The sequence below is a fragment of the Pedobacter africanus genome, from assembly GCF_040548825.1.
GTDB classification, from domain to species: domain Bacteria; phylum Bacteroidota; class Bacteroidia; order Sphingobacteriales; family Sphingobacteriaceae; genus Pedobacter; species Pedobacter africanus_A.
This window is the reverse complement of the sequence record NZ_JBEPSL010000001.1, coordinates 346,029-403,699: the sequence shown is the minus strand read 5'-3', so window position 1 is coordinate 403,699 and position 57,671 is coordinate 346,029. Positions and strand designations below refer to the sequence as shown.

42 protein-coding genes and 1 pseudogene (2 of these 43 cut by a window edge) are annotated in these 57,671 nt (G+C 44.4%); 17 read left to right on the top strand and 26 right to left on the bottom strand.

Features of this window, described 5'->3' with window-relative positions; genetic code table 11:
• The 4 genes from ABIE26_RS01565 to ABIE26_RS01550 form a co-directional block, all read right to left on the bottom strand.
• On the bottom strand, positions 1 to 491 hold the 5' portion of the coding sequence (locus ABIE26_RS01565) for a SusC/RagA family TonB-linked outer membrane protein (RefSeq protein WP_310140831.1). 2,461 nt of this gene lie to the left of the window's left edge; the window shows 491 of its 2,952 coding nt (coding positions 1-491); it begins with the start codon at positions 489 to 491; its stop codon lies off the left edge, out of view.
• 89 nt (positions 492 to 580) lie between these two features.
• A complete protein-coding gene (locus ABIE26_RS01560; protein ID WP_310140833.1) occupies positions 581 to 2,161 on the bottom strand; it encodes an alpha-amylase family glycosyl hydrolase in 1,581 nt (526 codons plus the stop codon).
• Positions 2,162 to 2,270: 109 nt separating this feature from the next.
• Positions 2,271 to 3,095: a phytanoyl-CoA dioxygenase family protein gene (locus tag ABIE26_RS01555; RefSeq protein ID WP_310140836.1), complete on the bottom strand. Its 825-nt coding sequence runs from the start codon at positions 3,093 to 3,095 to the stop codon at positions 2,271 to 2,273.
• 124 nt (positions 3,096 to 3,219) lie between these two features.
• On the bottom strand, positions 3,220 to 4,080 hold the full coding sequence (locus ABIE26_RS01550) for an AraC family transcriptional regulator (protein ID WP_310140839.1): 861 nt from the start codon (positions 4,078 to 4,080) through the stop codon (positions 3,220 to 3,222).
• A gap of 129 nt (positions 4,081 to 4,209) precedes the next feature.
• Here ABIE26_RS01550 and ABIE26_RS01545 point away from each other — a divergent pair, with 129 nt between their 5' ends.
• Genes ABIE26_RS01545 through ABIE26_RS01530 form a run of 4 tightly spaced genes read left to right on the top strand, consistent with a single transcriptional unit; the run spans position 4,210 to position 8,714 of the window.
• Complete coding sequence (locus tag ABIE26_RS01545) at positions 4,210 to 5,358, top strand: alpha/beta hydrolase-fold protein (RefSeq protein WP_310140844.1); 1,149 nt, start codon at positions 4,210 to 4,212, stop codon at positions 5,356 to 5,358.
• 7 nt (positions 5,359 to 5,365) lie between these two features.
• Positions 5,366 to 6,484, top strand: coding sequence for an alcohol dehydrogenase catalytic domain-containing protein (locus tag ABIE26_RS01540; protein WP_310140847.1), 1,119 nt, complete (start codon positions 5,366 to 5,368; stop codon positions 6,482 to 6,484).
• 13 nt (positions 6,485 to 6,497) lie between these two features.
• Positions 6,498 to 7,298, top strand: coding sequence for an alpha/beta hydrolase (locus tag ABIE26_RS01535; protein ID WP_310140849.1), 801 nt, complete (start codon positions 6,498 to 6,500; stop codon positions 7,296 to 7,298).
• A gap of 57 nt (positions 7,299 to 7,355) precedes the next feature.
• Positions 7,356 to 8,714, top strand: coding sequence for an MFS transporter (locus tag ABIE26_RS01530; protein ID WP_310140850.1), 1,359 nt, complete (start codon positions 7,356 to 7,358; stop codon positions 8,712 to 8,714).
• Here ABIE26_RS01530 and ABIE26_RS01525 read toward each other — a convergent pair.
• The gene (locus ABIE26_RS01525; protein ID WP_310140854.1) at positions 8,711 to 9,166 is read right to left on the bottom strand and encodes a hypothetical protein; all 456 of its coding nucleotides are present in this window, start codon (positions 9,164 to 9,166) and stop codon (positions 8,711 to 8,713) included. The two genes, ABIE26_RS01530 and ABIE26_RS01525, sit on opposite strands and share 4 nt — an antisense overlap.
• Before the next feature lie 128 nt (positions 9,167 to 9,294).
• Here ABIE26_RS01525 and ABIE26_RS01520 point away from each other — a divergent pair, with 128 nt between their 5' ends.
• Both ABIE26_RS01520 and ABIE26_RS01515 read left to right on the top strand, forming a co-directional pair.
• The gene (locus ABIE26_RS01520) at positions 9,295 to 9,558 is read left to right on the top strand and encodes a hypothetical protein (RefSeq protein WP_310140855.1); all 264 of its coding nucleotides are present in this window, start codon (positions 9,295 to 9,297) and stop codon (positions 9,556 to 9,558) included.
• A 2-nt stretch (positions 9,559 to 9,560) separates the two neighbouring features.
• Positions 9,561 to 10,277: an SRPBCC family protein gene (locus ABIE26_RS01515; RefSeq protein ID WP_310140857.1), complete on the top strand. Its 717-nt coding sequence runs from the start codon at positions 9,561 to 9,563 to the stop codon at positions 10,275 to 10,277.
• Here ABIE26_RS01515 and ABIE26_RS01510 read toward each other — a convergent pair.
• Positions 10,274 to 10,759, bottom strand: a complete 486-nt coding sequence (locus ABIE26_RS01510) for a DUF5362 family protein (RefSeq protein WP_310140860.1) — start codon at positions 10,757 to 10,759, stop codon at positions 10,274 to 10,276. The two genes, ABIE26_RS01515 and ABIE26_RS01510, sit on opposite strands and share 4 nt — an antisense overlap.
• A gap of 99 nt (positions 10,760 to 10,858) precedes the next feature.
• On the opposite strand from ABIE26_RS01510, the gene ychF reads away from it, so the two are divergent.
• Positions 10,859 to 11,953, top strand: coding sequence for a redox-regulated ATPase YchF (gene ychF / locus ABIE26_RS01505; protein ID WP_310140862.1), 1,095 nt, complete (start codon positions 10,859 to 10,861; stop codon positions 11,951 to 11,953).
• Positions 11,954 to 11,995: 42 nt separating this feature from the next.
• Here ychF and ABIE26_RS01500 read toward each other — a convergent pair whose 3' ends face one another.
• The 7 genes from ABIE26_RS01500 to ABIE26_RS01470 form a co-directional block, all read right to left on the bottom strand.
• On the bottom strand, positions 11,996 to 12,607 hold the full coding sequence (locus ABIE26_RS01500) for a hypothetical protein (protein WP_310140864.1): 612 nt from the start codon (positions 12,605 to 12,607) through the stop codon (positions 11,996 to 11,998).
• A gap of 85 nt (positions 12,608 to 12,692) precedes the next feature.
• Positions 12,693 to 14,135 carry a RagB/SusD family nutrient uptake outer membrane protein gene (locus ABIE26_RS01495; RefSeq protein WP_310140866.1) on the bottom strand — a complete coding sequence of 481 codons (1,443 nt, stop codon included), beginning with the start codon at positions 14,133 to 14,135 and terminating at the stop codon, positions 12,693 to 12,695.
• Between the two features lie 24 nt (positions 14,136 to 14,159).
• Entirely contained in the window at positions 14,160 to 17,729 is a 3,570-nt protein-coding gene (locus tag ABIE26_RS01490; protein ID WP_310140868.1) for a TonB-dependent receptor, read from the bottom strand.
• A gap of 156 nt (positions 17,730 to 17,885) precedes the next feature.
• Positions 17,886 to 19,025, bottom strand: coding sequence for a FecR family protein (locus tag ABIE26_RS01485; RefSeq protein ID WP_310140870.1), 1,140 nt, complete (start codon positions 19,023 to 19,025; stop codon positions 17,886 to 17,888).
• Between the two features lie 76 nt (positions 19,026 to 19,101).
• Positions 19,102 to 19,677, bottom strand: coding sequence for an RNA polymerase sigma factor (locus tag ABIE26_RS01480; RefSeq protein WP_310140873.1), 576 nt, complete (start codon positions 19,675 to 19,677; stop codon positions 19,102 to 19,104).
• A 9-nt stretch (positions 19,678 to 19,686) separates the two neighbouring features.
• Positions 19,687 to 21,021: a S8 family peptidase gene (locus ABIE26_RS01475; RefSeq protein ID WP_310140876.1), complete on the bottom strand. Its 1,335-nt coding sequence runs from the start codon at positions 21,019 to 21,021 to the stop codon at positions 19,687 to 19,689.
• Between the two features lie 83 nt (positions 21,022 to 21,104).
• Positions 21,105 to 21,281: a hypothetical protein gene (locus ABIE26_RS01470; RefSeq protein WP_310140879.1), complete on the bottom strand. Its 177-nt coding sequence runs from the start codon at positions 21,279 to 21,281 to the stop codon at positions 21,105 to 21,107.
• 473 nt (positions 21,282 to 21,754) lie between these two features.
• Between ABIE26_RS01470 and ABIE26_RS01465 the strand changes: the two genes are divergently transcribed.
• From ABIE26_RS01465 to ABIE26_RS01445, 5 genes are all read left to right on the top strand, one after another.
• Positions 21,755 to 22,189, top strand: coding sequence for a hypothetical protein (locus ABIE26_RS01465; protein ID WP_310140882.1), 435 nt, complete (start codon positions 21,755 to 21,757; stop codon positions 22,187 to 22,189).
• 16 nt (positions 22,190 to 22,205) lie between these two features.
• On the top strand, positions 22,206 to 22,715 hold the full coding sequence (locus tag ABIE26_RS01460) for a hypothetical protein (protein ID WP_310140885.1): 510 nt from the start codon (positions 22,206 to 22,208) through the stop codon (positions 22,713 to 22,715).
• 113 nt (positions 22,716 to 22,828) lie between these two features.
• Positions 22,829 to 23,269: a hypothetical protein gene (locus ABIE26_RS01455; protein WP_310140888.1), complete on the top strand. Its 441-nt coding sequence runs from the start codon at positions 22,829 to 22,831 to the stop codon at positions 23,267 to 23,269.
• A gap of 21 nt (positions 23,270 to 23,290) precedes the next feature.
• On the top strand, positions 23,291 to 23,743 hold the full coding sequence (locus ABIE26_RS01450) for a hypothetical protein (RefSeq protein ID WP_310140890.1): 453 nt from the start codon (positions 23,291 to 23,293) through the stop codon (positions 23,741 to 23,743).
• Positions 23,744 to 23,754: 11 nt separating this feature from the next.
• Entirely contained in the window at positions 23,755 to 25,668 is a 1,914-nt protein-coding gene (locus ABIE26_RS01445) for an O-antigen ligase family protein (RefSeq protein WP_310140891.1), read from the top strand.
• Positions 25,669 to 25,711: 43 nt separating this feature from the next.
• Here the strand turns inward: ABIE26_RS01445 and mtgA are convergent, their stop codons facing one another.
• Positions 25,712 to 26,431, bottom strand: coding sequence for a monofunctional biosynthetic peptidoglycan transglycosylase (gene mtgA / locus ABIE26_RS01440; RefSeq protein WP_310140894.1), 720 nt, complete (start codon positions 26,429 to 26,431; stop codon positions 25,712 to 25,714).
• Positions 26,432 to 27,004: 573 nt separating this feature from the next.
• Between mtgA and ABIE26_RS01435 the strand changes: the two are divergent.
• Both ABIE26_RS01435 and ABIE26_RS01430 read left to right on the top strand, forming a co-directional pair.
• Positions 27,005 to 27,220: pseudogene (locus tag ABIE26_RS01435) on the top strand (cell division protein FtsZ); the annotation flags it as partial.
• A gap of 54 nt (positions 27,221 to 27,274) precedes the next feature.
• On the top strand, positions 27,275 to 27,949 hold the full coding sequence (locus ABIE26_RS01430) for a hypothetical protein (protein WP_354375526.1): 675 nt from the start codon (positions 27,275 to 27,277) through the stop codon (positions 27,947 to 27,949).
• Between the two features lie 173 nt (positions 27,950 to 28,122).
• Here ABIE26_RS01430 and mgtE read toward each other — a convergent pair whose 3' ends face one another.
• Complete coding sequence (gene mgtE / locus ABIE26_RS01425; protein ID WP_310140900.1) at positions 28,123 to 29,499, bottom strand: magnesium transporter; 1,377 nt, start codon at positions 29,497 to 29,499, stop codon at positions 28,123 to 28,125.
• A gap of 248 nt (positions 29,500 to 29,747) precedes the next feature.
• On the opposite strand from mgtE, the gene ABIE26_RS01420 reads away from it, so the two are divergent.
• On the top strand, positions 29,748 to 33,860 hold the full coding sequence (locus ABIE26_RS01420; RefSeq protein ID WP_310140903.1) for a hybrid sensor histidine kinase/response regulator transcription factor: 4,113 nt from the start codon (positions 29,748 to 29,750) through the stop codon (positions 33,858 to 33,860).
• A 137-nt stretch (positions 33,861 to 33,997) separates the two neighbouring features.
• Here the strand turns inward: ABIE26_RS01420 and uxuA are convergent, their stop codons facing one another.
• On the bottom strand, positions 33,998 to 35,200 hold the full coding sequence (uxuA, locus tag ABIE26_RS01415; RefSeq protein ID WP_310140905.1) for a mannonate dehydratase: 1,203 nt from the start codon (positions 35,198 to 35,200) through the stop codon (positions 33,998 to 34,000).
• A gap of 180 nt (positions 35,201 to 35,380) precedes the next feature.
• On the opposite strand from uxuA, the gene ABIE26_RS01410 reads away from it, so the two are divergent.
• Positions 35,381 to 36,736, top strand: a complete 1,356-nt coding sequence (locus ABIE26_RS01410; protein WP_310140907.1) for a hypothetical protein — start codon at positions 35,381 to 35,383, stop codon at positions 36,734 to 36,736.
• Positions 36,737 to 36,744: 8 nt separating this feature from the next.
• Positions 36,745 to 38,919 carry a glycosyl hydrolase 115 family protein gene (locus ABIE26_RS01405; protein ID WP_310140909.1) on the top strand — a complete coding sequence of 725 codons (2,175 nt, stop codon included), beginning with the start codon at positions 36,745 to 36,747 and terminating at the stop codon, positions 38,917 to 38,919.
• Between the two features lie 52 nt (positions 38,920 to 38,971).
• Here ABIE26_RS01405 and ABIE26_RS01400 read toward each other — a convergent pair whose 3' ends face one another.
• The 10 genes from ABIE26_RS01400 to ABIE26_RS01355 form a co-directional block, all read right to left on the bottom strand.
• Positions 38,972 to 40,459 (bottom strand): hypothetical protein, encoded by a 1,488-nt coding sequence (locus ABIE26_RS01400; RefSeq protein ID WP_310140912.1) that lies wholly within the window; start codon positions 40,457 to 40,459, stop codon positions 38,972 to 38,974.
• A 13-nt stretch (positions 40,460 to 40,472) separates the two neighbouring features.
• A complete protein-coding gene (locus ABIE26_RS01395; protein ID WP_310140915.1) occupies positions 40,473 to 41,969 on the bottom strand; it encodes a hypothetical protein in 1,497 nt (498 codons plus the stop codon).
• A gap of 28 nt (positions 41,970 to 41,997) precedes the next feature.
• Entirely contained in the window at positions 41,998 to 43,713 is a 1,716-nt protein-coding gene (locus ABIE26_RS01390; protein WP_310140918.1) for a RagB/SusD family nutrient uptake outer membrane protein, read from the bottom strand.
• 11 nt (positions 43,714 to 43,724) lie between these two features.
• Positions 43,725 to 46,814 carry a SusC/RagA family TonB-linked outer membrane protein gene (locus tag ABIE26_RS01385; protein WP_310140921.1) on the bottom strand — a complete coding sequence of 1,030 codons (3,090 nt, stop codon included), beginning with the start codon at positions 46,812 to 46,814 and terminating at the stop codon, positions 43,725 to 43,727.
• Between the two features lie 40 nt (positions 46,815 to 46,854).
• Complete coding sequence (locus ABIE26_RS01380; protein WP_310140923.1) at positions 46,855 to 48,552, bottom strand: RagB/SusD family nutrient uptake outer membrane protein; 1,698 nt, start codon at positions 48,550 to 48,552, stop codon at positions 46,855 to 46,857.
• A gap of 11 nt (positions 48,553 to 48,563) precedes the next feature.
• Positions 48,564 to 51,308: a SusC/RagA family TonB-linked outer membrane protein gene (locus ABIE26_RS01375; protein ID WP_436410402.1), complete on the bottom strand. Its 2,745-nt coding sequence runs from the start codon at positions 51,306 to 51,308 to the stop codon at positions 48,564 to 48,566.
• Between the two features lie 178 nt (positions 51,309 to 51,486).
• Positions 51,487 to 53,058: a GH39 family glycosyl hydrolase gene (locus tag ABIE26_RS01370; protein WP_310140929.1), complete on the bottom strand. Its 1,572-nt coding sequence runs from the start codon at positions 53,056 to 53,058 to the stop codon at positions 51,487 to 51,489.
• Positions 53,055 to 54,260: a glycoside hydrolase family 88 protein gene (locus tag ABIE26_RS01365; RefSeq protein ID WP_310140932.1), complete on the bottom strand. Its 1,206-nt coding sequence runs from the start codon at positions 54,258 to 54,260 to the stop codon at positions 53,055 to 53,057. Before ABIE26_RS01365 ends, ABIE26_RS01370 begins: the two co-directional genes overlap by 4 nt.
• An 18-nt stretch (positions 54,261 to 54,278) precedes the next feature.
• Entirely contained in the window at positions 54,279 to 55,517 is a 1,239-nt protein-coding gene (locus ABIE26_RS01360; protein WP_310140933.1) for a DUF2264 domain-containing protein, read from the bottom strand.
• Between the two features lie 8 nt (positions 55,518 to 55,525).
• Positions 55,526 to 57,671: the 3' portion of a glycoside hydrolase family 2 TIM barrel-domain containing protein gene (locus ABIE26_RS01355; protein WP_310140935.1), read on the bottom strand. Its footprint extends 782 nt past the window's final position; only the last 2,146 of its 2,928 coding nucleotides appear in the window; its start codon lies off the right edge, out of view; the stop codon is at positions 55,526 to 55,528.

Here is a 57,671-nt window from a genome sequence, read left to right as displayed (position 1 = left end):
GGCTGTCCGCCACCCGGAATAATGGTAACCCCTGCAACCTTACCCTGAATGAGCTGATCGGCTGAGGTGATGGCACCTTTCTGGAAGTCTTTTGCTGTAACCGTAGTTACTGCCCCGGTCAGGGCTTTTTTGGTGGTGCTTCCGTAACCAATCACCACCACTTCGGTAAGCCCTTTTGCATCGGGCATCAGGTTAAAATTCAGGGTGGTGTTGCCTGAAACTGTAACGTTCTTTTCAAGTGTTACATAGCCTACAAAACTGGCAGTTAAGCTTAGATTGCCCCCTTGCAGGCCACTGATCTGATAATTGCCTTTTGCATCGGTAGCGGTGCTCCTTGTTGTCCCCTTCACCACTACTGAAGCCCCGGGAAGCCCCTGGCCGGTTTCATCGAGTACACGGCCGGAAACCGATCCGCTCTGCGCCTTTACCAGCATTGCAGTAAAAATGAGCAGCACCGCAAGCCCTTGTTTTAAAGGTGTTAATACGTTCATACACTAAGGTTTAATTTATATTTGGTTCTATTTTTTCGTAAGCAGATCTTCAGCACCCCTGGTGCTGACAGATCCCCTCACAGGTATGATTAATTTTCAATCCGCCAGACCTGCAGTCCATAGGCAGGGATGCCGGCTGTCAGCTTACCGGAATTCAGCTTTGCTGTGCCTGCGCCAGAGCGCTGGTTCAGCTTACCAGCACCGGCATTTTCTACATTAAACTGCTGTTCCCTGTCCGACAGGTTCACAGCCACAATCACTTTTTCTTTACCCTGGCCCCTGCTGAAGGTGTATACATCCTTATTGTCATTTTGCAGGGTCGCATACACTCCGTTGATGAAGGCCGGGTTTTCTTTCCTCAGACCAGTAAGATGCCTGTAGAAATTCCATAAAGAGCCCGGATCACTTTTCTGTTCCTCATAAGAAATACCATCATTGCTTTTTACCGTGCTGGTATCCCACCATGGCCCGCTGTTTTTGTACCAAAAAGTCATGCCTTTGCCTTCGGCACGCTTGTACCATTCAAAAGCTTCTCTGGATGGGATTTCATTGGCATCGGTAATGCCCCCATATTTGCCAAACCAGGTATCGCCCAGCATGCCAATCTCCTGTCCGTAGTAAATCGAAGGTACTCCCCCGATCAGCAGGTTCAACGCTGCACCCACGCGTTCTTTACCGGGGTTTTGCTTAACAACAGTAGCAAACCTGGCAATATCGTGGTTCTCTACAAACACAATCTGCTGTTTATTTGCTGGAGTCCGGGAAAAGGTAGTATCTGCATAAGCAGCAATCTTTTCTTTGTTAAAGGAAGGAATGGCTTGCTGGATACGGAAGGCAAAAACACGGTCTACCGCTGCCTTCTCCAGGTAATCTATCCCATAAGAGCCCCAGTTGGCCTGCTCGGCCATAATCGTAATTTTAGGGTTTACCTGCTTCAGTTTATGGATCAGCGGTACCCAGAAGGTGGTAAAAAGATTGCTCAGCCGCTTTTTATTATCAAGGTCGTCCATCATATGGTCCAGACGATAGCCGTCTACCCCATCGTCAAACTTACCATCACCATTCGGGTCGAGCCAGAATTTAAACAGCTTAAAGTTGTAATCGTGAACCGCCTTGCTGTTCAGGTTTACGGTAGTAATTTTCCGCACAGTGCCATCGTAGCCCTTCAACTCGGTTATGTTGTAAACAATAGAAGAAGGTTTGCTTTGGGCTTTATCATCGTACAGGATATAATCAGAAAATTTTGAAGCCGGGTTATTTAAAGATTCTTTATACCATTGATGGTCTTCCGTAACATACTGGGTTTCCATATCCATATAGATCTTCATACCTCTTTTATGGATTTCCTTTACCAGGTCTGTATAATCTTTCATACTGCCATAGCGCGGATCGATTTTATCGAAATTGCTCGAGTAATAGTTGTGGTAATAGACAGATTCATACAGCGGGGTCATTAGAATAGAGGTAATGCCCAGTTCCTGCAGGTAGCCCAGTTTTTCCTTCAGGCCTTTCAGATCACCGTGCTGGTCTCCGTTGGCATCGTAAAAACTTCGCTGAAATACATGGTACATCACTTCATCGGCCGGTGCCTTTTGCTTTTGCGCACGGCAGCCTGTACCAAAAAGGAAAATCATCATTAAACCGGCAATGCCTCTTGTAAGTCCGTTCATAAATATATCTGGTTTTTTCTGCAATATTACTGGCGAGCGGAGAGCATTAAGAGTTTAAGAGCGTTAAGAGCGTTAAGAGTGCTAATAGCGCTGAAAGCGCCCCTGCTGCTTACAGCAGCAAGGGGTTTAATTCTGAATCGGCCGCACTGCCCGGAGCTTTCCCCATCAGCCAGGCCTGCCTATCGTTCTCCTGCCATTTGTGCTGAGGCTCAGTAACCTTTGCGCCATCTGCAAAGTAAATGATAGTCATTACCTCACGCATTTTATCTGAGCTGTTGCCCGGTGCATTGTGTATCGTATAGCCCCTGTGCCAGGTGGCATCCCCGGCTTTCATTGCTGAAGGCCTCGATATTTCATAACCTTTTTCCTTCACATGGTCTTCAAAAGCATTTTCTGATTCATCAGAAATGATATAGTCGAACACATTATTGTTTACATGTGAGCCTGATGCAAAAGTGAGCATTCCCATTTCAGGGTTTGGAATATCTACCAACGGCATCCACATGGTGATGGTGTTATTGGTATCCAAAGGCCAGTAGTTCTGGTCCTGGTGCCATGGTGTAGGGCCACCACCTGGTTCTTTAAATAGCGCCTGATCGTGGTAAAGCCTTACATTCTTTACCCCCAGCAGGTCGGCCGCAATTTTGGCAAACCTTTTGGCCAGCACAAACTTCTTAACAGCATCATCGCCCCTCCATAGGTTCATGATCTGCAGAAAAGCTTTGCCATAAGTATCCCGATCTTCCAGCTTTCTCTTTTCTTCATTGTATTTTGCCGCTGCATTGCTGATGACTTTCTGGTAAACAGCAGCTTCCTCCGGACTGATCACATGTTCAATCAGCGTATGGCCTTTTTCCTGAAACTCGTTTATTTTATCCTGCGCTGTCGGCTTTACATCATTAAGGTCTGGCAAATGTGTGCTTTCTGTCTTCATACTTTATAAAATTGGTTGATTCAAAGTAAAGCCAATCCACAACGTAAAAAAATGAGGAAATTACTTATAAAGTGGTGTATTTTATCCAAATGTGTTAAAAATCAAAAAAAGACAGATAAATATATCAATACGCCACCATAAATTTCTTTCTGTAACCCAGCGGACTGATCCCCATTTTCGACTTAAATACCTTATAAAAGTGCGATACATCGGTAAAGCCGCTGCTGAATGCAATATCCGACACGGGCTTATCTGTCTCGATCAGCTGCTGGGTAGCATAATTAAGCCGGTATTGGATCACCATCTCCATAAAGGTCTTTCGGGTCATCTTTTTGAAATACTTGCAAAAAGCATTGGTTGTCATATTCGTTAGCGCCGCCGCCTCGTTTAATGAAACCTGTTTCCTGAAATTTTCTACCAGGTAAGCCAATACCGGGTTGATCCGCTTCTGCTCTACCAGACTGAGCCGTACCACCTCCGGCTCTTTATCGAGCAACACCACTTTTTGCGACTGGCTAAGCTGGTACAGTATCTTTAAAAAACTGATCAAAGCATTAAAACTGTCTTGCTGCTGCATCTCCAGAATGGCGGCATATACTTTCGTAAAGCTTTCGGTATCAAACCAGATCCCGTTGACAGCCTTCTGGAACATCGATCTGATCGCTGCGTTTTCGGGCTTGTCAAAAAAATGTTCACCTAAAAAATCAGCCGTAAACTGTATCACAATGGCCCTGGCATCACTTTGCTTTTCCGGCACCAGTTTCCAGCAATGGGGCAGGTTGGCACCTACCAACACCATATCCCCAGCTTTAAAATCGGCCATATGGTTTCCAATGTACCTCTTCCCTTTGCCGTTTAGAATTAATGTCAGTTCGTATTCTACATGAAAGTGATAAGGGGCCTTAAAAGCCTCATCTCCAAATGCCCTGAGCAGGAAGGACTGCTCGCTGGCTGGCTGTACAATTTCTGGCGTAGCTCTTATCATTGTCTTTTTTTAACACCAAGGTACTATTTTGATTCACAAAGAGACAATATATCCCACTTTTGTGACAACTTCTGCATTGTAGGTACAACTTATTAACCCGTATTTTGAAATAACCAGAATACCTGATCAATGAGCAAACCTATAGTCTTTACCATGCATTTGTTGCTGGGCCTGTTTTTATTTGACAAGCCATCTGTAGCCCAGCAGGTTAAATTGAGCATAAAGGTAATTACCCCCTTTAAAACAGCAGCTGGCGATAGCCTCGTCATCATTGGCGACCAGTCCATATGGGGCAACTGGATGTACCCGCGGAGTAAAAAGATGGACAGATTGAACGACAGCACCTGGGTACAGGAGCTTAGCCTTCCCAAAAACACCAAAGTAAATTTTAAAGTAACCCGGGGTTCCTATTACCGTGAGGCCTTATACAACAACAACGGACAAATTCCGGCTGCAACCTCCCTTACGGTATCCAATGATACCCTGGTTACCTTACGACCGAGCAGCTGGAACGACATTTACCAGCGCAGCATTACCGGAACAGTAAGGTATTACCATAATTTCAGCACTCCACTTTTAAAGTACACGCGTAATGTAGTGGTATGGCTGCCCCCATCCTATTTTAAACAGCCGAACAAAAAGTACCCTGTGCTGTATGCACACGACGGTCAAAATATTTTTGACCATACCAATGGCGCCGGCGGGGAATGGCGCATGGACGAAACGGCCGATAGCCTGATGAGAAAAGGTAAAATCGAAGAGTTTATTATCGTTGGCATTGCCAATACCAAAGACAGATGGGTAGAATATTCCGGAACACCTGAGGGCATGAATTACATCAGATTCATCGCTACAGAACTTAAACCTTTTATCGATAAGCAGTTCAGGACATTGAAAGACAAGGCCAATACCGCTGCCATAGGTTCCTCTATGGGCGGGCTGATCTCTTTTTATATGGTATGGCAGTACCCGGAAGTATTCTCTAAAGCGGCCTGCCTGTCCAGTGGCTTCTATTTTGACGATGGCCATATGCCCGAGAAAGCTGAAAAAGGGACTGCCCGGTTAAACGGAAGCAGGATTTACCTGGATTGCGGCGGTCTGGACCTGGACAAAGACTTTTTACCTGCAAACGAACGGATGAACCGCATACTCTCAAAGAACAGCGCCATCCGGCTAAAATACCAGTATTTCCCTAATGATAAACACAATGAACAGGCCTGGTCTGAAAGGCTTTCCATTCCTTTAATCTTTTTATTTGGCAAAGCCCCCTTAAATTAAACATCAAATGTCCATCAAATGTAAAGCAGCCATCACCAACGGAAAAGGTGAATTTGAAATTTCTGAAATACAGGTGAGCGATCCTGCACCCGGTGAAATCAGGGTGAAAATAGTGGCAGCAGGTTTATGCCACACCGATTACGATTCCCTGAACTGGGGAAAACAGATGATCATCGGTCATGAAGGTGCCGGTATAATAGATAAAACAGGTGCCGGCGTAACAGGCCTTAAACCGGGCGATAAAGTGATATTGAACTGGGCTATGCCCTGTGGGCATTGTTTTCAATGCAATGAAGGTAACCAGCACATCTGCGAAAACAATTCGCCGGTAACCGGCAAGGCCTGGGACAGCAATGGCGGTCATGCCCATCCCGACGGGAGCAGGCTGAACGGAAAACCCGTAGAACGGTCATTTAACCTGGGCACTATTGCAGAATATACAATTATTAAAGCAGAAGCTGCTGTTTTGAACAGTTCGGAAAGCATGTCATTTCCTGCAGCAAGTATCATCAGTTGTGGCATCATGACCGGCTATGGCTCCGTGGTAAATGCCGCCAAGATAAAACCTGGCAGCAGCGTAGTGGTGCTGGGCACCGGTGGTGTAGGACTAAGCGTAATTCAGGCAGCCAGGCTCTCGGGCGCCGCAAAGATCATTGCGGTAGACATTAACCCGGACCGCTTGAAAATGGCACTTTCTTTTGGGGCTACCGACAGCATCCTGGCCGATAAAACAGACAAGGGCTTATTGCTCGCGGCACAAAAAGTAAAAACAATGTGCCAGGGAAGAGGCGCAGACTATGCCTTCGAATGCACGGCCATTCCGGAACTTGGTGCAGCCCCGCTCGCCATGGTCAGAAATGCCGGTACCGCCATACAGGTAAGTGGCATTGAGCAGGAAATTGCGTTCGACATGAACCTGTTTGAATGGGATAAGGTTTACATCAATCCTTTGTACGGTAAATGCAGACCGCAAATTGATCTGCCGGCCATAGTTTCGTTGTACGACAGGGGATTGCTCCGGCTGGAAGAAATGATTACCCGGACCTATAGCATTCATGAGCTAAAACAGGCTTTTGAAGATATGCTTGCCGGAAAAAATGCCAAAGGGGTTATTTTATTTGATTAATTTGAACAATTACATGTCAGCATTCAGAACCATAGAAATATCAAACCCAAAATATGAAAAGGACAACCTTCGCTTCATTACAGTGGGTACAGAAAACTTAGCCGGACGCGGGGACATCTGCGTGTTTGTCCCTCCGGGCAGCGCAGACCTGCGCAACCTGCCAGTAGTAATTTTACTACATGGCGTATATGGAAGTGCCTGGAGCTGGGCTTATCGCTCCGGGGTTCACTTGCAGGCCATGGAAATGATCCGTAAAGGAATGCTCCCAAATATGATCATTGCTATGCCCTCGGATGGTTTATGGGGAGATGGCTCTGCCTACCTGCCACATCATGGTCATGATTTTGAAAACTGGATTGTTACAGATGTGCCGCAGGCCCTGCAGGAAGTACTTCCACAGGTTTCCCCGCAATCTGTTTTTTTTATTTCCGGCTTGTCCATGGGCGGCTTTGGTGCCTTAAGGATCGGTGTTAAACACCATTCCCTTTTTAAAGCAGTTTCGGCGCACTCGGCCATTACAGACCTGGAGCAAATGCCTTTCTTTACCACAAGACCACAGTCTGCCTACAAACAGGCAAACCCTGTGGATGAAAGTGTGCTGGCAACCCTGCTTAAAAACAAAACAAATGTACCGCCTTTGCGTTTCGACTGCGGGAATAATGACCTGCTGGTCCGATATAACCGTACACTGCATGAACAGCTGAAAAGCCAGAGCATTGCGCACCAATATGAAGAATTTGAAGGCGGGCACGAATGGCCCTATTGGGAAAAGCACATCAGCCGCTCTTTACTTTTTTTTGCCAGTCATTTATAACACTGAAACACGCCGTACTTCATTTAACCTGACCAGATAGTATCCTAACCAAATCGTATGAACACAGCACCACAAATCCGGGTAAAACCACAGCTTTCCCTTTCACAGATCTTCAACATGAGCTTTGGCTTTTTGGGTATACAATTTGGTTTTGCCTTGCAAACAGGTAATGCCTCGCGCATCTTGCAGACTTTTGGTGCCGATGTAGAGCATCTATCCCTGTTCTGGCTGGCTGCCCCTATTAGTGGCATGCTGATCCAGCCCATTATCGGGCATTACAGTGACCATACCTGGACAAGGCTGGGCCGGAGACGGCCCTATTTCCTGGGCGGGGCCATTATCGCAGCAATTTCGCTGGCATTAATGCCCAATGCAGCTTTGTTCACCCTCTTTTTCCCGCCGTTATTGATTGGTGCCGGAATGCTGATGCTCATGGATGCTTCATTCAACGTGGCGATGGAACCTTTCAGGGCATTGGTGGCCGACAACCTGCCGGAGCAGCAACGTAGCACCGGATTTTCTGTCCAGACTTTCCTGATTGGCGCCGGTGCTATCCTGGGCTCGTTTTTACCTTATGTACTGGCCGAATATTTTGGCGTATCAAAAATCGCAGCGCCTGGAAAAGTGCCAGACAATGTCATCTATTCCTTCTATGCGGGCGCGCTGGTACTGATAAGTACTTTGTTGTGGACGGTTTGTACCACCAAAGAATATTCACCCGAGGAACACCGGGAATTTAACCCCCATGAGCAGCAGCTGGAAAAGCACAGGGGTCTGGTCCATATCCTGAAAGATTTTGTAGGCATGCCCAAAGTAATGCTCAGGCTGGGTGTGGTCCAGTTTTTTTCCTGGTTTGCCTTGTTTTCGATGTGGGTATTTACCACTCCGGCCATCGCACAGCACATCTATAAGCTTTCCCCTGCTGATACCTCTTCTGCTGCCTATGCAGATGCAGGCAACTGGACGGGTATCCTTTTTGGCATTTACAACGTAGTTTCTGCATTATATGCCATCTTGCTGCCTACTTTGTTCAAACTTATAGGCAAAAAGAATGCACACGTGTTTTCCTTGTCCGTTGCCGGGATAGGATTACTTTCTGTTTATTACATTCAGGATGTACAATTGCTGATCTATCCGATGATAGCAGTAGGATTAGCCTGGGGAAGCATACTGACTACCCCCTATGCCATTTTGTCCAATGCCATTCCGGCCCACAAAATGGGGATTTATATGGGCTTATTCAATTTCTTCATTACCCTGCCACAGCTGGTTAATGGTTTTATCGGCGGGTACATGGTAAAACACCTGTTTAACGGGCAGGCCGTTTACGCTTTAATTACAGCAGGAGGCTTTATGTTGCTTGCAGCCATGTCTACCTTCCTGGTGAAAGGTCATAACAGGCAAAAAACCGTTTAAGCGAACTGGCGGCAGCACAAATGCGCCTGGAAGTCGAGTAACTGTTTTTTTCTCTTTACCAGATCGGTTTCCCGTGCTTTGCTGACATCATAGCCTATGGCTTCAAATTGCTTTAGGGTATGCTCCAGTTCGTAAAAATCACGGTATTTCATCTTTAACTCATCCAAAACATGCCGCTGGGCAGCAATAAAATGAAAGTATTTAAAAATATGCTGATCGCGCTCTGTCAGCTGGGCATTTAAACTTTCAAACTCTTCTTTAAAATCGGGATTTCCTTCTATCTCAGCCATTCTTTTTGTAGCTGCAATTGCCTGATCATTAAATAACTGATCAATATGGTAAATAGGAATTACGACAGGATTTTGGTAAATGTTTTCCAGGTTATCAGTAAATGGGTCCCGGTAATTGAAATAACCCATGTACACTTCCGGATAGTTTTTATCATACGTCATAAAGCGGATAGATTTTTTTGTTAAGCCTTAAAAATTAAAACATTAATTACTGCAATCTGTTAATATCAAAGCCTTCTGACAAGCACAGGCTGAAATATTTAAACGCAATTTGTAGAAAATATACCACAATGACAAAAATAGATTTAAACAATCCACATTTCGAAATAAAAATTCAGCTAAACAACTCATTACAAGGCATTAAAATTCATTCTCAAGAGACTACCGATGGTGATGAATACTTCATATGCGCGCTAAACGATGAGCAGATTACCCAGGTAAGAAGGGAAAAAGATGGCAACTGGGAACAAATATGGGGAAAACTTGACCCAACAACTATCAATACCATTGGGGCCGCAATAAGTGCAAAAATTGAAAAACAGCAAAAGAAATAACCATGGAGACTCAACAAACTAACCTCAAACTGCATTCCGGAAAATTCTCTATCGAAAAACAGCATTATGAAAATATAGGTTTAAATGAACGTATGGTATCGATGCTTTTAGGCGGTGTATTGATGAGCCGTGGAATAACAAAACCTTTGAGGGGAACTTTCCTTTATGGTGCATACCTCGCCTATCGTGCTTTCACTGGCAGATGCTTCATTTATGAGCAACTTGGAATCGACGCCAGCAAACCTCACGCCATCAACATCAGGGGCGAGTTTGTGATCGAAAGACCTGCAAACCAGGTTTATGCTTACTGGCGAAACCTGAACAATTTACCCGGCAGCATTAAACACCTGTTGAATGTGGAGATGGTAGATGAAAGCCTGTCCCGCTGGAAATCAAATGTAATGGGCAGCTTGTTTGCCATCGATTGGGAAGCAGAGATCGTTAAAGATGAACCCGGACGCCTGATTGGCTGGAGATCTGCCCCGGGCACACTCATACACCATGTTGGCCGGGTAGAATTTGCAGCCTCGGCCGAGGGGCAAAGTACCCTGTTAAAGATCGTGCTTTCTTATCACCCACCTGCAGGCGGCCTGGGCCTCGGGCTGGCCAGACTGCTGAACCCTTATTTTGAAACCTTGCTGAAAAAAGAGATCAAAAGCTTTAAGCATGTCATAGAAAGACGAAGCCCGGCCATCAATGGTACAGCAGCAAATTACTAAGCTGTACCCACCTTTGCGAGAATGGCCAGCAATACGCTGATCACATTTAAAGCAAGGATAACTATGGTTACAATACCCCAGAATTTGAATACGGATTTCATCTTCTTCATGGCCACCGTAAAATTTTCCTGATCAGCATACAACACCGCTGTATTTGCTGCATTGGAATATTTAAACAATAAAAAGCTCGGGTAAAACAGCATCAGCGAGATGCACAAGAAATACACCGTTAAAAAAGTAGTGCCCAGCTGTACCAGCGGGCTGCTGGGTGCTGCCGTAGCGAGCCCTTCAATTAATCCATTTGCACTGAAAGCCATCAAGGCCAGGAATGCTGAAAAAACCAGGCCCACGATAGACAAAAACCTGGTCCATTTTGCGGTTTCATAGATATAGCTCCTGATTTCTTCTGTTACTACCAGTTGTTCCTCTTCCTGTACTGCTTCTTCCTCGGGCTGTCGCTCTCGCTCTTCAAAATTCTCCATAGTCGTTAATAATTACCCAATAGGGTTTAAGTACCCTAAACATAAAAAATATTTTTAAAAAATTGATACCTTTGCGCCAAATCAAGAAAAAAATCATTCATGGCATTACAATGTGGTATAGTTGGTTTACCAAATGTTGGAAAATCTACATTATTTAACTGTTTATCTAACGCAAAAGCTCAGGCTGCTAATTTCCCTTTCTGCACTATTGAACCCAATATAGGTGTAATTACCGTACCGGACGAAAGGCTGACCAAACTGGCCGAACTGGTGAAACCAAACCGTATTGTGCCTAACACCATAGAAATTGTTGACATCGCAGGTCTGGTAAAAGGTGCTTCAAAAGGTGAAGGGTTGGGCAACCAGTTTTTAGGGAACATCAGGGCTACCAATGCCATTATCCACGTTTTGCGTTGTTTTGATGATGGAAATGTGATCCACGTAGACGGCTCTGTTGATCCGATCCGCGATAAAGAGATCATTGATACTGAATTACAGCTTAAAGATCTGGACACCGTTACCAAACGCATTCAGAAAGTAGAAAAAATGGCCAAAACCGATAAGGATGCCAAAAGAACTTTCGATATATTAAGTGTAATCAAAACACATCTGGAAAGTGGAAAATCTGCGCGTTCAGCAGCAGTAACTGCCGAAGATTTCGAATACATACAGGAACTTGGCCTGTTGACACAAAAGCCTGTAATGTATGTATGCAACGTAGACGAAGGCTCAGTGATCAATGGAAATGCTTATGTAGACCGCGTTAAGGAAGCAGTAAAAGACGACAATGCCGAAGTACTGGTGATCTCTGCTAAAATAGAATCTGAAATTGCTGAACTTGAGAGCTACGAGGAGCGTCAGGAATTCCTGGCCGACCTGGGCTTGACGGAGTCTGGCGTAAACAAACTGATTGTTGCGGCATACCGTCTGCTTGACCTTTACACTTACTTTACTGCAGGTGTACAGGAGGTAAGGGCCTGGACCATCACCAAAGGTTTTACCGCCCCACAGGCTGCCGGTGTAATCCACACCGATTTTGAAAAAGGCTTTATCCGCGCAGAGGTGATTAAATATAACGACTATATCAGCCTTGGATCAGAGAATGCCTGTAAAGATGCAGGTAAGCTGGGTGTAGAAGGAAAAACCTATGTAGTGGAAGATGGGGACATCATGCACTTCAGGTTTAACGTATAAACAAAAAAGGCCCCGATAATTCGGGGCCTTTTTTGTTTGCGCTTATTTTAAAGCGCCGGTGTTTAAAGATTTCATAAAACCTTCCAGTTCCGACAGGCTATAGCCTTCGCCTTCCAGGCTGATCGAATACCGGTCTTTGTAGAGATATTTAATTGATGAACGAACGGATTGATCTGTTTTTGTTTCTTCAGTTACAGAACGGATTCCGTTTACCTCGGTAGTCTTAGTTTTGGTACCATTTGACTCCGACTCGCTATCCATACTCAGCGTCATGGCCATTAAAGAAACCAACGCACTTCCGGTTTCACCTGCTCCATCCATGACACCAACTTTCACGAATTTGGTATCGTCGCCATAAGTTGCGTCAATAGAACTCAACCCGGTGGTACCCAATGCTCCTGCACTAAAGCTTTTTCTGGTTAAGCCGCCCAGGGTTTCAGGAACAACCGCTTTTAGCTCATCATTGGTTAAAGGGGTCATTTTCTTTAAAGCATTGGTTTGTTCTTCCATCTTTTCTGCAGCATTAGACATCTTGTTCAGATTACTAACACCTTCTACCACACTGCCAACACCTGTACTTTTTTCTTCTTTGTTTGAATTACCGCAGGAAACCATAAATAATGCCATCCCTGCTACCAGTGTTTTTCTAAGCATGAGTTTATATTTAAATTGTTACCGAAAGTAATAAATTCCAGAATAATTATGCATTAAGTTTACTATTTTTCAAGATGTTATCGCCTTATTTATTGTATCCCGGATTTTGAGGCCCTATTGCCGGATTGGTCAGGAACTCATTGGTAGGGATAGGTAAAATATACTGGGCCTGGTTGGTAATGCTTGGCTTCAATGTCTTCACTGTTGAAAAAGGCAGGCGCAGCAATGCCATCCACTCCTGCCCGTCCTCTCCTACCAAACTTCTCGTAATTTCGTAAAACAGTTCCAGCTGCAGGGCTTCATGTGTACTGATGTTACTGATGGTTGTAAAATCAGTAACCCCGGCCTGCCCCATGATCTTTTTAAGTATATCTTTAGCTTCTGTAATGCTGCCGTTTGAGCGTGATATGGCTTCGGCTTTAAGCAGGTAAACTTCAGATAAACGGAATGCATAAGCGGTCTCGGAAACAATGGTAGGTTTTGCATTTACCGCAATGTACTTGCTGAAAAAACAGGATCCCGGTTTATCGTTGTTTGGCACCTCTGCGCCGGTAACCCAGCTACCACGGGGATCATTGGCGGTAAATAGTGCCCTTAGTTCCTTCGTAGCCGCATGTCCTACGGTAATCTGCGCGGTATAATAAGAATAATAGATGCTCAGGTTATAAGGATCGTTCTCCTGATTTGGCTGGGGTTTTATCCCCATTATAACTTCTTTACTGCTCAGGCCTTTGCTTCGGAAAATATCCCTTGGATTGGCTTCCAGCTGATAAGGACCATTCTGGATCAGTTCATTGGCAATACCAATAACACCAGTATAATCGGCCTGCTGCCCCCTGCTCATCAGCACCCTCATTTTCAGGGCCATGGCAGCCCATTTGCCTGCATAATAATTTGGATTATCTGCAGGTGCATTGGCAATTGCAAAATCCAGGTCGGCCAGGATAAAATCATAGCTGTCTTTTACACTACTCTTTGCCTTGGAGATGTTACTGAGGTTAGAAAGCACGTCGCGGATTAAAATACCATGCGGGCTGTCAGGCTTAAACCATTCTGCATAATAGCTCAGCAATTTAAAATGGGAATATGCCCTTAAAAAACGGGCCTCGCCCAGGATCCCGTTTTTACGGTTACCTGTAAATTTGTTATCGGGCAGCATCTCGACCCTGTTGATGATGCCGTTTGCAGCATTTATGGTCAGATAAGACTCTTCCCAGATCGCATTTGTGGTATAGGCTTCCGTATACCGGTTTTCTTCTTCAGGATTTTCTGATGCACCGGTAAGGTAACCTGCGTAGTAGGCCGGCTGCCATTGGTGGGTGTCCCAGCAGGTGGTATTGGTGCCACGAAATGGAATATTGTAAAGCAGATAATATGCACCTTTTAAGGCTACTTCAGCAGTTTTTTGATCCAGTATGGTATTGGCATCTACTTTGGCATTTTCGGGCAAAGCACTTAATGTTTTTTTGCAGCCGTACTGCAGCATCAATAAGCTGCAGCAAAGGATGAATATAATGTTCTTTTTCATGATCATATCTTTCAATAATTTAACTTAAAACCCTAAACGTATACCCGCGCTGTACTGACGTACCGCAGGATAGGCTGCTACATCTGAATATCCTCCAATAATGCTGTAAGGATCATCGCCCACCTCAGGATCGGCGCCGGGATACTTGGTAATGGCAAACAGGTTGATGCCCGAGAGGTACACCGAGCACTGGCTGATCTTCAGTTTATTTAGCAGTGATTTAGGCAATTGATAATTTAAGGTAACGGACTTGAGCTTGATGTAAGAAGCATCATACACATCATTACTTGCCGGGGTCATGTTTTCGGCTGAAACCAGGTAAACCAGGCGCGGACGATCGGATGTTGGGTTTTCCGGTGTCCAGCGGTTAAGGATGCTTTTCCCCCTGTTGGTCAGGTTATTTGCCTGCTTGTTGAGCGCATCGCGCAGGTACAGGATGTCGCCTCCGTAAGAAAATGTAAACAAGGAAATAAGGCTGAAATTCTTGTAGGTAAAGGTATTGGTATAGCCCCCATAAAAATCGGGTTCCGCACGCCCTATGATATCCCTTTTATAGTAACCATCCTTATCCAGTTCAAATTTGCTGTAACCAATACCCAGATAAGGATTGATGCCATACTGGTATAACATGTTCACTTCCTTATAAGCATCCAGCTCTGCCTGGGTTTTTAATGTTCCCTGTTGCGGCACGCCATATAAAAGGCCTAAAGGTTCTCCGATTTTCAGCACAGCATTTCCGAAAATATAAACGCCCGGGTTTGCCGGATCGGGCGATACATTGGAAAGTTTGAGCACTTTAGACCTGTTTCGGGAAATGTTAAGCCCACCCGACCATTGGAAGTCTTTTTTAGCAATAAATTCCGCCCGGAGGTCCAGTTCCAGTCCATTATTTTGAATGTTCGCCACATTGGCAATCACATTTTTAAAACCCGAGCTGGTACCCACCGGTGTATTGAACAATACGCCGCTTGCGATTTTCTGGTAATAACCAAAACTTCCGGATAGCTTGGATTTAAACAGAGAGAAGTCGAGCCCAAGGTCTTTCTGCAGGGTTGACTCCCATTTGATGGTATTGTTGCCCAGTTGTGTAGGGATCAATGCATTTTCGCCTCCAAATGACGCAGGTGTATATAAGGTATAAAAAAGATTGTTACCAATATTTTGTGTACCGGTATAACCTATACTGGCCCTCAGTTTCAGGTCATCTATCCAGCTGGCCTTCTTCAAAAAATTTTCCTGCGAAAGCCTCCAGGCCAGTCCTCCCGAAGGAAAATAACCTACCCGGTTTTCAGCAGGAAATTTAGAGGAGGCATCAGACCTTGCGGTGAAAGTAAGCAGGTATTTTTCTTTCCAGGCATAATTGCCCCTTACATAAAAACTGAGCAATGCATTTTGTCCGGAGGCATTAAAGGGGGCCAATGGTATGGCCGCAGATGACAGGCCATTTAAAAAGTCGTCATCAGGAAAGCCCTGTCCGCTTGCAGAAAAGGAATTGAAGCGGTTCTTTTCAAATGAAGTACCTACCAGTAAATTCAGGCGGTTCTCCTCATCGAACTGCTTGTTCCAGGTAAAAGTATTTTCTATGAATACGGTATTGGTTTCGGTCTGCCCTTGTGTGGCAATCCCGCCCTGAGAACTGGTTTGTCCGTTTTTACTGCCCACATTTACAATGCCCGGGGCGTAATTGAGCTGATGATAATTGCTGTGGTTTACTGATACTGTACTTTTAAATTTCAGGTCCTGCAGTATTTCGTATTCTAACGATAAAGAGCCAATCAATGAAGTCGTTTTACCTTCGTTGGTAGCGCTTAGCAGTGCCAGCGGATTCTGGTGCCTGGACAGGAAAGCCTCGGAAGCACCTGTTCCCAGGTCTTTATTTGTAAATACTCGGATACTGCCATCGGCATTATAGGGAGCGATTGTTGGCGGGGCCAATAAAGCATGTGAGTACACCCCGTTGCTGATGTTGTTTTTGGAAAACCCATAATCCAGATTGGTGATGAGCCGCAGTTTTTTGGTGATGGTATTGTCGAGGTTAATTTTTCCGGCAATCCTACTGAAATCAGAACCCAAAACTGCACCATTTTGCTTCATGTACGCCAGGGAAGTATAATAGGTAGAACCTGCGCCGCCACCCCGGACAGATATATCGGCGTTCTGGCTTACGGCATTTCTTAAGGTCAGATCAAGCCAGTCGGTATTGTTGCTCCCAAAGAAATTCGGGTCTGTTAAAATGCTGGTGGCAATTGCATTAGGCTGCCTGCCAATTTCGGCCCTGATGTCATTGAAATTTTTGGCAGCTTCTTTCATGACCATAATGTACTCGTCCTTATTCAGCAGTTTTTCTTTAACCGGACTGGTAATACCTGTGTAGTAATTGGCTTCGAGTATAGGTTTCTGGTTCAGCTTTCCTTTTTTTGTGGTAATGATAACCACACCATTTGCTGCTTTAGAGCCATAAATCGCTGTTGCGGAAGCATCTTTAAGGATATCGATACTTTCGATATCGTTGATATTGATACCGCCCAGGCTATTGATCCCCCTTGCAAAAGAGCCTGAAACACTGGTCCCATTCAGGAGCCCTGCTTCGTTACGAAGGGTAGCCTCTACCGGGTTAATGATTTCGGCCGAGGTCTTCAGGTAACTGTTCTGCACTGTAACGGGCACACCATCGATAATATAAAGCGGGTCATTTCCACCTAACAAGGATGCGCCACCGCGGATACGGATCTTAGCCACCCCACCCGGTGATCCATCGCCCTGTACTACCTGTACACCTGCGGCTTTACCGGTAAGGGCATTATCCAGACTTACAAAAGGTACATTGCTTACCTCCTTCATGTCAACCGAAGCCACAGCACCTGTCAGGTCCTTCCTACGGGTGCTACCGTAACCTACCACCACCAGGTCGTTCAGCTTATTGAGTTCCGGGGTCATGGTAATGGTCATGCCCGGTCTGGCAGGCAGTTCACGACTTACATATCCCACATAAGAAAATACAAGCGTTCCTTCCGCGAGTGCCTGTATGGTAAAAGTACCATTCTTGCCGGAATGGGTTTTTATGTTTGTGCCCTTTAACTGTACAGTTACATTGGGGAGCGGCTCGTTCTGTTCGTCAAGTACAGTACCTTTAATTTCTGCCACCGCAAGAAAATCATAGAGCTTATCTACCACATTCTTTTCCTTTTTCTGCACAGAAATGGCCTTGTCTTCAATAAAAAAAGTAAGCCCTTGTGGTTGCAGAACCTGTGTCAGTACTTTTCTTAGCGGCACGTTTACAAAATCTGCTTTTACTGCCGCAGCATTACTGATGAGTTCAGTTTCGTAAACTACCGTATAGCCGGTCTGTTTCCTGATCTCCAGAAAAATCTCTTTTAAGCCTATCTTGTCCTTTTGCAGTGTGATGTTTTGCGCATATGTTCCTGCGTAAACCTGCACCAGGCATAGGGTCATTATTGTAATGATTAAGTTAATCCGCATAATCCATTCTCTGTTGCTGGTTCTGCCTGCGCCTAAAAGGGCATGGGCAATGACCGGCAATTGCCTAGGTTTAACTATTGGCACAACATGCCTGCATAGTTGGTTAAAATTCATAAATTTGATTGTTTTGGTTTGTTGCGGTTGCCTGGAAACGTCGAAATTTATAGACAGCCGTAACGGTTAACTGATAAGGTTAATTCATTTTCATAGGTGAACATCAAAACGAAAAGCCGGGAGTGGTAAAATACTTCCGGTTATTTTTTGTAGCGGTTATTTCATTACAATGACCCTCCTTTCCTGGATCTCAAATTGCACGCCACCGGTTTTTTCCAACTGCCGGAGTACTTTTGACAACTGCCCTGCCCTGGAAATACTCCCTCCAAATTTTTTATTTTCATCTACCCCCTCATAAACGACTTCAACGTTATACCACCTTGCAATTTGTTTCATGATCTGATGGAGAGGCTCATCATCAAAAATAAAGAGGCCATTTTTCCAGGCAACTGCACGCTCGGTATCTACAGTTTTTACAGTGATCCGGTTGTTATTTGTTAAAATCGATTGCTGATTGGGTTTGAGTACCACCTCATCCCTCCTTGCGGTTCGGGATGACGAAACACGCACCAAACCCTCAAGTAAGGTGGTTTCCGTATCACTTTCATCAGTGTAGCTACTGATGTTAAAATGGGTACCCAGCACCTCTACCTGTTGTTTTGCTGTTACCACAATAAAAGGGCTGTGGCGGGCTGTTTTGGCTACTTCAAAATAGCCCTCACCACTTAGCCAGACCTTACGCTCTGGCTGCCCTTTCCATGCGGCAGAGAATTTAAGGGAAGAACCTGCATTTAGCCAGATCTTAGTGCCGTCGGGCAACGCAACCTGGTAAGTCCCGCCAAGCGGGGTACTAATGGTCATAATCTCTTTACCGAACAATGGAGCCTCCTTAACAACGGCCTCCACATCGGTTCCATCGTTATACTTCAGGTTCGAAACATCAATAACAACCCCGCTTTTTGCATCGCTCAGCGCAAGAGTCCTGCCGTTGGCCAGTGTCAGCGTTGCAGTATGCTTTCCGGGCTGAATGTCGTTTGCATAGTTCCGGGGAGTTGCGCTTTCCCCGGCAGAAGGCCTGATGGCGTAAAACCATATACCAAAGGCAATCGCCACTACTGCGGCCACTCCGGCAACACGTAACCACAGTGGCTGGCCTGCAGGTTTTGCAGCCCCAATATGCTGCTGCAGATGCGCACTGATGCGGCGATCGGCAGCGTCAATCCTTTTCCTGTCTGGCACACAGGCACTTTCTTCAAGATCTGCTAAGAACCATTGTTCTATCAGCAGCCGTTCTTTTTCAGTGGTTGTCCCCTGTTTGTATTTTGAAATCAGTTCTTTGGCCTGGTATTTATCCATAATAGCTAAGGGTTAAAACATCCCCCTTTACCATAAGTAGGTTAACCGGCACAAAAATCCCAGATATATAAAAAAATTAATGAAAAATAAAAAACAGGACGGCAAAAGTACCCAGTTTGGTCCTTAGTATTTTTAAGGCAGTATTTGCCTGGTTCTGGGCGGTTTTATCAGAAATATTTAAACGTTCACCAATTTCTTTAAAACTGAGGTTCTCCTTATAACTGAGTAGAAAAACATTGCGCATTTTTTCGGGCAGCATTTCAATCTGCCGGTCTACAAAATTCAGCAGCTCTTTTTCAGCGATATGGTTATCGGTTACCCATTCGCCCTGGTCTATAAAAACCTGCAGTGAGGCGGCATAATCGGCCCTTACCTTTTGCTTATCCACCCAATCAAAGAATTTGTAGCGCAAGGCAGTGAATAAATAAGCAGAAACGGCGGTTTTAAAAACCACCGTTTCCCGTTTGTCCCATAAAGAGATGAAGATTTCCTGAACAAGGTCTTCCGCCAGGTCCTCTTCTTTAACAATTTTGCAGGCATATACATACAGTGCGCCTTTATACCGGTTATAGATCTCGGTAAATGCCCCCTTGTCACTTTTTCTCAATAAAGCAGTTAGGTCAGCATCAGGAATTTCACTGTAGCCTGTCATTTATTACGATCAGTTGGCTTTACTCATCTGCTCTGCCATTTGTAATGCAGCATAAGCATTTACAATCCCACCGGTTTTGCAAAGCTCAGTCATGGCTACTTTCTGGCCTTTTGACTTTGGTTTGGTAACCGGGAAATCAATTTTGGTAACCGTTTCCTCTATGATCTGCTTAAGCTGTTTCGCGGTAAGGTCCGGGTAATAGCTTTTAATCAGGGCAGCTATACCTGCAACCACAGGAGTTGCCATACTGGTACCCGATAAGGGCTGGTACTTGTTCTTTGGCAAGGTAGCATAAATGGCTACGCCAGGCGCAAATACATCAACAGTTTTATCGCCGTAGTTGCTGAACGGGGCTATAAGACTTGCTTCTGTTTGTCCGCTTGCGCCTACAGTGATCATATTCGGGAATTTTTTATCGCCTTTCATGTAGAACGGCGTTGGATAATGCGGCAGGCTATCTACATTAACACCATCGTTACCTGCGGCATTGATCAGCAACACACCTTTTTTCTCTGCATATTTAATCGCATCTTCAACCATTTTACGGTCTGGAGAAATCTTTTTACCGAAACTCATATTCACGATCTGAGCGCCGTTGTCTACTGCATACCTGATGCCCAATGCTACATCCTTATCGTATTCATCACCGTTAGGCACCACACGGATCCCCATCAGTTTCACTGCATCGGCTATGCCGTCCATTCCTTTACCATTGCTACGCTCGGCACCAATAATGCCGGCTACGTGCGTACCATGAAAATAAGGATCGCCCATCAGGTTTGAATTTCCGTAAAAACGATCTTTGATATTGGAATAATCATCTTTCACCTGCTGGCCGCGGTAGTCAACCGGAGGTACAGAATCTTTTTTTGTCAGGTTCTTTTTTGCAAACAACCATTGCTGGTACAATTTCCGGTCATTCTTTTTTAAGTCCTGTTCGTTCTTTACATTTTCGAACTGCGATTTATATTTAAAATAAATACGCTGTACCTCTGTAGCTTCAACTGTAACCTGACCGGTAGCTCCGCCCAGAAAGTTCCAGCCCAGCACATCGCCTTTATAGCCGTTTCCATCTACATCTACATCACCCGGTCTTTCGTTTACATTGCGCCATAAATTTGCTTTCAGATCTTCATGCAAAGTATCTATGCCACCATCCAATACGGCTACCACTACCGTTTTAGGTGTCTTACCCTTTAGCAGTTCAGCATAAGCTTTGATCACACCTGTACCATAGATCTTATCGGTGTCTTTAGATTTCAAATGCCAGTCTTGCTGTGGGTTTTGTGCGAAGCCTAAAAATGGCATAAGCGCACAAGCCATTATTCCTATCGTTTTCTTCATCTTATTTTTTTGTTAGTTGCCTGCAACTTACATATATTTCTGCGAATTGTGGAATGGGCAAGGGCTAATCAGATGTAAAAAAATTATAGCTTTTCTATTTCTTTGATAGTAAGGCCTGTTAGTTCGGCAAGGTCTTCATTAGAGGTACCTTTCTGTTTCATCTTAAGGGCAATTTCAATGGCTTTGTTTTGCTCTGCCTGCTCAGCGGCCTTCTTTTCTGCGTAACAAATACCCGCATTCCAGTCAGATTTTGCTTTCACATCTGAGTGGTACAATTCTCACTCTTCTTTAGTCATTTTACTCATTTCCGCAATTTTGAATACCTTCGAAAATACTCTTTTGTCTAGAAAGTAAGGAATCTTAATGCAAATGGCTCAGGTTCTTTAAAAGATGGAACCATTTGTCGGGATCTGTTTAAATCAAAAAGTACTTTTTTCTCCTTCTCAAATATCTTTACAAACAATTATAGATTGTAACACACAAAAAATAAAATTATATTTTGTTTTTAAACTAAATACTCTATATTTAATAACAAATCACTCTAATGTACTTTACATGATGACTATTTGCGCTCCAAAGACATCACAACTGAATATGCACCCTTCAGTTTCTTGTCCCCTCCTTAATCTTAATTTTTTCTTTAGTCATATATAAACCTGAGGCCTATGGATAAAAAGCTTAGAACAATTAATAAGATAAAAAGTAAACATTAAAAAATTTTAAAACCTAAACTATGAAATCTAAATTTAACCCCCCTTTTTTAATTTTTCTCATAACTCTATTAGTATTCAGTGCAAATACCGCTAATAGCTTTGGTAAAAAGGATGAACTGGCATTTGCAAATTTTACTTATACTGAAGCTGAATCTTGCGACGATGATTGTTCATACTTCGCCCAGAGTGCCTTCGCGGACAATATGATGGACTATGAAATTACTTTAGCTGGATGTTTAGATGAAGTTTCGGATGATGTCATCACTGCATGGGCGGGTGCTCTTCTGCCGGGTATCCCAGACTGGACAAACTTTCCTACCGTTTATGACCTATTGACTAGCTCCTATCCCACTGCTATGAATTGTCTTTCGCAAGCGGAAACAACCTACAATGAATCGATGGATAATTCAGCAGATGAATGGGAAGACTGCGCACATGACTGTGCTAATTTATAATCTTAATATAGGAAAGATGAAAAACGTAATTAAAATAACAATTGCATTATTTCTTTTGATCTCATGTATCGCATGTAAAAAAAGTGTCTCATCAGAAGAGTACGAAGCATTGAAAGTAAAGCCGTATGCAACTATGATGGCTTCTGAAAAAAACACATTTAAGACGGAACTTATAAAGATGCTTACTGCTGATTCAAATTTTATAGAATTTGACAAAGCAGTCAGAAAGAACGCTGTTGCCCAGATTCAAGCTCATAAACACAAAAAAGGGATAGGGCCCAACCCAGCTTTCAAAACTGATCTTATAGCTTTTTACAAGGAAAAAAATATTGCGAATCCAGAAGAATATGTGAAAAATAAGGTTTTATTAATACACCACCTTGTTCTATTGAGAAAAAAGTATCCGGAATTATTCCATTTAGACAGGGCCACCAAGAAATTTATCTTTTCACGAGCGGCTCGTCCATTTAGAGTTATAAGCATACTAAAGAAAAAACGCGCTGAACAGCCAGCAACTAAAAATTGATTTAAAAGAGGCCGTATTGTAATTCATGATCGGCCTCTTTTTTTTATTTTTATACGCCTCCCCCACAGGGGCATCTTCCTATTTTAAGTGTATTTAACCCAAATCAGTCAACTATGAAAAACAAAATTCTTTTGATGATTTTTTCATTTTTCTTCATCAGCGTTGCACAGGCACAAGATCCAAAAAAAATGACAATTTCAGAATTTGAAAAACTGGACAGTATCAGCCGGGTAAGGTATCTTGATGGATTTGCAAAGGCACTGAGTGTCGACACAAACTTTGTCAATATGCAGCATACTTCCCTCAAAGTGCAGGGATATATGTTACAAATGCGTAAAGGCAAAGTTGACACGACGGTTAAAGGTATTAATAGGGGAAATGACCTGAACTATTATAAGGATAAGGGGGTAAGTGATCCCGATAATTTTATCAAATCAAGGAAAATGATGATTTTTTATACCAGCAAATTAGTTTCTACATACCCCACTTATGGAAAATTGGACCGAGAGTCTATGCGTGTGCTCCTTCGAAAAGCTAAAAAATTAATTAAATAGGGGACTAACTAATATATAAATATGAAGAAGTCTTTATTTCCTCAAGATAGCGCTACCTACCAAATACTTTCAAATCTTTGCAGAGACCGAAATAAAACAAAAAAAATTAATGAGCTATTTTTAGAGGAGGGTCTCAATAATGAGGATGGTCCTAAGGCAATTGGCACCTTGCTTGATTTAAAATATGTAATGATAATAGAAGATAAAGAAAGTGTATCAGGAGATTTTATCAGAGTAACTGAAGACGGATTTTGGGAGTTCCAAAAACTAAATTCTACTGAATTAAATAATGAATCTCAGAATTTTGAATTTAAAGAAATTGTTTCTACCATATTTCCAGGAGGAAGGGGGTTGAACCCGGGTCGGTATAATAATCAGGAAATAATAAGACAAAACAAAATAAGAATAATAATAATACTTATTGCAATATTAATTATTGCGGTACTGCCTATAATTATTCACGCGCTTAAATAACAGTATTGCTTATGTTACTTAAGCTCTTCAAGCTAAGGTTCGATGCTGGTATGATAGAAAAGCTTACAGATATATGCAATAAATTTATTTTTACAACAATCGTCGTTCTGGTACCTCTTGTTGAGGATTTAATAAGTCCAGATGTACGCCCCAGAAACATAAATAATAATCTTGGACTAGTAGTTTTCCTTTACCTAGTAACCATTTTAGCTGTTTTGTGTACAACTCAATTAATATTTCGCAAAACAGCTACCAAGGTTAATATTAAAGCCGTTGATCTTATAGTTTTAGCTACGGTCATTTTCATTGTTGCCAGCAGGTCACTGATAGCGTTAACAATGTTTTCGTCTTTTAATCTTTTACAAATTGCATATCTAACGGTTCTGTATGTAATTTGTCGCCTCACAATTTCACCGTCTATCGTATTAAAGTCCATAGTAATCTCAGGGATTCTTCAGGCTCTATACGCGATTCTTCAGCAATATCAGATTTTACCCAGCCACCATGAATTGTATAGGACTACCGGCTCTTTTGGAAATCCCAGCATTTTAGGCCAGTATTTGGTATCCTCAATAATTATACTTATACCTCTCCTACACTATATAAATAAAAGTAATATTCATAATATCGCTTTTTATGAGTCTCTGCAAGAGAGAGCGAAACGCCCAACCAAATATATATTAATGGCAATTGTTGTGCTACTGATAATAGTTTTGGTTCTTACAAGAGCCAGAGCGGCCCTTGTTTCACTTGCATTGTCAGTATTGATTTTCTTCTATAGGGAAATTAAACAAGTTCTCTGGGACAATAAACGAATATTCCGTAGAATGTTGATAGCAGTGTTATTTTTCGCGGTAATAATGTCTACGGTATTCGCGCTTTATCGTTTTAAAAAAGATTCAGCAGATGGCCGACTGCTCATATGGAAAGTGTGTGGTAATATGATTTTACGCAAACCATTGATGGGTGTGGGATTTGATAATTTACAATCTGCATATATGACTGAACAGGCTAAGTATTTCAGTACTGTTAGGTCTGCGAAAGAACTCATGCTCGCTGATCAAATATCTTACTCTTTTAATGATTTTATTCAGATAATAGTTGAGAATGGATTTATTGGTGCAGTCCTGGCACTAGTGTTAGTCTTATCAATTCTAAAGACCAAAAGTGAAACAATCCAAGAGAAGAACTTACAGATTTTAAAGATTATTGTCATTTCAGGCTTGATTGGTGCGTTCTTTTCTTATCCTAGTCAGATTCTTCCTATAAAAATAATTTTCGTAGCAATTGTTGCAACGATAGTAAACTTGGAAAAAAAGAGTGTATATAAATTTCAGATCAATGGATTGCCTGCATTTCCAGGTTATAAAAGATTATTAATTTTAATCTGTGTTTGCCTTTTGGCAATAATATCGTTTAATAACATTAATAAACTTTATGATGGCCTTAAAGGTTGGAATAAAGCCTATTTATATAGCAGATCTAATGACTACCCTATGGCAGTGGAAGAATACGATTTACAATATGATATATTTTATGAGAATGGTAATTTTTTATTGGATTATGGAACTGCACTTGTATTATCTGGTGACTACAAAAAAGCATTGAAAATTCTGGAAGAAGCATTGCCATATTGTAATGATGTCAATTTACAAATGAATATAGGTTTAGCAAACTATTATTTAAAACAGTTTAAAACTGCTGAATTGGCGTTTGCTAACGCTTCAAATATGCTTCCTAATCGGGTTCTTCCTAAGTACCGCCTAGCAACAATCTACGTTCGTACCAGACAGTATGTTAAGGCCCAAAAGATTGCCAAAGTAATCTTAGATCAGCCTGTAAAGATAAAGTCAAAAATAACTGATTCAGTAAGACACGTCATGGAAATATTAATAAATTCCCCAGAAAAATTTCATACTCCATAGCCAGTAAAGAACATTCCAATCCCACCTTTCTAATTGTAAATATTTATAAGCTGTCCAAATTATATTTGCCTTTATAACGGCGAATTAAATATCTGACTCTGGCACTTCTTTGAAGAAGCTCATTTGATGGTTTTAATAGTGAGTAATGAAGTGGGGAGGGAAGAGCAGCCGTGATTAAAGAAGCCTCAAATGGAGTGACGTTTGAGGGATTTTTTTCAAAATAACAATTTGTTGCGTTATAAATCCCAAACACCCCCTTACCATATTCTATTATATTGAGATAAACTTCAAGTATACGTTTTTTACTCCAATTTAATTCTATTAATGATGTAAAATATGCCTCTAAAACTTTTCTCGTCCAAGATTTTCCATTCCATAAGAACAGATTTTTAGCTACCTGTTGCGAAATTGTACTGGCACCATATTTATTAAATCCTAGTTTTTTATTTAAATAGTATGCATTTTCAATCGCTTTAAAATTAAATCCCTTATGATTTAAAAAAGAAGAATCTTCGGAAGTAACAACAGCTAGCTTTATATTTTTACCTATTTTTTCGTAAGGTATCCACTTAATTTTTATATGCTTATTTCCTAGCTGCTCCATTCTAAATCTCATAAAAGGGGTAGATGAAGGATTAAAAAAGCGATAATAAAAAACTAGGATAAAACTGGTGACTATAAAAACCAAAAATAAAGCAAGGAGCACCTTAAAGGTCAATAAAATTATAGTATTAGGTTTATTAGGTATTTTAAATGACGCCATGTTTTCAATTAAAGATAGAATTATTTAAATACAAAAATTTATTTTTATAATTATGGATATTGAAAATAGAAAAATATAGCAAAATATGATTATAGAAGGAGCCTTTTTTGATGCAAAACCTTCTAACCACAGATTCCAAAACAAAGTTTATAATTGTTACACTCCTAAGGTTTTCTACTTAGAGTAAAAATATTTTCATTCAAAAATTCGATTGTTAAAGGGAAACAGGCTTATATTAGGATATTAAACCAAAAATAATAACCTGGTAGTCTAAATTAAAGCATCTTATTATATGAAATTTGAGTCCACAACAGCTGCTGACTCTAGTCAGAAGTACAAGATAATAGGCGTCGGCGGAGGGGGATGTAATGCGTTACAGTAAATCAACGACCGAGGAACTTCAGCCCAACTAATTGCATGCAATACAGATTCCATTGCCTTGCAACGTAGCAACGTTAAAGCGAAGCTTTTAATTGGCTCTGGTAGTCCAGCAGGCTCTATTCCAGGAGTGGGAAGAGAGGCGGCCCTGGAATCGATCCAAAAAATCGACGCCTGCTCAGTGACAATACTAAAATGATCTTTTTATTGGCAGGCCTTGGCGGCGGAACTGGTACGGGTGCAGCTCCTATCATTGCAAAAACCGCAAAAGAAAAATGAATTCTAACTATTGCTATAGTTACTATGCCGTTTGCATTTGAAGGAAAGCGAAGAAAGATGCAGGCATTAGAGAGCCTTGAGGAATTAAAAAAATCAGCAGATGCTTACATTGTTATAAGCAACGATCTTTTACGTGAGGTTTATGGAAACTTAACACTCGGCGAAGCCTTTTCAAACGCTAATGCTATGATGTCTGAAGCAGTTAATACAATAATGGGTATTATTTCGGCAAGAGGTTCGATTAACGTTGATTTCCGAGACGTAAGAGCAGTATTGAAGGAAGCAGGACTTGTAAAGTTTTCAACGAGTCAGTTTGGAACGCGAGATCGGGCCCGCCTTGCCACTGAATCATCGTTTTCGAAGCCGTTTCTGTCACCTAAAGAAATTGAAAATGCACGTTATGTTTTGATAAAAATTGCCTCCAGTGACAGCAATCCTGTAAGCATGGAAGAAGTTAACATTATTACTGATGCCATACAAAATGAAGCTGGCCTGACAGCAGATCTAATTTGGGGAGATGCAACAGACAATGGCCTTGGTGACCACATAAGCATATCTATGATCGCTTCTGGTTTCGAATATGAAAGTAATATTTCAGAAGTTACAGAAACGGTTAATCTGCTTAACAAGTCTCTGGCACCAGTAAGTAAAAACAGTATTTCACTATATTTTCTGGAAGATGAATACTCTCCAAATGAAATTGTTGAAGTGCTGTCTTTCCTGTCTGATCTTTACCGGAGCGAAGGTGGTGATGAATTGGTCATCAAAGGAAGCGATGTGCTTCAGTTTGAGTCTATTTTGAGTCTTGCAGGCAGAATTGTTAACGGAACATATGGAGGTGTACCTCTCTTTTGTTGCTGAGAACAGGAAAGAGATCAGTAATAGTAGTTATCTGGGCAGTTTTAACTTATAGAAGCTACTCCCAGCAGCTGAAAAGTTGCCATACTGAAACAAGTTCAGCACAGGCTGTTCGCGCAGTCTGGCCTCGCAATGACGACGGGGGGGTGTTAGCAGAACGGTTTATTTTCACCCTATCAAAGCAGCACCCCTTTTAAGATAAGCACGGCGACACTGAAATAGATCACGATTCCTGTTACGTCTACCATTGTGGCTACAAACGGAGCAGATGATGTTGCCGGGTCCAGTTTAAGTCTTTTCATAATGATCGGCATCATTGATCCAATCAAACTCCCCCATAAAACAATACCGATAAGGGTAAAAAATATAGTCCAGGCAATCAGGAGCCAATGCTCGCCATAGTCGTAAATATGAAGATTTTGCCACAATATGATTCTTAGAAAGCCAATACTTCCCAGTATCATACCCAGCATGAGCCCAGAAATTATTTCACGCCGCATTACTTTCCACCATTCGGCAATCGTAATTTCTCCAAGTGCCATGGCCTGTATAATCAACGTAGATGCCTGCGAACCGCTATTTCCTCCGCTACTCATTATTAAAGGAATAAAAAGCGAGAGCACAATTGCCTTCTGCAATTCAATTTCAAAATGCTGCATAGCAGTTGCAGTGAGCATTTCTCCCAAAAAAAGCACAATAAGCCACCCTGCCCGTTTCCTGACCAACCTTAATATCGGCATATCCAGGTAGGGCTCATCCAGAGCTTCGGTACCCCCTATTTTGTGCATATCCTCGGTATACTCTTCGTTGGCAATCCAGAGAATATCGTCTACAGTTACAATACCCAGTAATACATTGTTATCGTCTACTACTGGCAGGGCTACCCTGTTGTTCATCCTGAACACATTGATGGCCTCTTCCTGCGGATCATTTGCTTTCAGAGAGATCAGCCGGTGATCGGTAAGATCTCCTATTTTTGCTTCAGGATCGGCCAGGAGGATTTCCCTGATCCTGATATCATCAAGCAACACACCTTCTTTATCAATCACATAAACCACATCGATGGTTTCCGAGTTTTTACCATAGCGCCTGATGTGCGACAATACACGGCTCACGGTCCAGTCTTTTTTAACGGCCACGTAATCTGGTGTCATCAAACGCCCCACGCTGTCCTCTTCGTAGCCCAAAAGCGAGAGGGCTTCAACCCTGTCCTTCGCAGGAAGCAAAATAATGAGCTTTTTAACGGCATCACCTTTGAGCTCACTGAACAATGAAGTACGGTCGTCAGGGGGCAGCAGGTTGATCAGTTCCGCAAGTTTATTTCCGGGAAGCTTTTTAATGATCCTTTCCTGAGTCGGAAAATCGAGGATCCTGAAAACATTTACCGCTCTTTTTACAGATAAGGTCTCAATGAACTTTACTGCATGCTGGGGAAGTTCGTCTATCAGGTGTTCAACATCCGAAATGTTAAGATCATCCAGGTAAACTTTCAATTGTGCGTCATCATCCTGCTCAATAAGGCTTACGATTTCTTCAACAACTTCCTCTTCCATATATGCAGTACTTTTTACATGATCATTCTATTGCTTTTCAGTTCTGCAAAAGTGGTTTTTATTTTTTAAAAAATTATTTTTTTTTACGATTAACTGTTCGTTTATATGGTAAGCTGACAATCACTCCTGCGGGTTAATTTAAACCTTATTTACAAAAGGATTTTTAGGTAGAGGCAATGATAATTCTCTTTTTAAATACGTAACTTTAGTTTACCAAATATAACCTTACGTTGCTTTAATCAAAAAAAATGTGCATTACCTTTAGAGGGGCCTTCCTGACCTTGATGACCTTAATTGCCCAAGCTTCATTTGGCCAGGATCCAAGCTTTAAGCGGCTTACCATAAATGATGGTTTATCACAGAACACCGCATTTTGTATTTTACAGGACAAAACAGGCTTTATATGGATTGGTACAGAAGATGGCCTGAACAAATATGATGGCTATGACTTCACGATTTACAAACATGAAAACAACGATAAGAAAAGCCTGAGTAACAGTCAGATCAACGCATTATGTGAGGACCGCGCAGAAAATCTATGGATCGGGACTTCTAAAGGTCTGAATTTATTGGACAGGGATACGGAAAGCTTCAACACCTTATCCAATGATTTCATCACTTCATTGCTTTACGATAGCCGTGGCAACTTATGGATGGGAACTTTTGACGGATTAAAACGTTACGACTACCAAAACAAAAAGATCATCAGCTACAAACCTGCAGGCAATAACTTCAATGGCGGCAATAAAGTCCAGACTATTTTTGAAGATAAGAACAGCATGTTATGGATCAGCATCGGCAACGACCTGAAGTGCTTTGACCCGGTTGTAAAAAGATTCTTATCCTTGCCTGAAGGCATCAAAAACAATATAACCTTACGAAAAAGCAATGTGCGGACGATTAAACAGGACTTCTATGGCAATTACTGGTTTGGGACGGAGTCTTCCGGTTTGTACAAATTTAACCCTCAGAACAGCACACTGATCAACTACAGGCACAATGTAAACGATAGCAACAGCCTGCCTGTTAATGTGGTACGCGTGCTCTTTCCTGCAGCCAGGGATGAGTTATGGATTGGTACCAGGGATGGCTTAAGTATAATGAACCTGCAAACAGAACGTTTTGTAAATTACCGCTATAATCCATATGACCCGAAAACACTCAGCCACAATTCCATAAGGGATATTGTTAAAGACCGTGCAGGAAATATATGGATTGGCACCTATGCAGGCGGCTTAAACATCTTAAGTTCGGGAAGCAACAATTTCTCCTACATAGGTGAGCAGGCAGGCAGAAAACCAGGGCTTAGCCATAGGGTGGTAAGTTCCATCCTTAAGGCTGGCAAAGGTGCATTCTGGATCGGTACAGAGGGCGGGGGCCTGAATTATGTAGACCGTAAAAGGGGCATCTACAATAGTTATGTGATCAACAGCAAACAGCAGAATATTGTTAAATCGCTGGCAAAAGATGAAAACCATGGGCTATGGATAGGCAATTATGATGGCCTGGGTTACCTGAATACATCTTCCGGTCAGTTTACCAATTATGAGATTGCTGAAAATGATGCCAAGCCCGAAAACAAACAGGTATATGCCCTTGCAGTAGATGGTGATGGTTTGTGGCTGGGAACTGACGGAAGGGGTTTGAAGTATAGAGACAAGAATGGCAGGATCACCACCTATACCAACAATCCTGAAAACAAACAAAGTGTAAGCGGTAACATCATCATTACCTTACTGAAAGCCCCAGATGGTAATTTGTGGATCGGAACAGAAACTGGCCTCAGCCTTTTTGATAAAAGAAAAAATACTTTCAAGCAATTTGTAAACCGGCCTGAAGACCCTTACAGCTTAAGTCATAATACCGTACTCGCCTTATTTTCAGATCATAAAAAACGGCTATGGATAGGTACCGAGGGTGGCGGACTGAACCTTTACGATAAAGGAAAGTTTTATGCCATTACCAATAAATCCGGGCTGGCAAATTCCGTAATCCATGGCATACGTGAGGACAGGGCTGGTAATTTATGGCTAAGCACAAATAAAGGCCTTTCAAGGATCCGGTTCAATAACCTGGCTTTGCCTATAAAACCTGAAATGGTAGAGGTGATGAATTATACAGTTGCAGATGGCCTACAGAGTAACCAGTTCGCTTCCGGAGCAGCCGAAACGGGTGACGATGGAGAACTTTTGTTTGGAGGAATAAACGGGGTGACTACTTTTTTTCCTGAAAAAATTGTGAGAAACAGCTTTAAGCCTAAAGTAGTGATCACAGATTTTCTGATCAAAAACAATCCCGTCCCGATAAATACTAAACATTCGCCCTTAAAAAAAACCATTGGCGAAACAGATCAGCTTACGTTAACGCACGATCAGGCTTTCATCACTTTCAAATTTGCTGCACTCAATTTTGTGAATCCTGAAAAAAATCAATATGCCTATAAACTGGATGGCTTTTACGATGACGACTGGCATTTTGTAGGCAATCAGCGTACAGCTACCTATACGAACCTGGATGCAGGAAAGTATACTTTTATGATCAAGGCTGCCAATAACGATGGGATCTGGAATAATGAAATCCGGAAGCTGCAGATCACAGTGTTGCCGCCCTGGTGGGAGACCTGGTGGGCTTACCTCATTTACGCCACGGTTATCGGCTTACTGCTGTATGCCTTCTATTATTATTCCGTAAAGACAGCCAAACTCAAAAACGACCTTGCTTTTGAGCACCAGAGCCACGAAAAAGATCAAGAACTCGCCCAGCGCAAACTCAGTTTCTTTACCAATATCTCACACGAGATCAAGACTCCGCTTACACTGATACTTGCACCAATAGATAAGCTCCTGGGCCTGAACGAGGGCAACAACAAAATACAGAACCAGCTGATGCTGATGCAACGCAACGGTGAGCGCCTGCTGCGCCTGATCAACCAGCTGTTAGATTTCCGGAAGTTTGAATCTGGCAGCATGCAGCTGCAGTCGGCCGAAGGCAATGTGGTGCGCTTTATGAAGGAGATCCTGATAGCCTTTGAACCTTATGCCAGCCACAGGCGGATACGCCTGAAACTTATTGCCGAACAGCAAAGCATCCGGGCCTGGTTTGACCGCGACAAACTGGAAAAGGTAATGTACAACCTTTTGTCCAACTCCTTAAAATTTACCGCAGAAGGCGGGCAGGTGCTGGTACGGGTCAGAACTGATGAAGGAAAATTGCTGATCCAGGTGGAAGATGACGGTATTGGTATTTCACCACAGCATATCCATAAAATATTTGAACAATTTAATCATTTCGATGACGACAATGCGAATACCAATGGTACAGGTATCGGGCTGGCCTTTTCCAAAGGATTAATTGAACTGCACCATGGCAGCATAACCGTGCAGAGCACCATGGCCGGTCCACAGCAAAAAGGAATGACCTTATTCAGCATTTTATTACCTCTTGGAAACGCGCATCTGAGTCCCGAAGAAATGATCAGCAACTATAAAAACAGTGAAAATATAGCTGGCTATAAAGAAGCTGAGGTACCAGCCGCCTCCAGACAGGCAATAGAGCGAAGGAAACAACATGTACTGAATGCCATAGACAAAGAGCGGCTGATTTTGCTGATTGTAGAAGATAACCCTGATGTACGCCAGTTTATAGCCGGTCATTTTGAGACAGAGTTTGAAATCCACCAGGCGGAAAATGGGAACAAAGGCCTGGAACTGGCCACAGAATTGATCCCCGACATCATCATCAGCGATGTGATGATGCCCGGGATGGATGGCATCGCCCTATGCAGTAACATCAAATCTGATACGCGGACAAGTCACATTCCTATTATTCTGCTCACGGCCCGCACACCACTGATCTACAAAATTGAAGGTTATGAAACCGGTGCGGATGATTACATTACCAAGCCCTTTAATCTGAACATGCTGGAAGCCAGGGTCTGGAACCTGCTCGATTCGCGGCTTAAACTGCGCGAGCGCTACCGGAAGGAAATCAGCTTACAGCCAAAAAATGTAGCCATTACTTCACCGGATGAGAAATTCCTGGAAAAAGCAATGGCCTATATTGAACAGAACATCAGTGAGCCTTCCCTGAGCGTAGAGGAACTGGGTAAAGAAGTAGGCATGAGCAGGGTTACACTGTACCGGAAAATCAAGGCCCTGACAGATCAGACTGCTATTGAATTTATCCGGAGTATCCGCCTCAAACGTGCTGCACAATTGCTGGAACAGAACAAGCTCAACGTAAATGAAGTGGCTTATATGGTGGGATTTCAGGATATCGATTACTTCAGACGCTGCTTCAAAGAACAGTTTGGATATACACCAAAGGAGTATGCAAGTCAGGCTATAGAAAAAGATAAATAACAGGGAGGTTTACCGTTACCACAAGCCCTGCAAAGAGGGCGGCTGTAGCCTTTTGCATTAAAATAAAGTCATTTAAAATAAATTGGAGCAATAAAAAAATACCCGTTTTTCTCATATCCGTGTTTTTCCGGTTAAATTTAAGGACTAGCTTCCTGATATAAAGACCTGCGGATACCCAGCTCCAGCCCCCTTAGTTCTGCAAGGCCCTTCATCCGCCCGATTACGGAATAGCCAGGATAAGTATTCCGGTTGATGTCATCCAGAATTTTATGCCCGTGGTCCGGCCGCATAGGAATGTTCGTATCCGTTCTGCCGGCATTTTCACGACGCTTTTGTTCTTTGATGAGTTGCTGCATTACTGCAAACATATCTGTACTGCCATTCAGGTGCGCAGCCTCATAAAAACTGCCGTCATTTTCACGCTGCACATTCCTGAGGTGTATAAAATGGATATACGGACCCAGACGGCCTGCCATTCCCGGCAGGTCATTTGCGGGATTGGCCCCCAGGGAGCCACTACAAAAAGTGATGCCATTGCTGGGAGAAAGAATAAAATTGACGATGGTTTTCAGGTCCTCTTCTGTTGAAACCACCCTTGGCAGGCCCAGAATAGGAAACGGAGGATCGTCCGGATGGATGCACATCCTGATGCCCTCTGCTTCCGCTACGGGGATAACCTCCCTTAAAAAATAAGCCAGGTTTTCTCTCAACCTGACAGCATCTACTTTCTCATAACGTCTTAAATGCTGACGGAACGCCTCGACAGTAAATACCTCATCGGTGCCTGGCAGTCCTGCCATAATGGTATTCGTCAGCAATTCCTTTTCTGCCTCACTTATACCTTCAAAATATTGTTTGGCAGCCTTCTGCTGTGCGCCGGTATATTCCTGAAAAGCTCCCTGTCGCTGCAAAACAAACAAGTCAAAGGCAGCCAGTGCCACAGCATCGTAACGTAAAGCACTGGCATTGTCGGGCAAACGGAAATCCAGGTGCGTGCGTGTCCAGTCAAGTACCGGCATAAAATTATAACATACTGTTTTCAGTCCGCATGCCGCAAGGTTTTTCAGCGTATACTTGTAAATTTCTATGTAATGGTCACGCTCAGGTTCAGCGGTTTTAATACTTTCATGAATATTCACACTTTCAACCACTTCCCAGCTTAGTCCGGAGGCGGTGATGACATCTTTCCTGGATGCAATTTCTGCAATACTCCATTCCTCGCCGCAGGGAATATGGTGCAGAGCAGTAACAATTCCGGTAGCACCGGTTTGTCTGATGTAAGCCAGCGTAACTTCATCATCGGGGCCAAACCATCTGAAGGTTTGCGTCAGTTGTTCCATTTGTATAATTTGATTGGTTATTTACTTACGCAAGATAAGCACTGCGTTGTGTGGGAGACCATGATGAATGTTTCATATCACCATGTTACAACAGGCCTGCACATTTGCACGATATTACGGTTTTACTCCTCAGGCATACCCTTAACTTTAAATTTCATAAACCAACCGAATAGAGACTGTATGAATTTTAAAAATTTATTTTTTTTTACGCTTTTGCTGGCGGGCATACGCAGCCATGCCACCAATTATTACATCAACAGCAAAGCCGGGAACGACACCAATACCGGCAACAGCAAAGAAAAACCCTGGAAAACCATGAATAATATTGGTAAGACCAGTTTTGCGCCCGGCGACAGCATACTGTTTGCCAGGGGAACAGCTTATAGAGGCGGGGTAATCCTGAACAGTTCGGGTTCTGCAGAAAAACCAATTGTCATTTCCCATTACAGTGCGGGAGCCGAACTGATCTTAAAAACACCGAGAAAAGAGCTTACGCCTGTATTTGAAAAATACGGTGCCGGACACGCTCCTGCTTTCAGCAATCCGGACTGGAATGTACTGACTGGAAACATCTTCAGGATCGAAGGAAGCTACGTGGTGATCGACGGACTTTATTTCCACGATAACACCAATCCCCCTGGCAGCGATAAAACGACTAAAAATGTACAAAAAATGGGCGCAGTTTACCTGGCTTTGGGCACCCGGCACCAGGTTGTAAAAAACTGCGAGTTTTTTCACACCCCGGTAGGCATCAAGGTTAAAAGTACCCATAGCCTGATTACCAGGAACTATTTGCACGACGCTGCAGACATGATGGCCTACTCATGGGGTCCTATTGCCATCATGGTAGTTTCGGGCAACAATGAGATCGCGCACAACAGGATCGAAAACTACGGTGCCTATGGGGGACCGTACGGATCGGATGGTGGGGTAATAGAACTGGATGGAGTTGATGACAATTTTACGGCCAGCAACATCCATATCCACCACAACACCTCTGTCAACAACCATGGTTTTCTGGAAATTGCGGCCAGAAATGTGGACAGCGTAACTGTAGCCTACAATTTGAGTGATGACCGGAACCAGTTTATTGGCGGGGGCGGTTATAAAGTAAATGTATGTAACAATACTATAGTCCGCACAAGAGAGCCTAACGTAGACCGTTACGTATTCTGGACCTTCAACCCTGACCTGACTTTCTTCAATGTCCGCAACAATATATTTTATCTGGCCCCGGACCTGGGCGTGTTTGGCCCGGTAAAGAAGGTTACCGGGCATGTAAGGGTAGCCATTGGCGATCAGCCAAGAGATATGAACCTGTATTTTTCTCCAGGCAATTCCAATCCGGTAGGCATTACCCCGGGTAAAGGCGACCTGATAGCAGACCCCTTGTTTGTGGATGCAGCCAACTGTAACTTCCGGCTAAAGCCAAATAGTCCGGCGCTCCGTAGAGGTAAAAAAACCGGTTACACCTACGACCTGGACGGTTACCCTGTTGCCATGGCCAAACCTGCCCTGGGCGCTTACGAATTTTAACGATGCATATGAAACAGACGATTTCCCGCAAAAATTTTATAAAAGGTTGTTCTGCAACGCTTGGGTTAATGGTGGCCGGAGTTGCCAAGGCCAGCTTTTTTGAAAGTCCGGAGGCTGCAGAACGGGTCAGAGGGTCATGGGTACGGACTGGCCAGGCCAGGGATGGCGACATACTTTTACAGTATTGCAACATCGTTGTGCAGAAGACCGAACATACAGCCGTTCATCAGGCCGCTTTGTTCCTTGCCTCAGATATTGAAAAGATCAGCGGCCATCGCCCGGCAGTTCTGGAAGCAGTTGTTCCTGATGCCATAAACATTGTGCTGACCACCCTGGGGAACGGTGCGTTGCCTGAAGATGTCATGATAAAACAGCTGCGAAACAAATGGGAGGCATTTTGTATACTTACTGCAAACAACACCGTATGGCTTACGGGTGCTGATTTCCGGGGTACCGCCTTTGCTGCATATACGCTGGCGGAACGGCTGGGCATAGACCCGCTGTACTTATGGACAGGTTACCAGCCGCTGCCTCATGCCAATCTAACCCTCAGAAAAACCCGCTTTTTTGCCGATACCCCAACCGTAAAATACCGGGGCTTTTTTCATGATGATGAAGATGTGCTCCCGCGGCCTTTTGATAAATATGGTTTTCCTTTACGCATCGGCGATGTGTCTTTGGAATGGTATCAACGCTTTTTTGAGACTGCTCTGCGCCTGAAGATGAACATGACGGCGCCTTATGTACGGGTGCACAGGCGTTATGAGGTGCAAAAATGTGCAAGCGACTGGGGCCTCTTCTACACTTCACACCATTATGATATTCTGCTGTCCAATCCATTTGGCATTGAACGTTTCCATTTGGCCGACAAAAGAGGGGTGAGTACAGAATGGGACTGGTTCAAAAACAAGGAAAACATGATCAGGTACTGGCGTGGCGGGGTAGAGGAAAACAAGGCTTTGAGCGCAATATGGCCCGTAGGCCTGCGTGGCACAGACGATCATGCCTACACATTTCCGACGGGGACTGCTGAAAAAGAGCAGGCAAAAGTATTCAGGGAGGCCATAGATGCACAGGTAAAAACAGTGAAAGAACTAGTTCCAAGTCATGAAAAGCCAGCTTTTCATTTTACCCTGTATACCGAGATGCTCGAAAAGTACAGGAAACATCCCCAGGATTTCAATGTACCTGAGGATGTAATCCTTGTATGGCCCGACAACAACGACGGGATCATGCGGGATCTGCCATCGGGACCCGACAAGTGGAAACATGGGGTATATTACCACCTGGCTTACTTTGGTGGCCCCCCGACTAAACAGGGCACACATGTGATTGCTCCTTCCCGTATTGCCGGGGAATTTAAACGCATTGTGGATTCGGGTGCTACGGAATTCATGTTGGTCAATGTATCGGAAATGCGCGAGCATGTGATGGAAGCCAGAATGATTGCAGACATCTGCTGGAATGCCCCGGCCCTGCTGCAGTCTAAAGATGCTGCAAAAACCTATCTGCGTTGGTGGGCAGCTGAGTATTTTGGTCATCCGAATGTGGATGCAGTGGTAGGGGCCTACCAGGATTACTATTCGCTGATGGACAGCTCTGAAAAGACCTATTTTGGTGCTGCACAGTTTGAACTGATCCTGGATCAGCTGCACAGAAGGTTCAGTAAAAAACCACCTGCAAAATTAGAAGCCGCCAAAATAAGAGAACTGAAAGAACGGAACGAAAAATTCGAAGCTGCTTTCAGGAATATCAGCCTGCTCCGGCCAAAATTAAACCGGGAGCAAATCCAGTTCTTCTTTGAACATATCGAACTTGGCCTTCGGATAGACCAAAGGCCCACTCAGGCTGCATTGTACCTGTTAAAGGCCCTGGCAGAACCAGGCGACATAAAAGCCTGGGCAATAATTAAGGAAGCTATGGTTCCCCTTGAAAAACTGGAAGTGGAGATTTTAAAGGCCGAAAGACCACCATTCGATAAATGGTACATCCCTACCTGGATCAGAACGCCCGTTTCAGTCTTTAACATTCACCGTTCTTATACCCAGCTTAGGGAATTCATGGCCAATAACGGTACTCAAACGCCAATAAAACCCAGGATGACGTTTGGCCACAACATTGAAGGGGCCAGGTTATGGAGTGATTTTATTGAAGAATCGGCTAGAATAAAAGCAACCTACTGATATAAAAATACCTTTCTCCGGTAATTTTAACCGGAGAAAGGTGCGTGACCTGCTATGGGTTCAGTACAATCAGTGCCACCGAGTTACCTTCCAGTTTTAGAGGAACAGAAAGTGAGGCAGCATAATCGTATGTCTGCTCTGAACTTACGGTCAGGCTGTTTTGTGAGGGGTTGGTATAGATGTTATTGTTCTTAGAATCGATCATGTATATTTTTGTGTTGATCTTACCCGTAAAAGCGGTTTGTGGGATATTGTTGATCTTTACGCTGATCTCCTGATCGGGAGTAAAATTGGTATAGTTAAAATTCCATACCAAAACGGCTATTCCCTTACCATTGCCCGTGGCCGCCAGGGCATTGATCCCCAGGCCCTGGGCCGAAAGTTTGGTTGAGGTAGCCTTGATCCGGGTACCGCGATCGGAAATTTGTTTGCCAAACATCAGGGCATAACCATAAGGGTTCGGATAGGCATTGTTCAGGTCGGCCAGTTCGCTTTTATGCAGGATTTCACCATGGCTAATGGCCCAGTTGAATACCCGGTCTACCCCGCCCTCGTACAGATAAAAGGCCTTTGCCAGCTGTGCAGGTGCCCAGGCTGTCATGAGCTGTGCCCTTACCCAAGCTGCAGGAAGGAAATCGCCGCCAGACAAACCATATTCGGTTACAAACACAGGCTTTGCTGAAATACCTTTTGCCGCCAGTGCAGCAATGATCTGCGGTTTGGCAGTTTCAAATAACTTTGGGTTGCTCTGTTCTGTATAACAGTTCATGCTAAAAAAATCCAGTCGTTTACCCGGGTCTGTATCTGCTGCATACAATGCCAGGAACTGATTGGTATAATCCACCAGTGCCGAAAAATTCGTAGTACTGGTAAATGCCCCATTGCTCAGCATCAGCCTGCTGTTCCCTGCCAGTCCCAATTCGGCATTCGCCGCATTGATGGCTTTGTAATAATCCTTGTACACCTCATAATAGCTAACGGCTGTTTCTCCGGCATAATCCGGTTCATTGCCTGCTTGTATGTATTTGATTTTAGGGAATTTGTTCTTGTAGTAGATGATGGTCTGTTTGATAAAATTCTGGAACAAGCTCCCTTTCCCATCACCAGGTAATGGCGTTGAGGGTGACGACTTGTAGGCTGTTAAGGCGATCAGCAGGGAATCGGCACAGGTAGAATAATAGGCCAGGGAAGTTTCGGTCGGAACATCGCTGCTGTATTTGTAATTATAACCCTTGCTGTTGATGGTACTCAATGCCAGCCAGGTACGTATGGTTTTGTGGTTTAGAGACTGCAGCCAGGTTCGTGCATTTTCTCCCGGAAGGTTTGAAGTGGTAGAATGAACGTTGGATTGTTCAAATCGCATCACATCACCCTGCGGCACTGCGCAATCTACGGTAATCATTGCCGAGCCATTGCCCCCGGCTACAGGGGGCAATTCGGGCATGGCAGGTATGGTAGGCTGCGGACTGTTCTTCACACAGCCCGCAGCAAGGATAAGCACCAGCAGCAAACCTGAAATATTTCTTCTTAATGTGGTCATATGTCTTATTTTTTTAAAGTCCTATAGCTTCCTTCCATGAAGTTGCTACCCTGATTCCATCAACCGTAGCTTTCAACGGAGCATTTGTATTTTGCCTGATCACTACCCTGGTCAGGGATGCCGGATCTCCGGTAGCCACCGATGTTGCGTTAGGAACCGGAGGCTCTATAACAGGAATCGTACTTCCGATGAGATATAAAGCAGAATTTCCGGTCGCAAATTCATATTTATGGACTACCAGGTAGGTTTTTCCGTAGTCTAGCCCGGTTGTACTGTATACAGCCGTTGCGGAATTCCTGCCTATACCCAAAGAAAGCTGACTGCCATTGGCTTTTGCATAAATACGATTAAAATATGCCGGCGTGGTACCTGAAGCACCATCACCCAGCGAAAGGAAGAAATCGGCAGTTGCAGGTGCAGAAGCAAAATTTATCATCTGGGCGGTATAAATTACGCCACTGGTTTGTGCGGGAAATGCCCAGCTGATGTCTTCTCTTGAGCCATTTCCGTTTTCAGAAACCAGGGCGCCGCCAATACCTGAACCTGCGTAACCAGTATAAGTCAGGCCCGCAGAAATATATTGTACAGCACTGGATCCCCCGGCAGAGAAAGTGGCCCAGCTGCCTCCGCTCCTTGTAGATAAGGCACCGGCAGTAGTCCCGTATTCCAGGTCTTCCTTCTTGATCAGCACCCCGGGGGCAGCCACCCCGTATTCTATACCTGAAACGCTTACAATGGCATCAGGAACTGTTCCGGAACTGTGCAAAATGGAACCGGTAACCGTTTGGTTAATACCTGTATTTGCTAAAAACCGTGCATAGATCGTTACCGGCGCTGCATTAAGTGTGGCAAACGGGATAGTTAAACTACTGCCGAATGCCTGATCGTCCAATGATACCTGGAAATTTGCAGTAGCGCTGATCAGTACATCAGTGCTGAGCTTAACGCCGGTCAGCACATAGGATTTCGAATCAGATATGCTGGTAGTCACTACATTGCCGAATGCCAGTCCGGATTCTGAGGTCTTGATTTCCGGCAGAATAATCGGGTTTCCCTTAATAGTGATACTGGAAACTGCATTGGTATTGGCAACGGAAAGCCCGCCTGTGGCAGCACTTAGTTTTAATACCAACGACTTTTCTCCCTCAAAACTATTTAAAGAGCTGACCTGAAAGGAAACCTCAGTGGCCCCTTTAGGCAATTTAAGGGTTAACCCGCCTGCAGGGATAGCCGGTGTTATGGTATATTGATCTGCGGCAATGGTACTTTGCCCGTCGACCGAAATGAGTACCGTAGCCTCTTCTTCTAAAGGCAGCGACAGGGGCAAAACGATGGTTAGCGGATCTACAGTATTGTTTTCAATGGTATAGGCATTTGCCGCAAACCTGATGGTACCGACATTGAGTGGTACACTGAATTTATCCTTTTTGCAGGAATTGAATAGCATCCCCATGATCATGAAGGCCATGATCGGCCTGAGGTTAATGCCTGATGAACGTATTGGATTCATAATCTTTTTTTTCTGTTGATATTTAACTTTACCATCCGGGGTTTTGCATCAGCTCTGCCGATTTGTTGACCTCACTCTGAGGGATCGGCCATAAATAATATTTTGGAGCAATAAATGCCGGTGTACGGATATTGATCAGTTCATAGGTATAGGTTGCTGGTGTGCCGGTGCCTACCCTGGTGATCTTCATTCCATGCAGAGTTTTATTGGATACGTTCTCTGCAATTTTCCACCTGCGTACGTCCCAGTAGCGGTGCTCTTCAATGGCCAGTTCTACCCTTCTTTCGTTCTGAATTACCGCACGCATAGTTTCTTTTGTAAGTCCGTCTGAAAGTCCGTAATTGTCTTCCGCTCCGGGCAGGATGCCTGCACGTTTACGGATGGCCTTTACCTGCGTGTAAGCAGTTTGCAAATCCCCTGCTTCATTACTTGCTTCCGCATAATTCAGCAGGATCTCCGCATAGCGTATTAAAGGAAAACAACGCTCTGTGGCAGATGATGTGGTACTGGCAATAGTATTGTCGTCCAGCATTTTCCTCAGGTAGTACCCTGTTTTGGTGAAGTTGAAGCCATCCTGGGCAGCACCGGAATAGGTAAATACAGGGGTGACTGTTTTACTGGTATTCAGGCGCATACCTTCATTGAACAATATGCTCCAGTTGAACCTCGGATCGCGGTTAACATATGGATTTGCAGGATCATAACCCGTGGGGTTGGCAGATGATTTCAGGTCTTCTGTAATTGGTTTACCATTGATGGTACCAAAAGCATCTACCAATTCCTGATAAGGCATTGCACTGCCTGTACCTGTACGCGTCGGAGGATCCCAGATGGCTTCCAGCGTCCTGTTGTTACCTGCCATTGCCGCCAGGATGTATTCATTATTTTTGCGCAGGGTAAATACCTTCTGAAAACCCATTCCGCCTGCAAGCTCATACAAACCGTACTGGTTCAGGTTAACCACATCGAGCGCCGCTTGGGCAGCTTTGTTCCAACGGCCCGGATCAGCATTCGGGTAACCCAAAACTCCATCCATATCGGCTCTGCCGTTGAACAACGGACTTGCTGCATACAACAGCAGCCTGGATCTGAGTGCAAGTGCAGCACCTTTCGTTACCCGTCCGAAGTCAAGCCCGGTATAGATCTGTGGAAGGATCTGTGCCGCAGCTTTACATTCCGATTCAATATAATTCACACATTCTTCATAGGTATTGCGTTTCCCCGGAACCGGATCTGTAGCGCCATATACTACGTCCCCGATCAACGGAACGCCTCCATAGTGTTTGATCAATATGAAATAGTACCAGGCCCTTAAAAAACGTGCTTCACCGGCAATCCGGTCCCTTAAACGCTGAGATAGCGGAACAGTTGACAAATGACTCAGCAGCACATTCACCCTCCTGATATTGGCATAGGTAGTTACCCAGGCATCAGTAGGTACATTTATAGCGCTGATGGAACCCGTTTGAAAAATCACGTTATATGCGGTGGCAGAAAGCAACGAGCCTTCTACTTCGTCGCAGATGCTGTAAACCCCTACACTGCTGCCAAATCTTTTAGGGTCAGCGCTAAAACCTATGTCTGTATAGATTCTGGTCAGGAACTGCATGGTACGGGCACTATCTGCAAAGGTGCTCTCTTCTGTCAGGTCTGTGGTTTTGACCTGTTCCAGCACCCCGCCTTTTTTACAGGCTGCAGCCATCAGAACCATAAAAACCGCAGCTAAAAATATTTTCTTTTTCATCTTCTTAAATATTAAAATCCAACCTGCAGTCCTAAATTGATTACCTTTTGTACAGGATAGGTGCCCGCACTGCCATTACTTGCAATTTCCGGATCCTGAGAATACAGGTCGAAATTTGCCCAGGTATACAGGTCGTAGCCGCTGACATAGATCCTGGCCGAACTTACTTTTACTTTACTTAGCCACTGTTTCGGGAGCCTGTAACCTATGTCTACCGATTTCAGCCTGATATAATGGGCATCCACCATCCAGAAAGAAGAAGCATTGGAGGGGCTGCTTGGCCCTGCCAGGTTATTGCTCAGCCTTGGGAATGTAGCTGTGGCTGCTGTTTCCGGAGTCCACCTGCCCAGGGCAGAACGCTGGAGGTTACCCTGAAAAGGGATTACCCCTGCCGTAGCGATCCGGTAGCTGTAATCGAAACTACCCTGGAACAACACATTCAAACTAAATCCCTTATACTCCACTCCCAAAGAGGTTCCTAAAACCGTTTGCGGCAGGTTAGGCTTACCTATGGCCCGGTAATCTTCCTGATCAATTACGCCATCATTATTGGCATCCTCATATTTAAGATCGCCGGGTTTTGCATTGGCAACGTGGGCATAATTGTCAACCTCTTCCTGGGTCTGGAAAAAGCCCAGCACATTGTAACCAAAGCCCTGGCCTATTGGCAGGCCGGTTTTTGCGAGATAGGCATATCTTGGCGGAGCCTCTCCCTGGTAAACCACTTTATTTTTTGCCCTCGAGAAAGTAAAATTAGCCGAATAGTTCAGCTCACCGGTCTTATGACGAAACCCAATCTGGCCATCAAAACCTTTATTTTCAGTAATGGCGGAATTGGTTTTAGGAAGCGCAACCCCCAGAATATTCAATACATCCTGCTTTGTCCACAACTGATTGTATCGGTAATCATAAAAATAATCAAAGGTAAAGTTTAGCTTCCCACTAAAAAGTTGTGCATCCAGACCAATGTCTGTCTTCTTAGACTTTTCCCAGGTAATATCATAATTTCCTAAAGTGCCTTCCTGTATGCTGGTAAAGGTATTAGAGGTTTCCCCAAAATTGTAATTCGGGCCTGCTTCGTAAACCTGTTCTGTTACATAGATATTGCCTCCGGTAATGTCAGATCCGGTCATTCCCCATGATCCCCTTAATTTTAACAAATCAAGAAATTTCAGGTGTTGCTTGACAAAGGCTTCCTCGGCGATGTTCCAGCCTACAGATACTGCAGGGAAAAAGCCTTTCTTCTGCCGACCCACAAACTGGCTGGTACCGTTGTAAGCGCCGTTAAAATCAATGAGATAACGTTGTTTATAGTCATAACCTACCCTAAACGTCACCCCGTTGGAACTTACCGGCGCATATTCCTGCAGCAGCTTAACATTGGTATCAGAATTATAGTCTCCCTTTGTAACGTCATTGATATTATATAATATCAATCCGTTTACGTTATGGTTGCCAAATGAGCGTAAGTAGTTCAGTTTAACCAATGAATTCAATGTTTTACGGGTAATGGTATTTTCTGCTGAACTTGTCCTGGTCAGGGGTTCCAAACGGTAAAGGTTATTGCTGTGTATGGTATAGCTATTGTTTTCAGGGTTGTAGTAAAATGCAGGGATATTATTCCTGTAAAGCCCCCTGTCGTAACTCACATCGCCCGAATAGGCAATCCTACCCTGTACAGACAGTCCCTGCGTAATAAAATCAAGTTTATGATCGGCACTAACCAGTACATTAAATTCGTTTCTATAGGTTTTATCGTAACCCTGCAAAGCCAGGCGACCGATTAAGCTGGTTTCGTAAAAAGAAGGCCTTGACCTGAAAGCCCACGGATAACTGCCATCGGGATTAAGCAGCGGCTGTGCATAAGGTGGAAGACGCTGAAAACTATAAACAGTACTCAATGGTGAAGTGGCAATATGCGGCTCCGTAATGTTGCCCACACGACCGGTCAGATCCAGGCGCAGGGCTAGATCTTTGGTAGCTTGCATATCCAGATTGGAGCGGAAGGTATAGCGCTGATAGGCATAGTTGTTTTCCGGAGCCTCATAAGTGCCTTTACTAAAATTTCTGAGCATTCCGTTCTGGAAAACATGCCCTGCAGATACAAAATACTTCACTTTCTCACTTCCTCCGGAAATATCTACGTTGTTGCGTATCTGGTAGGCATTATCCTTAAATACTGCATTGTACCAGTCTACATCAGGGTGACCATAAGGATCGTCTTTTAAACGCCAGTGTTCCAGGTCTGCATCTGAAAACTCCAGCGGGGTACCATCATTGTCATTCCGTATGGCCTCATTTTTTAAACTGGCCACTGTATAGGCATCAAGAAAATTGGGCTTGTGTACAGCCGATTGCCAGCCGGATTCGGTGTTAAAGTTGACCATTGGCCTGCCCGTTTTACCCCGTCTTGTGGTGATCACCAGTACGCCATTGGCACCTTTTATTCCGTATACAGCCGTGGTAGATGCATCCTTCAGTATGGTAAACGTCTCAATTTCATTTGCATCCAATTGCGCTACCTGATCATAAGTATACTCAACATCATCAACAATGATCAAAGGCTTTTGCGACTCACCGGAAAGTGAATTGACACCGCGGATATAAAAATCTGCGCCGCTCTTACCGGGCTGACCGGAGCGTTGCTGTGATATGAAGCCAGGCGCCCTGCCTGCAAGCGTATTCTGGATGTTTGGTGTTGGTGTAGTGCGGATATCTGCTGCCGAAATGGTACTGATGGCACCGGTATTCGTGATTTTTTTTGTCGTTCCGAAACCAATTACCACTACCTCTTCCAAACCTTTGGTATCTTCTTTAAGGATAATGTTTACCGTGGATTGACCGCCAATATTGACACTCTGCTTCAGGTAGCCAATAGCCGTAATTTCCAGTACATTTGATGTTCCTTTTAATGTAAGGCGAAACTCTCCTTTTTCATTGGTGCTGGTCCCGTTCCCCTTCCCGTCTTTTTCCTGTATGCTCACCCCTGGTACAACACCTGAATTGTCTCTAACTGTGCCGCGAACTGTTGTTTGCGCCAGGGCCATAACAGGCAGCAAACAGCAATAAAGCAGGATGACCATTTGTATTAATTTCTTCATAATCTTCAATCATTTAAATTGCAATAACCCATTACAGTTACTATTGATATCCTTCGTTTTGTACCAGGTTTATATTTTTAGAGATTTCGCTGAACGGAATGGCATACCTATACATTCTTGGGGCAAAAAACTGGAACGGGATACTCAGTGTTTCAATCTGATAACTGAGCGTAGTACCTGATCTGTTTATTCGCATGCCGTGCAGGGATTTATTGTATACCTGCTCAGCAATTTTCCAGCGCCTCAGATCCCAGAAACGCTGTTCTTCAAATGCCAGCTCTACCCTGCGCTCATTGCGGATGAACTCCCTCATTTGCCCCGCTGTAAGGCCGTTAGGTAGTCCATAGGTATTTGGTGCAGTTCCGGCCTGAATACCGGCCCTGGCCCTGATGGCCCTCAGGTAAGTGTATACAGAGTCGGCACCCGTCCCCGGACCATCCACTTCATTCTTGGCCTCTGCAAACAACAGCAGAATATCGGCATAACGGAATATCGGGAAATTGTGTGTCTGATTGGAATAGGCTGTTCCGTTAGAAAAATCGGCCATGAACTTACGCATGTAATAACCGGTTTTGGTCTCTATGATAGCGGTTCCCGGACGGTCTCGCCCTCCGTTAAATGTTTCAACCTCGCGGTTGAGCCAGCGTGCACCGTTATAGAATACGGTTAAACCCAGGCGCGGATCGCGATTGGCATAAGGATTATTACCATCATAGCCTGTTGGATTTGCTCCCGACTTCAAATCTGAAGTAATAGGCAGGCCCTTAATGGTAGGAAAAGCATCTACAAGCTCTTGTGTAGGACTGGTCCGTCCACGACTGGCCGTGGTACCGTTTACATAGCCAACTGGTGCATTATTGGTTTCCACATCAAATGTCAAAGCCCGCTGGTAGGCCAGGATCACTTCATTGTTCTTACGCACCAGGAATACATTTGCAAAAGAAGGTTCCAGGCTATAAACCCCTGTCCGGATCACATCGGCCAGTGCATTTTTTGCCTTTCTCCATTTGCCAAAATCATTGCCTGCATTGTTTAGCGGACTCGCCGCCAGCACTAATGCTTTTGCCTTTAGTGTTAAGGCTATAGATTTAGTGATTCTGCCATACTCTCCCGCAGGGATAGGATCCGGCCTTAAATCGGCTATTATTGCATCGCATTCACTTACAATATAGTTTACACAATCATCGAAAGAATTGCGCGGAAGACGCAGATCATCATTAGCAGTTAAGACGCGATCGCCCAGCAAAGGTACTCCGCCGTAGCGTTTGATGAGTTCATAATAAAATATGGCCCTTAAAAAGCGGTTTTCTGCCTTCCAGTATTGCCCCTGTATAAATATGGCCGGGTCAGATTTTTTCAGATTTACCTTAGGAAAATTCTGTACAAAAAGATTACATTTCCTGATACTGGTGTAATTCGCATTCCAGGAATTATCGTCGTTTACCAGGGGTGAATATCCTCCATTGGTAAACCTCGAAATAGCAGTATTATCTGCCGATGGAACAGCATCATCCGTGGCAGCATCTAAAAGATTACCATCAATCCGGTTATAGCCGGTTGGCAGATCGCCGTAAATATCGTTTAAAAAATAACTGGCATTGGTACCCAACGAATCTTTGGAATCCCAGAGGTACTCTTCAGTAATCTTTTCCAGAGGCCGGTCTTCCATTTTCTGACAAGCTGTAAAGACCATGGCTGTAAAAGCGAGGCCAAACAATGGATGTTTATAATTTATCATGGTCTTGGCATTTATAGTTTAACATTGAGGCCTATATTGAAAGTTCTGCGAAGTGGAAAAATAGAGTTGTAACCTTCCGGATCGCTGTAATTCAGCTTATCAAAAGAATACACGTTAAATGCGTTCGCAAAAATTCGGATGCTGTTTACCCTGATCCTGCTGGTTAGACTTGCAGGAAGTGTATAGCCCATATCTATGTTTTGCAGGCGCAGATAAGCCATAGACTGTACCCAGAAACTTGATGCGCGCTGGTTATTGGTATTGGTACCGATGGAGAGCCGCGGATAAGTGGCGTTCGCGGCATTCGCCGGTGTCCAGCGGTTCAGGTGCTGTTCAAAAGCCTGGGCATTGCCACTGTTCTGAAAGTCAAATGCAAGTGCATTCGCTACCAGGTTGTTCCCACTGCCAATAACGATATCCCGGTTGGCTACACCCTGGATAGAAATGCTCAGGTCAAATCCCTTCACATTAAAACCTGCGGTCAAACCATAGTAGATCATCGCCCTCTGCGTACCCAGTGCAGTTTCATCAAACTGGTTAATCATGCCATCCCCATTCAGGTCCTTGTACCTGATGTCGCCAGGTACGGGTGTATACCCGTCAACAGCAGGGCTGGAATTGATATCGGCCTGCGACTGGAAAAACCCATCGGCCAGGTAACCAAACACCTGGCCAACCGGGAGCCCAGTACGCTTCTGATAACCGTATTGGCGGTACACCTCGTCCTGGTACAACACTTTAGATTGCAGCATAGAGATATTTCCCGAAACAAAATAGCCAAATGAAGCCGATTTACCATTCCAGGAAATGTTATTTTCAACACCGGTATACCTGTTCTTACCTACATTTTCAGCAGGAAAGGTTTGTCCGATCAGCTGGATGGACTTTCCCCTGTCCTGCATCAGATCAGAATACCTGTCGTTAAAATATTCTGAAGTGATTTTCAGCCGACTGTCAAACATTTCCACGTCCAGTCCGATGTTGAGTTTATTTGCCTTCTCCCATGTTGCGTTAGGATTGGCCAGGGCCATTTCCCTGTAATATCTGGCTACCGCTGGTGTAGAGCCAAAATAATAGGCCGCGCTTGTTCCTCCGTATTCATAATATTGGTCGTACACATAATAGCCTACATTCGCATTACCGGTACGCCCGTAACTGATGCGGGGTTTCAGGGTATTGATCCAGGGCACCTCTTTCAGAAAATCTTCTTTAGCCAGGTTCCAGCCTAAACCTGCGGCATAAAACAGCCCAAACCTGCTGCCAGGTTTAAAACGGTTGTGGCCGCCATAGCTCAGTGCAGCTTCAGCAAAATACTTTTCTTTAAAATTATAGGTGGCATTACCGGCTATATTGGTATAGGTAGCCGGAAGGTCAAGGTTTAAGGTAGTCGATTGGTTATCAGCCAGGGCGAGCAGGCTGAGGCTATGCCCGTTAAAATTCCTGTCGTACCCTAAACTCAGTTTACCATAAGTATAGGTACGCCGCGACGAGATGGACAGCGTGGTCGACTGGCTCCTGCTTGTGCCTATTGGCGTGTATACCGGGGTGCCACTGCCAATATTTAGATTATAAACCAGAAAATCCTTTGTCCGGTCTACCGATGTGGCTACGGTATTGTTGTAGGAAATATTTCCTTTGATCCATAGACCTGGCAAAATAATCCCCAGTTTCTGGGTAATCTCCATATCAGCGGCCAGATCTCTGGCACTTGATTTCAGGTACCCCGAATTGTTGAGCATACCATAGATGTTATTGGAGAAAGTACTGTTGCCACCTAATGAACCGTCCGGATTGAAAATGCTGTAGGCGTTATTCGGGGTATACGCTATTGCCGAGAAAATAGCGGAAGTGGTACCTCCGGGCTGGTTGGCATCCTGGATACGGCCGAAAATATTCAGTCCGATATTCAGTGTCTTGTTGAGGTCCACACTTACGTTAGACCTGACAATATAGCGGTCTACGCCAGCATTGGTACTATAGGTATTGATATCAGCGGTATTGAAAAAACCGCCTTCCTTCTGATAATCCATCGCCACATAAAAACGGGCAGTCTCGTTACCGCTCTGCATATTGATGTTGAAACGATCTAAAGATGCATTCTTGTTCAAAAAAAGTTTACGGTAATCGTTATTGGGGTGAAAAAGGGGATCGGAGCCGGTCTGGTAGGCCAGGATATCTGCGGCCGAATATACCGGTGCCAATCCGTCATTGTTACGCGCCTCATTATACAAAATGGCAAAATCTGCTGCAGAAACAGGTTTCGACTTGTTGATCATGCTTTGCAATCCATGCTGAGCAGTAAAGGATAATTTGAATGGGCTCACTACAGGTCTTTTGGTTGTTACCTGAATGATATTGCCTGAAGAGCGCTGGCCAAACATGACGGTAGACAAAGCGTCCTTAAGGATCGTAACCGATTCAATGGATTCCGGATCGATAGAACTGAAATCCCTGGGTACACCATCGATAAGAATGATGGGCACCTGGCCCCTGATCCTGAAGTCGACTACCGAAATCGGATCGTCTGTGTCCTGAACGCCACTTCTTTGCCGGGTATAAAGCCCGGATAAACGGCCCGGCAAAGCTTGTAAAAATGAGGGCGCAGGAGTTGTGATCAGCTGCTCATTATATACCGTTGCAGTTGACTGGAGCAGGTTGCTTTTTTTCTGGCTTTTATTCAGAAGGCTGATGGTTTCAGTTACGGGCAGGCTGTCTTTTTTGACAGGCCCGGTCTGAGAAAAAACCAGCTCCGGCATTAAAAACAGGATAGGTAAAAGACACAACCTTACCATTTCTCTTTTCAAGCCGTATTCCGGGAGTATAGTTTTGTCCATACGCATTTGGTTTATATTTTGGTTAAATATTTGGTTTGTTCGTTCAATATTAGTCTTTAGACTGCTGATTTACGCGGGTCTAATCGTTCATAAATACATGCTAAAGGTGTCTGGTAAGCTTTATCAGTACAATTTCATTGTCATGTAGTTCTATCGGTTGTTCATATGTTCCCGCTTTTAGGTTTAGGGTCAATTTTCTGAGCGGCAATCCGGCTGATCCCTGTTTTAAAATGCTCACTTCGGACGGACTCAGGTTAGTTGGGCTGCCCATTTTCAGGTAGGCGGTATAAGGATCATTTTGTCCGTAGCCCAGTCTGTATTCCTCAACCTGGTACCTGCCTTTTTCGAGGTTGGAAATACGCAACCTTACCGTTCTTTTCCCTGCAGGCGCCTGTAAGCGGTTGAAATAATTTTGATTGTAGGTATAACCGGCCGAAGGCTGCGTGTAATCCCAGATCAGGGCCTGAACCCCATTTTCAGACCTGCAGATCCACGAGCTTTCATCTTCATTTTTAAGCTCCGTTTCTCCCAGCTGTTCGATAAACCTGTAAGCATGGTAGCCTGGTTTTTTGATTCCCTGAAGATTGATCAGGCCAAAGCCGCCGTGAAAAGGGGTAGGCCCCGGACCTGCTTCTTCAAAAATATCAGTAAAAGTCCAATACGACATGGAATTGCTGTATGCAGATGCCTTTTTTAACACATGCAAAATATATGCGGCATTCTGGTAGGTATCATGTATCGGATCTCTGGAGGAAGGTGAAGTATTCCATTCGGTAAAATGCAGTTCAGCATTTTTATAGCTGGAAGCATCAATGGTATTTCTTACCCGTTTCACATCGATCGCCAGGGTATCCCGGATATTTTTCAGCTGCTGCTTTTTCGTCCCCATTTCGTCCAGCACCGAGGTGGTACCATAATCGTGCGTACTTACAAAATCCAGGGGAAGCTTATCCCGCTCACAATAAGACAGGAAATCAGCTATCCATTTTACTGCGGAGGTGGCCGGTCCGCCAACACGATAGGCCGATGACACACTTTTTACCGCCCTTGCAGTATGGGCATACAGTTCAAAATAATCGGCCTGGGAGCCATCGAAAAAACCACGCAGATCGGGTTCATTCCAGACTTCAAAATACCATTTCTTAACCTCTTCTTCTCCATAGCGTTGCTGCCAATGCTTCACCAGTTTAACGATCAGTGTATCCCATTGTGCGTAAGATTTAGGTTTGCTTACATTTGCCTTCCACCAAAAAATGGTCTTGGTACCAGCTGCCATATCCGCAGGCATAAAGCTGAATTCGACAAAAGGCCTGATATGGATGCGCTGTAAAAAATCGAACAGCTTATCCACATACTGAAAATTATAAACCGGGTTACCAGCTTTATCAATACTGTAAACACGCATATCATCGTGCAGCAGCCCGTGGAAACGAATATACTTAAAATGTACATCTTTCTGCAACATGGCCAGCTGCTCCTGCCAGTCGGCCCTCAAGCCTTCGTTTGCCCTTCCCGCCCCTATACATTCACTGTATGCCCTATTCTTTTTTCCGGCCGCCTGCTTCATGTCGGCATGCACATAACGCGTCGCTCCCTCCTGTGCCTTTGTTAAATCAAAACAAATACACAGAAACAACACAGCGATATATTTAACTGCAAACGGCCTGATCATTTTTTCCCAAGTTTTTTATAGCGCAGCATCGCTTCCACAAAATAATAATCGGCATAGGTTAAAGGAACGTCGATCATGGCTGGTTTTGGTAAATGGCCCACACTATGTTTTAAGATAAAGCCACCGTTTTCGCCATAGGCAGCTTTGAACCTGTCTGTTGAAAGCGTCCGGATAATTGTTTCTGCAGCATCAAGGTATTTTTTGGCGGCTACGGCATCCACATAACCCGAAAGCTCAATTAATGCTGAAGCATAAATTGCACCTGCTGAGGCATCCCGGTAAGCATTAGGAATGTCTGGTGCATTAAAATCCCAATAAGGCACTTTATCCTTTGGCAGATTTGGATGGTTCAGAATGAACTCTGCAATATGCCTGGCCTGGTCCAGATATTTAGGGTCCCTGGTTTCGCGGTACATCATGGTATAACCGTACAACCCCCAGCCTTGTCCCCTTGCCCATGCAGAATCATCGGCATAGCCCTGAACGGTCTGTTTTTTATTGATGCCGCCGGTTGCCGGGTTGTAGTTTACCAGGTGATAAGAACTATAGTCGGGGCGGAAATGATTTTTCATGGTGGTATTGGCATGGCTGATGGCAATTTTTGCGTAAGAAGAATCACCGCTCACCCGGGTAGCCCACATCAGCAGTTCCAGGTTCATCATGTTGTCTATAATCACCCTGAATTCGCCAGGTTTGGAGCCCCAGGACATGGTACAACCTACAATAGGATTGAACCTTTTGCTCAAACTCTGGGCACTGGTCAGTAAAATATCTTTATAGGTTGCGCTGGGCCTGATGTTGTTGGCATTGCCGAAACTGCAAAACATCATGAAGCCTATATCATGCGAATCAATATATTTAATAGGCTCCATGATGGGTAACTTGGCCAGTCCGGCATCATACAAAATCTTATCTTTTGTACCTTCATACAGGTAAAACAAGGTACCCGGATAAAAGCCGCTCACCCAGTTTTTAGGTGTTGTACTTTTCGACCTGTTTTTTTCAAAGGTTTCGGGCAAACTATCCGCGGGCACATTTTTCATCAATACTTTATACTGTGCGGCAGCATCTTTCAGGTTTTTACCGATCAGTTTTATCAAGTCTGGTTTGGGCTTATAATTTAGTTTTTGCTGTGCGCCGGCAGTACCGGAGGTACAGGCTAAAATCAGTGTGCTGATCAGAATGCGGTTGATTGTCTTCATCGTTATATTTATATCTGGTTAGTTTTCTTTTGGATCTGTATAGGCATGGTCTATTTCTATCATTTCGCCCTTCCATGCTTTGCGGGCTGTCCAGTCTGCATTGGCTTCCTGCCAATACGGATCGGAAGCAGGCAGGCCCAGGGCAAGCAAGCCCTGGGAACATAAATAAAGGCTCCCGGTAGAAATATAGTTTTCTCCCAGGTTGGGCTGGTGGCCGTAAAGCCCTATCCTTAACCAGCCATCCTTATCAAAAGTCCCGGGCGCCTCGATCTGTTTCCTGATCACGGTATAAAGCGCATACCTAACCTGGCCCGGGCGGAGCGGCTTCGGCAATGTTTTCATTAAAGACATCTGGGCGAGCGATTGAAATGCCCCGAACCTGTAGGTCAATGACCTGCCCAGTGGAGGATAAGTACCTTCCGGTGAGATCAGGCGCTCCTGAACTGCCGCCCAGCGTTGTGCCCTGCCCAGGATCAGTTCATAGTAGTTTTTAGGGTCCATCTTTGCCTCCTTCAGTACTTTCAGCACATCCACCAGCATGGGCTGGATCACAAAGCTGTTGTAATAGTCCCAATGAAAGCTGGGCCCGTCGCCGTATATACCATCCCCTTTGTACCAAAGTAAATGTTCCTTAATGGCATAATCCAGCCTCATCCTGTCGCCAGAATTGTCGTATTTCTGCAGGGCTGCTTCTACTGTAGCACTGAACATCAGCCAGTTGGTATAGGAAGGCAGAATCACCCGGCTCGACCTCAAAGCGTCCAGTACATTTTTACGCGTTTGCGCGTCCAGGTTACCCCATAACTGCCTCGGTGAACGGATCAGGGCCTGGGCAAAAAACGCAGCATCTACCAGCGGCTGCCTGCCTTCATTAAAATTAAGGAAATCGGCAGCTTTGGGATCTGTTGCATTCTTGATGCAGCTGACTGCCAGTTCGATATACTTTTTACGCAGTTTTCCCTCTTCGGTATTGTCTGGACCAAGCTCCAACCAGGGCGACATTCCCGCCAGCAGACGTCCGAAGGCCTCAAGGTAAGTGCTGTATACCCTGTCTTTCGCTACTTTCGCTTCTACCGGCATGGTGATTTTGAGCTGGTTTTTGCTTAAGGCATTTAATACCGGATCAGCAATGCGGGTCAATACTTTAATTTCATATGCGCGTTGCGCAGGCCCGTCGGGCACAGCCACGCTTTGTTGTGCCCGTAACAATTGCGGGAGGAGGCAAAGCAGTACAATACCTATTTTTTTATACATCATGATATGAATTATTTCTGTTTACTAAATGCGGTTTCCAGTATCACCAGGCGGCGGTCGCCGGAATAGGTCATATTCACCACACTGGCATTTACCGGTGTTTCTATGGCCATCCTTGCTCCGGGCGGAACGGTTGTACGTTGTTCTGCAAGATTATTCACCTTTATCTTAAGCTCTACAGGTTCGCTGCCCGGGTTCCAGACCATAGAGGTGGCCATGTCCTGTCCATCCGGAATGCGGCACCAGAAAGTTCCGATGCCTTCTGTGCTGTCTTTATCCGGTAAAGGCTGCCCTCCGAAACTCTGCACATAAGGGCCAAAAGGACGGCGGCCATTGGCTACATACTGTATCCCTGGTCGGGTATTGAAACCCGAGCGTACCCCACCTGCCAGCTGGTACCCTTCTTTGGTGACTACAATGCCTTTGCCAAGGTACCCTGGCGGCACACGGGGGGTTGAGTTCACCAGAAAACCACTATAGGCGTCTACTACTAGCCCTTTTTCCGTTTCATATTCCCCCCATACAATCGGCGCGGTGATCAGCTGATATTTTTCATGTCCCGATACTGTAGCGGAGTATCCCACAATATTATGCATGAGACGGGCAGCTACCGGGTCAATCGCCGTTCTGCGGGAAATGTCGAGTCCGCAAAGCAGCAGGCTTCCATTATCCAGGAATTGCTCAGCAATGGCAATTCCCTGCAAACCAGAGCTGTAATTGGCCAGAATGGCAGTATTGGCCACGTCTGTCTTGTTTTGCAGGACAAATCCGTCCGTTACCGGCTGTATGGCCGGAAACCCGGGCTTGGTTTCGTCCCAGGCTGTATAATCAGACCAGATGCGGAGGTTCTCCCTGGTAATGCCGGAAAACAAAGGATGTCCGGGACGCTCTGCATTTACATAATAACCATTACGGGGCGATTTTGAAGAAACAGGGTATACAGGATCATCAATATCTACAGCACTGTTTACCAGCTTATTGATCGCAAGCCGGTTCAAGTTGACCATGTGCAGGCTATCCTGCCTTAAAGCCACTACCCTACCTCCAGCGCTCATAAAATCCCTTACAAGCTTTACATGATCAGCAAGCTCCTGGTCGGCAGCGTTTTCGCCGATAATCAGTACACCTTTTTCCGGCAGCTTACTAAAAGCACCAAGTTCATTAAACCGGATGTTCAGCCCGTTCAGTGACTTCTTGGTACTTCCGTTTTTATCATACAGCAATACTTCAGACTCAAGCGGTAGCACCGCCTTGGTAAAGCTGGCATCGGCCACAAACAACCTGTAGTAATTTTGCGATACCTGCCTGCCCTCCGACATCAGCTTTCCGATCAGTTCATACTTCCCGGAATTCAGGTTTTTAGGCAGTTTGATGTTCAGCTTCTTTTTTGCGCTGGCATAATAGGGGATGTCAGGAAGGGCAACGCTGTCGGCGTACACAATACTATGGGATTTATCCCTGATCTGATAGACCAGCTTTACCTTCCGGAGATCTTTAAAGTCATTGTCATCATTGCTGATGTGTGCAATCGGGTTGATTTCAGCGCCCGCATACACGTTTGGCGTCCAGCATTCCCAGCTCAATAAAACCGGCTGATAACTGATCTTAACCTGCTCGGTTACCGGCTTCGGCTTCATATCCGCGAATTTCTCTATCGTATTCCAATTGTAGAAAAGAATGGTAAAAGGAAATACACCGCTCAGGTCTGGGTTCACCGGACGGAGCTGACGAAAAGTCTCTGTGGCCTGCCTCAGCGTAAAACACTGGTGCTCGTCGGCCAGAAATGGCTGCAGGTCCTGGCGCTCATGCCCTGTCCAGGCCAACTGTGAACTTGGGTTCTTGTGCTGGGGCGTCAGGTTGTAGCGACCGTCCGGTCCGGTATAATTGCCCACACATTCGGTGAAAGTAATGGGCATATCTTCCTTTTTAGGATAAGGAACAATCCGGGCATTGTCGCGGATGTGCAAAAAGGTGAAAGGCGAGCTGTAATACCAGCCCCAATAGCGGTGAATGTCCAGGATGTCTCCGGTTTTACCATAACCATATCCGGCATTGGCGATGTAGACACGCGTTTCGTCCCATTTTTTGAGTTTACCGTATGCATAACCCAGGAATTTTTCCCATGCTACTGCCCTGCTGCCTTTAAAAGGCGTTTCA

Excerpts from the sequence above, each read along its gene's own strand:
- ABIE26_RS01560 (WP_310140833.1), bottom strand. The coding sequence starts at position 2,161 with ATGAACGGACTTACAAGAGGCATTGCCGGTTTAATGATGATTTTCCTT.
- ABIE26_RS01555 (WP_310140836.1), bottom strand. The coding sequence starts at position 3,095 with ATGAAGACAGAAAGCACACATTTGCCAGACCTTAATGATGTAAAGCCG.
- ABIE26_RS01550 (WP_310140839.1), bottom strand. The coding sequence starts at position 4,080 with ATGATAAGAGCTACGCCAGAAATTGTACAGCCAGCCAGCGAGCAGTCC.
- ABIE26_RS01545 (WP_310140844.1), top strand. The coding sequence starts at position 4,210 with ATGAGCAAACCTATAGTCTTTACCATGCATTTGTTGCTGGGCCTGTTT.
- ABIE26_RS01540 (WP_310140847.1), top strand. The coding sequence starts at position 5,366 with ATGTCCATCAAATGTAAAGCAGCCATCACCAACGGAAAAGGTGAATTT.
- ABIE26_RS01535 (WP_310140849.1), top strand. The coding sequence starts at position 6,498 with ATGTCAGCATTCAGAACCATAGAAATATCAAACCCAAAATATGAAAAG.
- ABIE26_RS01530 (WP_310140850.1), top strand. The coding sequence starts at position 7,356 with ATGAACACAGCACCACAAATCCGGGTAAAACCACAGCTTTCCCTTTCA.
- ABIE26_RS01525 (WP_310140854.1), bottom strand. The coding sequence starts at position 9,166 with ATGACGTATGATAAAAACTATCCGGAAGTGTACATGGGTTATTTCAAT.
- ABIE26_RS01520 (WP_310140855.1), top strand. The coding sequence starts at position 9,295 with ATGACAAAAATAGATTTAAACAATCCACATTTCGAAATAAAAATTCAG.
- ABIE26_RS01515 (WP_310140857.1), top strand. The coding sequence starts at position 9,561 with ATGGAGACTCAACAAACTAACCTCAAACTGCATTCCGGAAAATTCTCT.
- ABIE26_RS01510 (WP_310140860.1), bottom strand. The coding sequence starts at position 10,759 with ATGGAGAATTTTGAAGAGCGAGAGCGACAGCCCGAGGAAGAAGCAGTA.
- ychF (WP_310140862.1), top strand. The coding sequence starts at position 10,859 with ATGGCATTACAATGTGGTATAGTTGGTTTACCAAATGTTGGAAAATCT.
- ABIE26_RS01500 (WP_310140864.1), bottom strand. The coding sequence starts at position 12,607 with ATGCTTAGAAAAACACTGGTAGCAGGGATGGCATTATTTATGGTTTCC.
- ABIE26_RS01495 (WP_310140866.1), bottom strand. The coding sequence starts at position 14,135 with ATGAAAAAGAACATTATATTCATCCTTTGCTGCAGCTTATTGATGCTG.
- ABIE26_RS01490 (WP_310140868.1), bottom strand. The coding sequence starts at position 17,729 with ATGAATTTTAACCAACTATGCAGGCATGTTGTGCCAATAGTTAAACCT.
- ABIE26_RS01485 (WP_310140870.1), bottom strand. The coding sequence starts at position 19,025 with ATGGATAAATACCAGGCCAAAGAACTGATTTCAAAATACAAACAGGGG.
- ABIE26_RS01480 (WP_310140873.1), bottom strand. The coding sequence starts at position 19,677 with ATGACAGGCTACAGTGAAATTCCTGATGCTGACCTAACTGCTTTATTG.
- ABIE26_RS01475 (WP_310140876.1), bottom strand. The coding sequence starts at position 21,021 with ATGAAGAAAACGATAGGAATAATGGCTTGTGCGCTTATGCCATTTTTA.
- ABIE26_RS01465 (WP_310140882.1), top strand. The coding sequence starts at position 21,755 with ATGAAATCTAAATTTAACCCCCCTTTTTTAATTTTTCTCATAACTCTA.
- ABIE26_RS01460 (WP_310140885.1), top strand. The coding sequence starts at position 22,206 with ATGAAAAACGTAATTAAAATAACAATTGCATTATTTCTTTTGATCTCA.
- ABIE26_RS01455 (WP_310140888.1), top strand. The coding sequence starts at position 22,829 with ATGAAAAACAAAATTCTTTTGATGATTTTTTCATTTTTCTTCATCAGC.
- ABIE26_RS01450 (WP_310140890.1), top strand. The coding sequence starts at position 23,291 with ATGAAGAAGTCTTTATTTCCTCAAGATAGCGCTACCTACCAAATACTT.
- ABIE26_RS01445 (WP_310140891.1), top strand. The coding sequence starts at position 23,755 with ATGTTACTTAAGCTCTTCAAGCTAAGGTTCGATGCTGGTATGATAGAA.
- mtgA (WP_310140894.1), bottom strand. The coding sequence starts at position 26,431 with ATGGCGTCATTTAAAATACCTAATAAACCTAATACTATAATTTTATTG.
- ABIE26_RS01430 (WP_354375526.1), top strand. The coding sequence starts at position 27,275 with ATGATGTCTGAAGCAGTTAATACAATAATGGGTATTATTTCGGCAAGA.
- mgtE (WP_310140900.1), bottom strand. The coding sequence starts at position 29,499 with ATGGAAGAGGAAGTTGTTGAAGAAATCGTAAGCCTTATTGAGCAGGAT.
- ABIE26_RS01420 (WP_310140903.1), top strand. The coding sequence starts at position 29,748 with ATGTGCATTACCTTTAGAGGGGCCTTCCTGACCTTGATGACCTTAATT.
- uxuA (WP_310140905.1), bottom strand. The coding sequence starts at position 35,200 with ATGGAACAACTGACGCAAACCTTCAGATGGTTTGGCCCCGATGATGAA.
- ABIE26_RS01410 (WP_310140907.1), top strand. The coding sequence starts at position 35,381 with ATGAATTTTAAAAATTTATTTTTTTTTACGCTTTTGCTGGCGGGCATA.
- ABIE26_RS01405 (WP_310140909.1), top strand. The coding sequence starts at position 36,745 with ATGAAACAGACGATTTCCCGCAAAAATTTTATAAAAGGTTGTTCTGCA.
- ABIE26_RS01400 (WP_310140912.1), bottom strand. The coding sequence starts at position 40,459 with ATGACCACATTAAGAAGAAATATTTCAGGTTTGCTGCTGGTGCTTATC.
- ABIE26_RS01395 (WP_310140915.1), bottom strand. The coding sequence starts at position 41,969 with ATGAATCCAATACGTTCATCAGGCATTAACCTCAGGCCGATCATGGCC.
- ABIE26_RS01390 (WP_310140918.1), bottom strand. The coding sequence starts at position 43,713 with ATGAAAAAGAAAATATTTTTAGCTGCGGTTTTTATGGTTCTGATGGCT.
- ABIE26_RS01385 (WP_310140921.1), bottom strand. The coding sequence starts at position 46,814 with ATGAAGAAATTAATACAAATGGTCATCCTGCTTTATTGCTGTTTGCTG.
- ABIE26_RS01380 (WP_310140923.1), bottom strand. The coding sequence starts at position 48,552 with ATGATAAATTATAAACATCCATTGTTTGGCCTCGCTTTTACAGCCATG.
- ABIE26_RS01375 (WP_436410402.1), bottom strand. The coding sequence starts at position 51,308 with ATGCCGGAGCTGGTTTTTTCTCAGACCGGGCCTGTCAAAAAAGACAGC.
- ABIE26_RS01370 (WP_310140929.1), bottom strand. The coding sequence starts at position 53,058 with ATGATCAGGCCGTTTGCAGTTAAATATATCGCTGTGTTGTTTCTGTGT.
- ABIE26_RS01365 (WP_310140932.1), bottom strand. The coding sequence starts at position 54,260 with ATGAAGACAATCAACCGCATTCTGATCAGCACACTGATTTTAGCCTGT.
- ABIE26_RS01360 (WP_310140933.1), bottom strand. The coding sequence starts at position 55,517 with ATGATGTATAAAAAAATAGGTATTGTACTGCTTTGCCTCCTCCCGCAA.